This window comes from Oceanobacillus sp. FSL W7-1304 (genome assembly GCF_037969805.1).
Taxonomy (GTDB): domain Bacteria; phylum Bacillota; class Bacilli; order Bacillales; family Amphibacillaceae; genus Oceanobacillus; species Oceanobacillus profundus.
On record NZ_CP150211.1, the window covers coordinates 2,016,054 to 2,073,724 of the forward strand.

59 protein-coding genes and 3 other annotated features (1 of these 62 only partly in view) are annotated in these 57,671 nt (G+C 38.6%); of the genes, 27 read left to right on the forward strand and 32 right to left on the reverse strand.

Annotated features, from left to right (window positions below; genetic code table 11):
• From NYE61_RS10210 to NYE61_RS10255, 10 genes are all read right to left on the reverse strand, one after another.
• Positions 1–487: the 5' portion of an amino acid ABC transporter ATP-binding protein gene (locus NYE61_RS10210; protein WP_251660387.1), read on the reverse strand. The gene continues 236 nt to the left of window position 1, outside the view; only the first 487 of its 723 coding nucleotides appear in the window; it begins with the start codon at positions 485–487; its stop codon lies off the left edge, out of view.
• Entirely contained in the window at positions 480–1,139 is a 660-nt protein-coding gene (locus NYE61_RS10215) for an amino acid ABC transporter permease (RefSeq protein WP_095311766.1), read from the reverse strand. The genes NYE61_RS10210 and NYE61_RS10215 overlap by 8 nt, the downstream gene beginning before the upstream one ends.
• A 21-nt stretch (positions 1,140–1,160) precedes the next feature.
• Complete coding sequence (locus tag NYE61_RS10220) at positions 1,161–1,955, reverse strand: ABC transporter substrate-binding protein (protein WP_303449097.1); 795 nt, start codon at positions 1,953–1,955, stop codon at positions 1,161–1,163.
• Between the two features lie 33 nt (positions 1,956–1,988).
• The gene (locus tag NYE61_RS10225) at positions 1,989–3,149 is read right to left on the reverse strand and encodes a M20 family metallopeptidase (protein WP_303449099.1); all 1,161 of its coding nucleotides are present in this window, start codon (positions 3,147–3,149) and stop codon (positions 1,989–1,991) included.
• A gap of 256 nt (positions 3,150–3,405) precedes the next feature.
• The gene (proS, locus tag NYE61_RS10230; protein ID WP_118889754.1) at positions 3,406–4,845 is read right to left on the reverse strand and encodes a proline--tRNA ligase; all 1,440 of its coding nucleotides are present in this window, start codon (positions 4,843–4,845) and stop codon (positions 3,406–3,408) included.
• A 297-nt stretch (positions 4,846–5,142) separates the two neighbouring features.
• Positions 5,143–5,365, reverse strand: a binding site (T-box leader).
• A 37-nt stretch (positions 5,366–5,402) separates the two neighbouring features.
• Positions 5,403–5,945 (reverse strand): GNAT family N-acetyltransferase, encoded by a 543-nt coding sequence (locus NYE61_RS10235; RefSeq protein WP_339317411.1) that lies wholly within the window; start codon positions 5,943–5,945, stop codon positions 5,403–5,405.
• Positions 5,946–5,970: 25 nt separating this feature from the next.
• On the reverse strand, positions 5,971–6,522 hold the full coding sequence (locus NYE61_RS10240; protein ID WP_095311758.1) for an isochorismatase family cysteine hydrolase: 552 nt from the start codon (positions 6,520–6,522) through the stop codon (positions 5,971–5,973).
• A gap of 15 nt (positions 6,523–6,537) precedes the next feature.
• A complete protein-coding gene (gene thiD / locus NYE61_RS10245; RefSeq protein WP_095311756.1) occupies positions 6,538–7,371 on the reverse strand; it encodes a bifunctional hydroxymethylpyrimidine kinase/phosphomethylpyrimidine kinase in 834 nt (277 codons plus the stop codon).
• Positions 7,372–7,439: 68 nt separating this feature from the next.
• On the reverse strand, positions 7,440–7,925 hold the full coding sequence (locus tag NYE61_RS10250) for a DUF456 domain-containing protein (protein ID WP_303449104.1): 486 nt from the start codon (positions 7,923–7,925) through the stop codon (positions 7,440–7,442).
• A gap of 24 nt (positions 7,926–7,949) precedes the next feature.
• On the reverse strand, positions 7,950–8,573 hold the full coding sequence (locus tag NYE61_RS10255) for a glycerol-3-phosphate acyltransferase (RefSeq protein WP_095311753.1): 624 nt from the start codon (positions 8,571–8,573) through the stop codon (positions 7,950–7,952).
• A 400-nt stretch (positions 8,574–8,973) separates the two neighbouring features.
• Here NYE61_RS10255 and NYE61_RS10260 point away from each other — a divergent pair, with 400 nt between their 5' ends.
• Complete coding sequence (locus NYE61_RS10260) at positions 8,974–9,546, forward strand: M15 family metallopeptidase (protein ID WP_095311751.1); 573 nt, start codon at positions 8,974–8,976, stop codon at positions 9,544–9,546.
• A 192-nt stretch (positions 9,547–9,738) separates the two neighbouring features.
• Here NYE61_RS10260 and NYE61_RS10265 read toward each other — a convergent pair whose 3' ends face one another.
• Together NYE61_RS10265 and NYE61_RS10270 are read right to left on the reverse strand one after the other, a co-directional pair.
• Entirely contained in the window at positions 9,739–10,698 is a 960-nt protein-coding gene (locus NYE61_RS10265; RefSeq protein ID WP_251660372.1) for a bile acid:sodium symporter family protein, read from the reverse strand.
• Positions 10,685–12,079: an FAD-linked oxidase C-terminal domain-containing protein gene (locus NYE61_RS10270; RefSeq protein WP_303449105.1), complete on the reverse strand. Its 1,395-nt coding sequence runs from the start codon at positions 12,077–12,079 to the stop codon at positions 10,685–10,687. Before NYE61_RS10270 ends, NYE61_RS10265 begins: the two co-directional genes overlap by 14 nt.
• A gap of 183 nt (positions 12,080–12,262) precedes the next feature.
• Between NYE61_RS10270 and NYE61_RS10275 the strand changes: the two genes are divergently transcribed.
• On the forward strand, positions 12,263–12,979 hold the full coding sequence (locus tag NYE61_RS10275) for a FadR/GntR family transcriptional regulator (protein ID WP_095311745.1): 717 nt from the start codon (positions 12,263–12,265) through the stop codon (positions 12,977–12,979).
• Between the two features lie 71 nt (positions 12,980–13,050).
• Here the strand turns inward: NYE61_RS10275 and ytzI are convergent, their stop codons facing one another.
• Positions 13,051–13,209 carry a YtzI protein gene (gene ytzI / locus NYE61_RS10280; protein WP_095311744.1) on the reverse strand — a complete coding sequence of 53 codons (159 nt, stop codon included), beginning with the start codon at positions 13,207–13,209 and terminating at the stop codon, positions 13,051–13,053.
• Positions 13,210–13,651: 442 nt separating this feature from the next.
• On the opposite strand from ytzI, the gene ehuB reads away from it, so the two are divergent.
• From ehuB to ehuA, 4 genes are all read left to right on the forward strand, one after another.
• On the forward strand, positions 13,652–14,530 hold the full coding sequence (gene ehuB, locus NYE61_RS10285; RefSeq protein ID WP_251660368.1) for an ectoine/hydroxyectoine ABC transporter substrate-binding protein EhuB: 879 nt from the start codon (positions 13,652–13,654) through the stop codon (positions 14,528–14,530).
• Between the two features lie 309 nt (positions 14,531–14,839).
• Positions 14,840–15,502, forward strand: coding sequence for an ectoine/hydroxyectoine ABC transporter permease subunit EhuC (ehuC, locus tag NYE61_RS10290; protein ID WP_095311796.1), 663 nt, complete (start codon positions 14,840–14,842; stop codon positions 15,500–15,502).
• Complete coding sequence (gene ehuD / locus NYE61_RS10295) at positions 15,499–16,191, forward strand: ectoine/hydroxyectoine ABC transporter permease subunit EhuD (protein WP_095311742.1); 693 nt, start codon at positions 15,499–15,501, stop codon at positions 16,189–16,191. The genes ehuC and ehuD overlap by 4 nt, the downstream gene beginning before the upstream one ends.
• Positions 16,192–16,218: 27 nt before the next feature.
• The gene (gene ehuA / locus NYE61_RS10300; protein ID WP_251660366.1) at positions 16,219–16,989 is read left to right on the forward strand and encodes an ectoine/hydroxyectoine ABC transporter ATP-binding protein EhuA; all 771 of its coding nucleotides are present in this window, start codon (positions 16,219–16,221) and stop codon (positions 16,987–16,989) included.
• Between the two features lie 292 nt (positions 16,990–17,281).
• On the opposite strand, the gene murB is transcribed toward ehuA, so the two are convergent.
• The 4 genes from murB to NYE61_RS10320 form a co-directional block, all read right to left on the reverse strand.
• Entirely contained in the window at positions 17,282–18,205 is a 924-nt protein-coding gene (gene murB / locus NYE61_RS10305; protein ID WP_118889756.1) for a UDP-N-acetylmuramate dehydrogenase, read from the reverse strand.
• A 192-nt stretch (positions 18,206–18,397) separates the two neighbouring features.
• The gene (locus tag NYE61_RS10310; protein ID WP_339317420.1) at positions 18,398–19,267 is read right to left on the reverse strand and encodes an alpha/beta fold hydrolase; all 870 of its coding nucleotides are present in this window, start codon (positions 19,265–19,267) and stop codon (positions 18,398–18,400) included.
• Entirely contained in the window at positions 19,216–19,605 is a 390-nt protein-coding gene (locus NYE61_RS10315) for a YbaN family protein (protein WP_095311734.1), read from the reverse strand. Before NYE61_RS10315 ends, NYE61_RS10310 begins: the two co-directional genes overlap by 52 nt.
• Positions 19,606–19,705: 100 nt before the next feature.
• The gene (locus NYE61_RS10320) at positions 19,706–20,506 is read right to left on the reverse strand and encodes a histidinol-phosphatase HisJ family protein (RefSeq protein WP_251660363.1); all 801 of its coding nucleotides are present in this window, start codon (positions 20,504–20,506) and stop codon (positions 19,706–19,708) included.
• Positions 20,507–20,686: 180 nt separating this feature from the next.
• On the opposite strand from NYE61_RS10320, the gene hisZ reads away from it, so the two are divergent.
• Genes hisZ through hisC form a run of 9 tightly spaced genes read left to right on the forward strand, consistent with a single transcriptional unit; the run spans position 20,687 to position 28,249 of the window.
• Positions 20,687–21,937, forward strand: a complete 1,251-nt coding sequence (gene hisZ / locus NYE61_RS10325) for an ATP phosphoribosyltransferase regulatory subunit (protein ID WP_303449114.1) — start codon at positions 20,687–20,689, stop codon at positions 21,935–21,937.
• A complete protein-coding gene (gene hisG, locus NYE61_RS10330; protein ID WP_251660361.1) occupies positions 21,938–22,567 on the forward strand; it encodes an ATP phosphoribosyltransferase in 630 nt (209 codons plus the stop codon).
• Positions 22,568–22,569: 2 nt separating this feature from the next.
• Complete coding sequence (gene hisD, locus NYE61_RS10335; RefSeq protein WP_095311726.1) at positions 22,570–23,856, forward strand: histidinol dehydrogenase; 1,287 nt, start codon at positions 22,570–22,572, stop codon at positions 23,854–23,856.
• Positions 23,849–24,433 carry an imidazoleglycerol-phosphate dehydratase HisB gene (hisB, locus tag NYE61_RS10340; protein ID WP_095311725.1) on the forward strand — a complete coding sequence of 195 codons (585 nt, stop codon included), beginning with the start codon at positions 23,849–23,851 and terminating at the stop codon, positions 24,431–24,433. Before hisD ends, hisB begins: the two co-directional genes overlap by 8 nt.
• 51 nt (positions 24,434–24,484) lie before the next feature.
• On the forward strand, positions 24,485–25,090 hold the full coding sequence (hisH, locus tag NYE61_RS10345; RefSeq protein ID WP_251660358.1) for an imidazole glycerol phosphate synthase subunit HisH: 606 nt from the start codon (positions 24,485–24,487) through the stop codon (positions 25,088–25,090).
• Positions 25,087–25,809 carry a 1-(5-phosphoribosyl)-5-[(5-phosphoribosylamino)methylideneamino]imidazole-4-carboxamide isomerase gene (hisA, locus tag NYE61_RS10350; protein WP_251660356.1) on the forward strand — a complete coding sequence of 241 codons (723 nt, stop codon included), beginning with the start codon at positions 25,087–25,089 and terminating at the stop codon, positions 25,807–25,809. Before hisH ends, hisA begins: the two co-directional genes overlap by 4 nt.
• Positions 25,799–26,563 (forward strand): imidazole glycerol phosphate synthase subunit HisF, encoded by a 765-nt coding sequence (hisF, locus tag NYE61_RS10355; RefSeq protein ID WP_303449116.1) that lies wholly within the window; start codon positions 25,799–25,801, stop codon positions 26,561–26,563. Before hisA ends, hisF begins: the two co-directional genes overlap by 11 nt.
• Positions 26,560–27,201, forward strand: a complete 642-nt coding sequence (hisIE, locus tag NYE61_RS10360; protein WP_251660352.1) for a bifunctional phosphoribosyl-AMP cyclohydrolase/phosphoribosyl-ATP diphosphatase HisIE — start codon at positions 26,560–26,562, stop codon at positions 27,199–27,201. The genes hisF and hisIE overlap by 4 nt, the downstream gene beginning before the upstream one ends.
• On the forward strand, positions 27,194–28,249 hold the full coding sequence (gene hisC, locus NYE61_RS10365) for a histidinol-phosphate transaminase (protein ID WP_339317425.1): 1,056 nt from the start codon (positions 27,194–27,196) through the stop codon (positions 28,247–28,249). Before hisIE ends, hisC begins: the two co-directional genes overlap by 8 nt.
• 287 nt (positions 28,250–28,536) lie before the next feature.
• Here the strand turns inward: hisC and NYE61_RS10370 are convergent, their stop codons facing one another.
• From NYE61_RS10370 to fni, 8 genes are all read right to left on the reverse strand, one after another.
• The gene (locus NYE61_RS10370; RefSeq protein ID WP_095311714.1) at positions 28,537–29,250 is read right to left on the reverse strand and encodes a SurA N-terminal domain-containing protein; all 714 of its coding nucleotides are present in this window, start codon (positions 29,248–29,250) and stop codon (positions 28,537–28,539) included.
• A 297-nt stretch (positions 29,251–29,547) separates the two neighbouring features.
• Positions 29,548–30,603: an iron chelate uptake ABC transporter family permease subunit gene (locus NYE61_RS10375; RefSeq protein ID WP_095311712.1), complete on the reverse strand. Its 1,056-nt coding sequence runs from the start codon at positions 30,601–30,603 to the stop codon at positions 29,548–29,550.
• A gap of 4 nt (positions 30,604–30,607) precedes the next feature.
• Positions 30,608–31,597 (reverse strand): iron chelate uptake ABC transporter family permease subunit, encoded by a 990-nt coding sequence (locus NYE61_RS10380; protein WP_118889773.1) that lies wholly within the window; start codon positions 31,595–31,597, stop codon positions 30,608–30,610.
• A 41-nt stretch (positions 31,598–31,638) separates the two neighbouring features.
• Positions 31,639–32,685, reverse strand: coding sequence for a siderophore ABC transporter substrate-binding protein (locus NYE61_RS10385; RefSeq protein WP_339317430.1), 1,047 nt, complete (start codon positions 32,683–32,685; stop codon positions 31,639–31,641).
• A gap of 631 nt (positions 32,686–33,316) precedes the next feature.
• Positions 33,317–34,081: an ATP-binding cassette domain-containing protein gene (locus NYE61_RS10390; protein ID WP_095311708.1), complete on the reverse strand. Its 765-nt coding sequence runs from the start codon at positions 34,079–34,081 to the stop codon at positions 33,317–33,319.
• Between the two features lie 758 nt (positions 34,082–34,839).
• Positions 34,840–35,550 carry a DsbA family oxidoreductase gene (locus tag NYE61_RS10395; RefSeq protein WP_303449118.1) on the reverse strand — a complete coding sequence of 237 codons (711 nt, stop codon included), beginning with the start codon at positions 35,548–35,550 and terminating at the stop codon, positions 34,840–34,842.
• 197 nt (positions 35,551–35,747) lie between these two features.
• Positions 35,748–36,203: a DUF2188 domain-containing protein gene (locus NYE61_RS10400; protein WP_095311704.1), complete on the reverse strand. Its 456-nt coding sequence runs from the start codon at positions 36,201–36,203 to the stop codon at positions 35,748–35,750.
• A gap of 523 nt (positions 36,204–36,726) precedes the next feature.
• A complete protein-coding gene (fni, locus tag NYE61_RS10405) occupies positions 36,727–37,782 on the reverse strand; it encodes a type 2 isopentenyl-diphosphate Delta-isomerase (RefSeq protein ID WP_095311700.1) in 1,056 nt (351 codons plus the stop codon).
• A 200-nt stretch (positions 37,783–37,982) separates the two neighbouring features.
• On the opposite strand from fni, the gene NYE61_RS10410 reads away from it, so the two are divergent.
• The gene (locus NYE61_RS10410) at positions 37,983–38,522 is read left to right on the forward strand and encodes an HD domain-containing protein (protein WP_251660344.1); all 540 of its coding nucleotides are present in this window, start codon (positions 37,983–37,985) and stop codon (positions 38,520–38,522) included.
• 261 nt (positions 38,523–38,783) lie between these two features.
• On the opposite strand, the gene NYE61_RS10415 is transcribed toward NYE61_RS10410, so the two are convergent.
• Positions 38,784–39,608 carry an aldo/keto reductase gene (locus tag NYE61_RS10415; RefSeq protein WP_251660342.1) on the reverse strand — a complete coding sequence of 275 codons (825 nt, stop codon included), beginning with the start codon at positions 39,606–39,608 and terminating at the stop codon, positions 38,784–38,786.
• Between the two features lie 188 nt (positions 39,609–39,796).
• Between NYE61_RS10415 and NYE61_RS10420 the strand changes: the two genes are divergently transcribed.
• Positions 39,797–41,563, forward strand: a complete 1,767-nt coding sequence (locus NYE61_RS10420) for a methyl-accepting chemotaxis protein (RefSeq protein WP_240033803.1) — start codon at positions 39,797–39,799, stop codon at positions 41,561–41,563.
• Positions 41,564–41,914: 351 nt separating this feature from the next.
• Here NYE61_RS10420 and NYE61_RS10425 read toward each other — a convergent pair whose 3' ends face one another.
• On the reverse strand, positions 41,915–42,481 hold the full coding sequence (locus NYE61_RS10425) for a DNA-3-methyladenine glycosylase I (RefSeq protein ID WP_303449127.1): 567 nt from the start codon (positions 42,479–42,481) through the stop codon (positions 41,915–41,917).
• The gene (locus NYE61_RS10430; RefSeq protein WP_303449130.1) at positions 42,474–43,313 is read right to left on the reverse strand and encodes a sulfurtransferase; all 840 of its coding nucleotides are present in this window, start codon (positions 43,311–43,313) and stop codon (positions 42,474–42,476) included. Before NYE61_RS10430 ends, NYE61_RS10425 begins: the two co-directional genes overlap by 8 nt.
• A 213-nt stretch (positions 43,314–43,526) precedes the next feature.
• Here NYE61_RS10430 and pepT point away from each other — a divergent pair, with 213 nt between their 5' ends.
• The gene (gene pepT / locus NYE61_RS10435; protein ID WP_251660336.1) at positions 43,527–44,756 is read left to right on the forward strand and encodes a peptidase T; all 1,230 of its coding nucleotides are present in this window, start codon (positions 43,527–43,529) and stop codon (positions 44,754–44,756) included.
• A 296-nt stretch (positions 44,757–45,052) separates the two neighbouring features.
• Entirely contained in the window at positions 45,053–46,087 is a 1,035-nt protein-coding gene (locus tag NYE61_RS10440; RefSeq protein ID WP_095311687.1) for a D-alanyl-D-alanine carboxypeptidase family protein, read from the forward strand.
• A gap of 72 nt (positions 46,088–46,159) precedes the next feature.
• On the opposite strand, the gene NYE61_RS10445 is transcribed toward NYE61_RS10440, so the two are convergent.
• Together NYE61_RS10445 and NYE61_RS10450 are read right to left on the reverse strand one after the other, a co-directional pair.
• Positions 46,160–46,702: an HD domain-containing protein gene (locus tag NYE61_RS10445; protein ID WP_095311686.1), complete on the reverse strand. Its 543-nt coding sequence runs from the start codon at positions 46,700–46,702 to the stop codon at positions 46,160–46,162.
• A 301-nt stretch (positions 46,703–47,003) separates the two neighbouring features.
• Positions 47,004–47,456: a DUF2269 domain-containing protein gene (locus NYE61_RS10450; RefSeq protein ID WP_095311684.1), complete on the reverse strand. Its 453-nt coding sequence runs from the start codon at positions 47,454–47,456 to the stop codon at positions 47,004–47,006.
• 269 nt (positions 47,457–47,725) lie between these two features.
• On the opposite strand from NYE61_RS10450, the gene NYE61_RS10455 reads away from it, so the two are divergent.
• Positions 47,726–48,274, forward strand: a complete 549-nt coding sequence (locus NYE61_RS10455) for a nitroreductase (RefSeq protein WP_095311682.1) — start codon at positions 47,726–47,728, stop codon at positions 48,272–48,274.
• 50 nt (positions 48,275–48,324) lie between these two features.
• On the opposite strand, the gene NYE61_RS10460 is transcribed toward NYE61_RS10455, so the two are convergent.
• Positions 48,325–48,504: an SHOCT domain-containing protein gene (locus tag NYE61_RS10460; protein WP_339317438.1), complete on the reverse strand. Its 180-nt coding sequence runs from the start codon at positions 48,502–48,504 to the stop codon at positions 48,325–48,327.
• A gap of 99 nt (positions 48,505–48,603) precedes the next feature.
• Positions 48,604–49,977, reverse strand: coding sequence for a VWA domain-containing protein (locus NYE61_RS10465; protein ID WP_251660334.1), 1,374 nt, complete (start codon positions 49,975–49,977; stop codon positions 48,604–48,606).
• Positions 49,978–50,280: 303 nt separating this feature from the next.
• Positions 50,281–50,523 (forward strand) — a binding site (T-box leader).
• Positions 50,524–50,563: 40 nt separating this feature from the next.
• Positions 50,564–50,862: a binding site (T-box leader), on the forward strand.
• Positions 50,863–50,951: 89 nt separating this feature from the next.
• Between NYE61_RS10465 and trpE the strand changes: the two genes are divergently transcribed.
• From trpE to trpA, 7 genes are all read left to right on the forward strand, one after another.
• Positions 50,952–52,337, forward strand: a complete 1,386-nt coding sequence (trpE, locus tag NYE61_RS10470; RefSeq protein WP_251660333.1) for an anthranilate synthase component I — start codon at positions 50,952–50,954, stop codon at positions 52,335–52,337.
• The gene (locus tag NYE61_RS10475) at positions 52,321–52,923 is read left to right on the forward strand and encodes an aminodeoxychorismate/anthranilate synthase component II (RefSeq protein WP_095311674.1); all 603 of its coding nucleotides are present in this window, start codon (positions 52,321–52,323) and stop codon (positions 52,921–52,923) included. Before trpE ends, NYE61_RS10475 begins: the two co-directional genes overlap by 17 nt.
• Positions 52,907–53,932 carry an anthranilate phosphoribosyltransferase gene (gene trpD, locus NYE61_RS10480; RefSeq protein ID WP_251660331.1) on the forward strand — a complete coding sequence of 342 codons (1,026 nt, stop codon included), beginning with the start codon at positions 52,907–52,909 and terminating at the stop codon, positions 53,930–53,932. Before NYE61_RS10475 ends, trpD begins: the two co-directional genes overlap by 17 nt.
• Complete coding sequence (gene trpC / locus NYE61_RS10485) at positions 53,933–54,718, forward strand: indole-3-glycerol phosphate synthase TrpC (protein ID WP_251660329.1); 786 nt, start codon at positions 53,933–53,935, stop codon at positions 54,716–54,718.
• Positions 54,719–55,324 carry a phosphoribosylanthranilate isomerase gene (locus NYE61_RS10490; RefSeq protein ID WP_251660327.1) on the forward strand — a complete coding sequence of 202 codons (606 nt, stop codon included), beginning with the start codon at positions 54,719–54,721 and terminating at the stop codon, positions 55,322–55,324.
• Positions 55,325–55,674: 350 nt separating this feature from the next.
• Positions 55,675–56,874, forward strand: a complete 1,200-nt coding sequence (gene trpB / locus NYE61_RS10495; RefSeq protein ID WP_303450679.1) for a tryptophan synthase subunit beta — start codon at positions 55,675–55,677, stop codon at positions 56,872–56,874.
• Positions 56,874–57,671 carry a tryptophan synthase subunit alpha gene (gene trpA, locus NYE61_RS10500; protein ID WP_303450682.1) on the forward strand — a complete coding sequence of 266 codons (798 nt, stop codon included), beginning with the start codon at positions 56,874–56,876 and terminating at the stop codon, positions 57,669–57,671. The genes trpB and trpA overlap by 1 nt, the downstream gene beginning before the upstream one ends.

The window sequence follows — 57,671 nt, forward strand, 5'->3', positions numbered from 1 at the left end:
GTTCATCAAACAGCATAATTTCTGGTTCCATCGCAAGTGCTCTAGCAATTGCAACACGCTGCTTTTGCCCACCTGACAAACGATTTGGATAAGCATCTTCCTTATCCGTTAAACCAACTTTTGCAAGTAACTCTTTGCCTAATCTATTTGCTTCTTGCTTTGAGAGGTTTTTTACCTTTTGCGGTGCATACGTCACATTTTCCAAAACCGTCATATGAGGAAACAAATGAAAATGCTGAAATACCATTCCGATATTTTTACGGATTTTTAATTTATCCACTTTTCCTGCTGTAATATTTATGTCGTTTATATGAATCTCACCTGATGTCGGTTGTTCTAAAAGATTCAGACATCGCAGAAACGTAGATTTACCCGAACCAGATGGTCCAATAACCGCAACAACTTCGCCATGCTTAATCGTTGTTGAAATACCTTTAAGCACTTCATTCTTTCCAAATGTTTTAGATAAATTCGATGTATTAATCACTCTGTCTCATCCTCCGTTCTACAAGTCCACCAATTTTCGTGAGAATGAATACCATTACCCAATAAATTAGCCCAGCAAATAAAAGCGGCTCAAAATTACGATAAATATCTGCACCGACAATTTGTGCCCGGCGCATTAAATCTAAATAACCAATAGTAGATACGATAGCTGATTCCTTTGTTAATGTAATAAACTCATTCATTAATGCAGGAAGGATATTTTTAAAAGCCTGCGGCAGGATGATATTCAGCATCATGGATTTATAAGGTACTCCAAGTGCTTCTGCTGCTTCAGTTTGTCCTTTATCAACTGCCATAATTCCGGCACGAATAATTTCAGATACATATGCCGCCGAGTTCAATCCAAATGCAAGCACTGCTGACACAAATGCCGTAATATCTAATCCAGTTAGCTGCGGTACCGCGAAATAAATAATCATTAATTGCAAAATAAGCGGCGTCCCTCTAAAAATAGACGTATATGCATCTGCTATCCATTTTAATAATGGTACCTTTGTAATTTTACATATTGCTAATAATGTACCTAGAATGAATCCTACAATAATCGATATACTTACAAACTTTAATGTTGCCACTATTCCTTCCAATATAAAAGGAATATAAGGCACGATTTGGTTGAAGTCCAAATTCATGCCTATCACCTCAATTCCCTACTATTCTGATTCTGTTAACCATTTTTCTTGTAATGCTTCAATTTTACCGTTGGACTGAAGCTCTTCCAACACACCGTTGACATCTTCCACCAATTCGCTTTCTTTCGGGAATGCAATTGCCATTCCTGGAGATACGGTTGTTGGATCATCAAAACCAACAAAACCTTGAGATTCAATGTAACCTGTAGCTACTTCTTTATCCATATACATTACATCAAGACGATTGGAATTCATTTCTTGTACTAAAATACCTGCATTATCTACTTTTTTCACTTCAAATCCATACTCTTTACTTAACTCGTCAGCACCTTCTTCTTGAATGGTTCCAAGCTGAACCCCAACGATTTTCCCTTCTAAATCTTCTAAGCTTTCTACTGGTGCATCTTCTTTCGTAACAAACATTTCTCCTGAGCGATTATATTCGATTGAAAAGTCCACATTTTTCCTGCGATCCTCTGTCGCACTCATTCCTGCCATAACCATATCCACACGTCCAGCTTGCAGCGCTCCAACCAAGCCATCAAAATTCATATCTTCAATCTTTAGTTCATACCCTAATTCATCCGCAATTAATTGTGCCAATTCAATATCGAATCCAATAAAATTACCTTCTGTATCATAGGACTCAAACGGTGGGAAGTCAGCTGATGTTGCCATGGTAAGTACTTCCTTATTTCCTGCTTCATCTGACTCCGCATTATTTTCGTCACCAGTCCCGGTTTCACTTGTTCCACATGCCGCAAGCAATGCAATGATTGAAGCTGCCATCAATAATTTAACCAATGAAAATTTCATGTGATTAGCCCCTTTGTCCAATTATGTTTTTTATTATTTCGTTTTTTTAAATTCATCTTGTATTGCTTTAAATAATTTACTATCTGTTAATACATCATAGCCAGTCTTTGCTAATGATAACGCGCCATCATGAAGTGCTTGATGTCCCTCTTCTGTAATGGTAGTATCAGCAAATTCCTTTGTATGTGGAACGAGCCTTGCTTCATTCATGCCGATATAAGGGTGGATTGCTGGTACAACTTGGCTTACATTCCCCATATCAATTGAACCGTACGTTTCCTTCGGCGGAAGAACAGCTTGATTACTCGTTTCCTTCAGATTTTTCGTATATACATCGGATAAAACTTGATTCGTAATCATGTTATCATAGCTTAATTCATAGTTCGTTATTTCGAGTAATGCACCAGTCATACTCGCTGCGCCCTCTGCGATATGTTTTACCTTTTCAACAACTTCATTCAAATAGTCACGACTTTTTGCTCGGACATAAAACTGTGCTGTTGCTTTATCCGGAACAACATTTGCCGCCTGGCCACCTTCAGAGATAATTCCATGGATGCGAACATCTGAAGTGACATGCTGACGAAGTGCATTAATACCATTAAATAGCTGAATCACACTATCTAGTGCATTAATCCCTTGCTCCGGAGAAGCAGCTGCATGGGACGGTTTTCCAAAATAACTAAATTGGATGGCATCCATCGCCAGCGATTCTCCACTCTCATGAGATGTCCCACCAGGATGAACAATCATTGCTACATCGATGCCATCAAATATTCCTTGTTCACTCATCGGTACTTTAGCCCCATTTGTTTCTTCTGCTGGGGTGCCTAGTACAATAACACTACCACCAACCACATGTAAAAGTTTACTAAGTGCTACTGCTGCACCGGTACTCATTGTTCCTATTAAATTATGACCACAGCCATGACCGACGCCTGGTAATGCATCATATTCTGCTAAATATGCAATTTTAGGACCTGGTTTACCACTATTAAATTCTGCTTTAAATGCTGTCGCTCTTCCTACGATATTTGTTTCAATTTCAAATTGATGTTCTTTCAAAAATGCAACTAGCTTTTGCATCGACTGATATTCTTGATCTCCAAGCTCTGGATTTTCATATAAAGAATCACTAATATTCAATAGTTGTTGTTTAATTTTTCCTATTTCTTCTATCAACTGCTGCTTCATTATTTCCTCCATAGGATGTATATTTATTAGTTTATATGTATATTTATAGCACAAATCTACTAGATTGCCAATAGGTAATCGCAAAAAATAATACAGTCAATGTTTTCGGATTAATCCATTAATTTAAATACCGCGGCTTTAAATCTTTTACTATTAAATTCTACGCTCCTAAGCAGATCGCTTTCACCTCTCTGGTCTGCAGCAGATAAAATAAAAACGAGCACCGCTTTACGCAATGCTCGATTCAAAATATTTATTAATATGCTTTTGCCCAAATGACTAATTCTTTCGCTTCTTTGCCACAGCACACACATGTATCTGCAACCTTTTCCTGTTCGAATGGGATACAGCGCGATGTTGCTGTTGTATCTTCTTTGATTTTTTCTTCACACTTCATGTCGCCACACCACATTGCTTTGATGAATCCGCCTTTTTCATCTAATGTTTGCTTGAAGTTATTCATATCTGTTGCAATGGTAGTCATTTCATTACGATGCGCTAATGCTTTGTTATACAGATTTTGTTGCACTTCTTCCAATAATGCTGGTAAACGTTCTTCCAAGTCACTTAATGGAACAAATTCTTTCTCCCCAGTATCACGGCGTGCAAGAACAACTTGATCTTTTTCAATATCTTTTGGTCCCATTTCAATACGAACTGGGATACCTTTCATTTCATATTCATTGAACTTCCAGCCTGGCATTTTATCGCTACCATCAATATCGACACGAACAATGTCTTTTAACTGATCACGTAATGCATATGCTTTATCCAATACACCTTCCTTATGCTGTGCGATTGGAACAATCATTGCTTGTGTTGGTGCAATACGTGGTGGTACGACTAAACCACGATTGTCCCCATGCACCATAATTAAGGCACCCATGATTCGTGTGGAAAGTCCCCAAGATGTTTGGTGAACAAATTGGCTTTCTCCATTTTCGTCCAGGTACGTAATATCAAATGCTTCTGCAAACCCAGAACCGAAATGATGAGAAGTTCCAGATTGTAGCGCCTTACCATCATGCATTAAACTTTCAATCGTCAATGTATATTTTGCACCTGCAAATTTTTCTTTATCTGTTTTACGTCCTTTAAGAACCGGAATTGCTAAATATTCTTCAACAAGAGATGCATAAACCTCAAGCATTTGGTTTGTCTCTTGAGATGCCTCTTCATCTGTGGCATGTGCAGTATGACCTTCCTGCCAATGGAATTCAGAAGAACGCAAGAACGGACGAGTTGTCTTTTCCCAGCGCACAACATTTCCCCATTGATTATAAAGCTTTGGCAGGTCGCGATAGGAATGAATATTTTTTGAATAATAGTCACAGAAAAGCACTTCTGATGTCGGACGGACAGCAATTCGCTCTGCTAATTCATCGTCTCCACCATGTGTTACCCAAGCAACTTCTGGTGCAAATCCTTCGACATGATCTTTTTCCTTTTGCAATAGGCTTTCAGGAATGAATAAGGGAAAAGCAACATTCGAATGTCCTGTTTCCTTAAACATACGATCCAATTCATCCTTAATATTTTCCCAGATTGCATAGCCATATGGCTTAATAATCATCGTTCCACGTACTTGCCCATAATCAACTAATTCTGCTTGTTTTACGACATCGGTATACCATTGCGCGAAGTCGTCTTCCATTGCAGTTACTTTCTCAACAAACTGCTTATTTTTTTTACCCATACGTAACACCTCATTATGATAAATATTTACTTTACTAAATAGGCTTCAAAAAGGTGGATGAAAAAGACTGAGGTCGGCTAAGATCGCAACGTCCTTTTGCAACGCCGATACTAGCATATCCTGTGCGTCGAAATTCGAGCATAGCTCCTCGTATCGTACTTCCACAGCCTGGAAGTGGTGACTTCGACGTTCGAAACAGGACATGTCAGTTTTTAGTCGAAGGTCTTCTGTTCTCGATGCGTCATTTTCAGCAGACTTTTTGAACAGCCTCTTAAATACAAAAAATCCTCCATCCGAAAAAGGGACCGAGGCTTGGTGGTACCACCCTTGTTTGCACGGGGACTCCCCCTTTGCACACTTCACTTGATAACGGTTATAAACCGCGCACATCTTCTAGTCTTTGCCTTTCTGATGGCGAACTCTGAGGCAGGTTCCAATTGCGTCTTACGGAAATTCACACCATCCATTTCCTCTCTTGGAAAGACAAGCCAATTGTACTAATCCTCATCAACGTTTCATGTATTTCATATTTAATATATAGGTATGAAATTATAAAGTCAAGGTTTACTGGTAATCAACTTCTCATAGAGAGAAAACATATCCTCTCCATTTGCTACAACGTCCATTAACGTATAGCCTGCTTGTTGATAAAATTTGTTCAAAGCTGGATTATCAGCCACACAGTCTAAACGAATCCTACCTTTTTCCAATCGGATATTTTGATCGATCCAATCGAGTAACTTCCTGCCAATTTGCTGCTTGCGAAACGCTTGTGCCACTGCTAGTCGATGAATGTAAAAACTATGCTCCTGACATTTTCCCCACAGCTCCATATCCCATTCATTTTGTACATCTGACAGATTCAGGGTTGCAGCCAATTCCTTTTTACGCTCAACGATATAGGTTGTACCAACTAAAATTCCTTGTTTAATCTCGGCAGTTTCTCCGCCATTTCGCAAATATTCCCATTGGGATATACCTTTACCTTCTAACCAACGAGCGGCATCTTGCAATAGTTGAATAACCGCCTCTGCATCTTCATTCGTTGCTTTCCTTACTTTATACTCTCCAAATGTGTTTTCTCGAAATAGCTCCTGCATCTGATTCCCCCTCCTCTCCAACGAACTATACCACTTTTGCACCTAATGTATTGATAAAATGCCCCAAAGCCCAATCATGTCCTTCCTGATTAAAGCTTGCCACCGCATCCTGATGAATAACAATGTTAAACCCTTTGTTATATGCATCAACCGCTGTATGCAAGACACAAATATCCGTGCATACACCAACAATATGGATTTCTCCAATGCCGCGCTCACGAAGCTTTATTTCCAGATCAGTTCCAGCAAATGCACTATAACGCGTCTTATCCATATAATAAACATTTACGTTATTTTTGCTTTTTTCATATACATCTGCAAGCCTTCCGTATAGATTGCGTCCTGGAGTCTCAGCAATATTATGGGCTGGGAAAAGAGTAGTTTCCGGATGCAACCTGTCCCCTTCATGATGGATATCAATTGCAAAAACAACATAATCATCTGCTTGGATAAACTCCTCTGTCAATGCCACTATCTTCTCTTCAATAGCTTGTCCGGGTTCACCTGCTGTAAGTGCGCCATCTGCTGCAACAAAATCATTTGTATAATCGACATTAATCAATGCACGTTTTACCATGTTTTATTCCCCTTTTCATGTTAATGTTTCGATTTTAATTGGGTGTGCTTCTCCAAATTTACGCGATGCAGCATGAAAAGTTGGCCCTACAATATCTGTATAGGAAAAACCATGCTCTATCGCTGTTGTAACAAAGCTTTTTGCCAAACCAACTGCTTCTGCTACGGCTTGTCCTTTTGTTAAATTCGCTGTAATCGCTGCGGAATACGTGCATCCTGCTCCGCTTGTATTTACCGTATCAATTCGTGGTGCTGTAAAGGTCGTTAATGCAGTTCCATTAAACAGCACATCAACTGCTGGCCCTTCCAGTCTTCCACCCTTTACGAGGACACTTTTTGCCCCTAGCTTGTGTAAGTCAATTGCAGCTTGCTTTAAATCCTCAACTGTATTTAATTCTCTTCCACCTAAAAGAATGGAAGCCTCGGGCACATTCGGTGTGATAATCGTTGCCATCGGTATTAATTGATGAACCAATTCCTCAATCGCGTCGTCTTTTAATAATTTGGAGTTCATTTTCCCAATCATAACCGGGTCCACAACGACTGTCTGAATTTCTTCTTTTCGAATCAGCCGTGCAACAACCTCGATTACCTCTTTTGAAAATAACATTCCAGTTTTAACGCCATCTGCACCAACCTGGTTTATCGCTGTCGAAAACTGCGCTTCAATCGCTTCAACGGATTGGAGATGGACATTTTTATTCGTTTCCGGGTGACGCCCAACTATCGCTGTTATAATGCTCATTCCATATACGTCTAATTCTTCAAATGTTTTTAAATCGGCCTGAATCCCAGCACTACCTCCTGCTGCAGAACCGGCAATTGTCATTACTCTTACTGGATAGTTCATAATTCTTCATTGCTCCTAACTACGATAATAAAAAATCCGGCACAAAAAAGTTTTACTATATTTTCTGCTTAAAACAACACTAAAATAAAAAACCAAATAATCATAACAATTTGAATGACAACTTTCGCAACTGATCCCCCTAAAAATCCGAGAAGTGAACCAATGGATGCACGGAACGCTTCTTTTACTGTTCGCCTTTGCACCATTTCAATAAGAAATACTGTAATAAAAGGAACGTAAATAATCCCGAATGGCGGTGTAATAAATGACCCAACAATTACTGCGATTGCGGCACCGCGTTCTCCAGATTTACTGCCACCGAATTTTTTTACAAAATAACTATTTGCAATGATATCCGCTACAATTAGTAGCACGGTAAAGACAATCATAACAATCCAGAAAATCAAATTCAGCTCTTCACTATTCAACACAAAGTGATACAGTAAAAAACCACCCCATAGCACAAGTACAGATGGTACAATCGGAAAAATAATTCCTGCAAAGCTTAGGATAAATAAACCTGCAATAACAATCCAAATTAGAATGTCTAACATGATTTCCTCCATTTATTAATTCATTTAGGAGACATTTTTACGAATCATACTCGATAGCTTTGTCTCTTCTTTTCTCATAATACGTTTATAATTCTCCATATGTTTCATAATACTCAAGACAGAAAGTAAAATAACAATCCATGTTGGTTCGATTCCAAAAAACAGAAAGGTCGTGATCAGGAATGATAGATACATACAAAGAACACCAATTACGAGGTAGTCGGTTGCAAATGTAAAGATAAGTAATATTGCTATCCCGATAAGTGCTATTTTCCAATCAATTGCGATAAGTGCACCTACCAGTGAGGCAGTCCCTTTCCCACCACTGAACTTCATCGTAATTGGATAATTATGCCCAATAATCACAAAAAATACGGTCGTATAGATTAATAGATATTTCCAATCCCCTGTAATTCCATTCTCCGTTATGATGAATAGTACGAGTAAAATAGCTAATGTAGCTTTAAATATGTCGATAAGTGCTACCAGAATACCATATTTCCACCCTAATATTATGGTCGTATTTGAAGCACCAGCATTTTTCACACCACTGTTTTTGATGTCTACGTTTTTAATTTTCCCAACTAACTGAGACCCGTGAAGGCACCCAAACAAGTAGCCAATAATTCCGGCAATCAAAAAATACATATGCATTCCCCTTTCATTCCAGCTGAAGGATGTCACTTAATTTCACTAAAAATGTTATAAAAGCACCTTTATTATATCAAAATAATCTTTATAATCGCAGTTTTGTTTAAATCCTTTTGTTATTAGAATTCATGTTATTGGTTTGAGGGTTGAGTTATGATAAAGTGGAACTTCATCAGTGGAGGTTTTCCTTCTCCACGGAATAATGGCATCACACAAGAGATCTGCAGAACCTTGAACAGTATTTATGGATTGTTTAGGCTTTTTGATTCCCTCACATATAAAAGTGGAAGTATTACAGTCCCGTTAATACGTGTTAAAATAAACTATTCATTCTGCCTTACAGTGAGTACTGGCATTGTGTTAAAAATGCCGATACTCGAAAGGAAGTTTTATAAAAATGAAACGATGGAACGCAACAATTGTATCATGGATTATAATCATACTTTTTCTAGTTCTTCTATTTTATGTTTATAACGAGTGGAGTGGTGAGCATCGTTTATATATTGATGATGATGCGCCCCTTCCAGACGGATTACATCCAATCGTTGAGGAAAATCAGAATGAACTTATTGAAATCGCTGCATCCGTTGGGATTGATGTCATCATTACCCAAGGATTCCGTTCATTTGAGCAACAGGATTCTCTTTATGAACAAGGAAGAACAAAGCCTGGCGATATTATAACAAATGCACAAGGCGGGCAATCCTATCACAATTATGGGCTTGCAATTGATTATGCACTACGGAATCAAAATGGTGAAATTATCTGGGACATTCACTATGATGGGAATAACAATGGTCATTCCGATTGGTTTGAGGTTGCTGATATTGCAAAAGAGCTGGGGTTTGATTGGGGTGGTGATTGGAGTAATTTTAAAGATTACCCACACCTGCAAATGACGTTCGGGTTAAGTCTTAGCGAATTACAGAGAGGCTACCGACCTCCAGAAGACAATTTATCTGATGAGTAACCCGTAACCCGTCTGAATTACTATTATTATTTGGTATGGTTGTGATAATTGTTTGGTTTAGCCACACGGGAAAACGGTGAATTAAGAAAAATGGACAAAGGCGTCCATTTTTCCATTTATGATACCCTGCTAGTTACCCTAATCCTATCATTTGTTCATAGAAGAATATAGTAACAGAAGATTAAAAGCTTATTACATCACCTTTTTAATCTTCTCATCATTTTCTGGAATCGATTTATTTGCCCAGTAAGTTGCTAGGATTGGTCCAGAAATATTATGCCAGATTGCACCCCATACACTCGGAAGTGCCGCAAGAGGACTGAAGTGTGCTGTTGCAAGGGCAACACCCAAGCCTGAGTTCTGCATACCTATTTCAATGGAAATAGCTCTTCGTTCATTTTCTCCCAATCCCATCATTAAAGCAACTAAATAGCCTAGCAATAAACCAAAGCCATTATGGAGGAAAACAGCGATAAACACTAGGAACCCTGCTGCCACAACATTTCCAGCATTAGCCGCTGTAACCGCTGCCACAATAATCAAAATTGCAGCTACTGAAATAAGAGGAACAACCGTTACACCTTTTTCAACAGCAACAGGGAAAAATTTCTGTATCAAGAATCCTAGAATGATAGGAATAATGATAACCTGAATGATCGACATAAACATTGCAACTGGATCAACTGGTAACCATTGTCCAGCTAATAAATAGATAAGCAATGGCGTCATGATAGGTGCCATCATTGTTGAAAGAGAAGTCATCGCAACTGATAACGCAACATTTCCTCTTGCTAAATACACCATTACATTGGATGCCGTCCCACCTGGAACAGAGCCCAATAACACTAGCCCAGCTGCAAGCTCTGGAGGAAGCCTTAGTAAATAAGCAAGTGCAAAAGCAACAAGCGGCATGATCGTATACTGCGCACATATCCCAATGATTACTGGTATCGGTTTTGTAAATACTAATTTAAAATCTACAGGCTTTAATGTTAATCCCATCCCGAACATAACAACCCCAAGCAAAATCGTTATATAACCGCCGAAGATAAGAAAAGCTGGAGGATACAAGAATGCAACGACAGCAGCAAGAATAACTAAAACAGCAAAGTATTTTCCTGCTAACGCACTTATTTTTTCAATAAATTTCATTCAAGGTCTCCTCTTCTATTTCTACGATTTTATTGGGATTTAATAGGTTATTTGGATCTAATGCCTTTTTGATTTGCTTCATTATATCGAGGGCAGCTCCATGCTCTTGACGCTGATATGGCATCTTCCCAACTCCTACACCATGTTCACCCGTACAAGTTCCCCCACGCTCTAAGGCATACAGAACCACGTTTTTATTAAATTCATTTGCTCTTTTAATTTCTTCAGCATTTGCCATATCAATCATGATGAGACAATGAAAGTTACCATCACCTACATGTCCTAGGATACCACCTGGAACTCCTAGCTTATCCAGCTCTTTTCGAGCGTAGATGACGGAATTTGCTAATTCAGAAATCGGCACTGCTACATCGGTAAGCATCATTTTTTTGCCAGCATGACCATGAATATAGGCATACGCTAAGTTATGTCGTGCATCCCATAGATGATTACGCGCTGCATTATCGGTTTCAGAAGTAAAATTATCACAAGCGTGGTCCTGCATAATTTCTTTTGTAAATGCAACATCTGCATTTAGCCCAGCTTCATTACCATGGAATTCTAAAAAGAGGGTTGGTTTTACTGGATAATCTGTTTCACTGAACGTATTGATTTGTATAATCGAAGCTTCATCCACAAATTCGACCCTTGCAATTGGAATACCTGCTTGCAAAATTGATGTAACGGCTTGAATTGCTTGTGTAAGGCTAGGGAAGGTTGCGCGAGCTGCAACAACATGCTCTGGAATACCATATACTTGCAATGTTAATTCTGTAAAACATCCAAGTGTTCCCTCTGAACCAACAAACAGCCCGTTTAAATGATAACCAGATGCAGATTTTGCTGCTAAGCTGCCAGTTTGTATGACACTCCCATCAGCGAGAACAACTTCTAAGTTCCGCACCTGGTCACGCATAACTCCATATTTCACAGTAGTTGTTCCACTGGCGTTAGTTGCTGCCATACCACCTAGTGTTGCATTTGCACCAGGGTCCACAGTGAAAAATAAACCATATTTTTTAAGTTCTTTATTCAACTGTTCTCTTGTGACACCAGGCTGAACCGTTACAAGCAAGTCTTCTTGTTTGATTTCGATAATCTTATTCATGAAGGAAAAATCAACAACGATGCCTTTCTGATAAGGAATCACATGTCCTTCTAAGCTTGACCCAACTCCAAAGGGGGTTATTGGTGTCTTAAATTCCTGCGACACCTCCATAATATAACTCACATCCTCTGTTGTTTTTGGAAAAACCACAACATCAGGAAGACTTGTTTGATGATATGTTTCGTCCTTGCTGTGCAACTCTCTAACAGTTTCATTCGTTGAAATTTGTTCTTCTGCTAATTTTGCTTTTAATGCCTGGATAACTTTTTCCATTCCCCTGCTCCTTCCAGCTTTTAATTGGTAGCACCAATTTATTTTTTATCTAATTTGTGTTAATATTGGAACAACCAGTTTATTAAGTCTATTATAATGATTTCCAACATTAATTCAATGATATTTCAGAAAATAACTTTATATTTTTTAAACTTTAAGTGATTATTGGAAGGCGGGAGGATTGTGGTCTCGGATAAGCGAAAAACAGCAGAGATTGTTTTAGAGAAAATAGTAGGAAATTTTCTAAAGAATCATTTGGAAACAGGTGATAAGCTACCATCTGAACGTGAATTAGCAAGACTTTTTGGTGTCAGCAGAAACTCAGTTCGAGAAGCATTACAAATTTTAGCGTTAAAAGATATTATTGAAATCAAGCGAGGCGGCGGAAGTTATGTTAAGCAATCAGACGCACAATTAATCCTTGATGAGCTTTTCGAGAAAGTAGTGACAGCTGAAAATCACTTGATATTTGAGATGCTGGAAGTTCGCCGGGCATTAGAAATTGAGGCAGTCTCACTCGCAGCAAAGCGAGCCACGGGAGAGGATCTTAACAACATCCGTAAGGCTTTGGAACAGATGGCTGTTACCATTGATGAAACAGAAATTGGGGTGCAGGCAGATTTGCATTTTCATATGTATATCGTGGCTGCATCGCATAATTCTATTTTAATCCACCTCGCACAAACTCTAATTAAACAAATGGAAGAAACCATTCGTACGACAAGACAAAATCGCTTTAAAGATGCTGATCGATACGAAGAAACATTTAATGAACATAAAGAAATCTATCTTGCAATTGCATCAGGTGATGATATATTAGCCAAATCACTGATGGAAGAGCATATTACGAGAGTGAGAAAAGAGTTAAGTGAAAACTCCCTGCCGAAATTTATAGCCTAAAGGCTTCATATAGTCGTTTAATTTCCAGTAACGAAAAAAGGTCGCACATTTGTGCGACCCTTTTTCGTTGACTATTCATCCTGTTTTATCTGATCATTTTCTGTATCTTCAGGTTTTGGATCCACCGAATGCTTATATCCATAGCCTTTAGACAGCGTTACAAGTGAAAGCCATACGACAAGCACAACAACTACTACAGACACTACACCAACAACTACGTACGTTCCCACCTTATAAAACCTCTCTTTATTCCTTATTTCTATTCATTATGCTTTAATATTCCTTTAAATTACTTCTAGATTAACCCACTAACCTAACTAGTTCAATAGTTTCGTGCAAATAGGGTATAAAGCCATAGTATAGGTTTTTTTAATAATCCTTTCCGCTTTACTACATTTATGAAATCTTGGGCATTGAAGAGTATTTGGGCTTATTTCCAAGCATCTTTCTGTATTAGAGAGCCTACATAATATAAGCACGAAATATAACGGTTAATTATAAATAATCTAAATATACAGCATTTGAATGAAAATTAATAAATCTATAACATTATAAATATGAATGCGGAAAAAAACCCCTTTTTCATGTATACGGTGATATACATCTAGTCCTATATCACCAAGCAAAAAAACAATAATTGGGTTTTATATTAAACAGGGAGGTCTTTTCATTTTGAAAAAAACAGGCTTTATATTATTTTTTGCTTTCATGCTTATACTCTTAGCTGCATGTGGATCAGATGATACAGCTAACGGAAATGGAAGCAAGCTAGAACAATTACAAGAATCAGGAACAGTTACGATTGGCTTTGCCAACGAAGCTCCATATGCGTATGAAGAAAACGGAGAACTAAAAGGCGCAGCTGTTGCTATTGCAGAAACTGTTTTTGCAGAGCTTGGAATTGATACAGTTGAATCCCAGCTATCTGATTGGAGTCAATTAATTCCAGGACTTCAAGCCGGACAATTTGACGTTATTACAGCAGGAATGGCGATTCAGCCAGATCGATGTGAAAATGCAGCTTTTAGTGAACCGACAATGCAATATGGAGAAGGGTTAATTGTAGAAGCTGGTAATCCACTGGGCTTAGAAAGCTATAAAGATATTGCTGATAATCCAGATGCAACCGTTGTTGTAATGGAAGGTGCTACAGAAATTGGATTTTTACAAGAAGAAGGTGTAGATCCTAGTCAAATTGTTACCGCACCTGATATTCCTGCAACCTTCTCAGCCGTACAGTCTGGCCGGGCAGATGCTACAACCGGAACTGAGATGACAGTTAAAATGGCGCTTGAATCGGCAAATACAGATGCACTTGAATTTGTTGAATCCTTTGAGCAGCCAGATATTAAGGGCGTACCAAGCTATGGTGCAGAAGCATTTAACCTAAATGATGCGGATTTACGTGATGCATACAATGAAAAATTAGCAGAATTAAAGGAAGATGGTACAATTGCGGATCTGTTAGATGAAAATGGCTTTAGCAGCGAAAGTAATTTTGTGCCAGTAGATGAAGTGACAACAGAGGAAGTTTGTAACGGGGAAGTATAAACATATATTATATTATAATGTGATATTTCATTCAGTGGAAAGTTCCTTTCTTCCCCACTAGGTGCTAATGGAACAGAATCAGGAATTTATGGGATGTTTTATCCCTCAGCTTTATGCTTTTGCCTTTCTCATGTTTAATTTAATGATCGAGTCTTACAGCCGTTCATGCGTGATAAAGGATGACTCCATAGGGTCTGATTCCCTGGTCCCGGGGAAGCAGGCCCTTTGTATTTCCTAAGCAGGTTGCAAAAAATGTTTAATCTAGAATTCTATTCGGAACCAAAACCGAAACTTGAAGGAGTGATTATAATGAATGCGATCATAGAGATTTTCCCACAGCTTGCAAGAGGACTTCATGTAACAATCACCGTCCTTCTTGCTTCAGCTATTCTAGCATATTTAATGGCTTTTATTGCTGGGTTATGCCGTCTTTCCGGGAACATCATCATCCGCAAATTCACAGGATTTTATGTGGAAGTTTTTCGAGGTACTTCCTTAATTGTTCAGTTATTCTGGCTTTACTACGCCATCCCAATGCTATTTGGCATTCAGCTAGGTTCCAACTGGTGGACGGGTGTAATTGCAATTGGATTAAATTACGGTGCGTATCTTTCGGAGGTTGTTCGTGGATCGATTCTTTCTGTTGCACAAGGTCAATCTGAAGCAGCAACAGCTCTAAACATGTCACGCTTTCAACGCATGCGGCTTGTTATTTTCCCGCAAGCAGTCCGGATGATGCTTCCTGAATTCGGTAACTATACCATTCAAATGCTAAAAGGAACTTCATTAGTTTCCTTAATTGGGATGACGGACATTTTATATTACGGCGACATTCTCCGAAGCTCGAACTTGTCGCAAGCACCAATTGTTTACTTATTAGTTCTTGTATTCTACTTTATTCTTGCGCTTCCACTTATTTGGCTGACAAGAAAAGGTGAACATATCTCTAAGAAAGGAGTTGCTAACGGATGAATAATAACTGGAGCTGGGAAACATTTATGGACGCCCTCCCCTTTGTATTGCAAGGGCTATGGATTACAGTCAGCTTAACGATTACGTGTTATTTATTCGCACTCCTACTCGGTTTTGTATGGACATTTCTCAGAAAAGTGCCGAATAAATTTTTCAATTGGGTGGTTACTTGGGTCATGGAATTTATTCGTTCTACCCCCCCACTTGTTCAGCTATTCTTCCTTTTCTATGCATGGCCGATGATTCCAGGGATTGGCGTCACATTAAGTCCTTTTACAAGTGCTGTACTTGGTCTTGGCATACATTTCAGTACATACATCGGAGAAATCTATCGTTCCGGTATTGAAAGTATCGATAAGGGGCAATGGGAGGCATCCAAAGCGTTGAACTTTTCTACCATTGATAAGTGGAGGAAAATCATTTTACCGCAAGCGATACCACCAACAATTCCAATGCTCGGTAACTATTTCATTATTATGTTTAAAGAGGTTCCACTTGCTTCCACAATAACAGTTGCTGGTATAATGTTAATGGCAAATAGTTATGGCGCTCAAAACTGGTCGTATCTAGAACCACTAACTATTGTTGGAATTATATTTTTAGTACTGAGCTATCCATCTGCGGTACTGATTAAGAAATTAGAAGTTAAAATGAATGCACGTTTTGATAAAAATGCAGCGATTAAATAGTATGTACAGAAGAGGAGTAATGACTTTATGACTGAACCTATCGTGAGATTCCAAGATGTGCATAAATCCTTTGGTGATTTTGACGTTTTAAAAGGGATTAATTTAGATATAAAACCAGCTGAAAAAGTAGCTGTTATCGGGCCAAGTGGGTCTGGAAAAACAACAATCATACGCATGCTGATGACATTGGAGGAGCCATCCTCTGGTGATATTATTGTGGATGGTAAAAATCTGTGGAAGATGGAAAAGAAAGAGAAGATGGTAAAAGCGAATGAAAAGCATTTAAGAGAAGTTCGTGGAGATATCGGAATGGTATTCCAGCATTTCAACCTTTTCCCGCATATGACAATCTTAGAGAACTGCATGACAGCTCCGATTCATGTGAAAAAGGAAAATAAAGAAGAGGTTCGCGATCGCTCTGTTAAAATGCTTGAACGTGTGGGGCTTGGGGACAAATTGGATAGCTATCCAAATCAGCTTTCCGGCGGGCAAAAACAGCGTGTCGCTATGGCCCGTGCACTTGTCATGCGGCCGAAGATTATGTTATTTGATGAAGTAACATCAGCACTTGACCCAGAGCTGGTCGGCGAAGTGCTTGAGGTTATACGTGATCTTGCGAAACATGAGGATATGGCAATGGTGCTTGTTACACACGAAATGGACTTTGCTCTTGATATCGCAGATAAAGTGCTGTTTCTTGATGAAGGTGTTATTGCAGAGCAAGGAACGGCAAGCGAGGTTATCGAGCATTCTGAGAATGAAAGATTGCAAGGATTCTTGCGCCGGTTTAGAGGATAGATTAAAGGTATTACTCCGTTCGGTTGGGGTAATACCTTTTAAATTTGATTTGGATATTGTGAGTGCGTGGAGAGGCTGTTTTTTTGAGGTTGGTGTCATAGCAGTACGGGTAGGTGTTTTAATTTGGGTTTTGGTGTCATAGCTGTGCAGGTAGGTGCTTTAATTTGGGTTTTAGTGTCATAGCTGTGCAGGTAGGTGTTTTATTTCGGGTTTTGGTGTCATAGCTGTTCGGGCAGAGAGATTGTTCAAGACATAAGAGAAGCTGCAACCACCCGATGATTACAGCTTAGCTTTATTCTACTGGATCCTCACCAATTATTCTTACTTCCCGTTCTAGATTGACTTTAAATTTCTCTTTTACGGTTTTCTGTACATAATGGATCAGTTCAATATATTCTTTTGCTGTTGCATTCTCTTTATTAACAATGAAGCCCGCATGCTTGAGCGAGACTTGCGCACCGCCAATTTGCTTTCCTTGAAGGTCACTGTCTTGGATTAATTTTCCTGCAAAATGGCCTGGCGGACGTTTAAATACACTTCCACAGGATGGGTATTCTAATGGTTGCTTTGACTCACGTTTGTATGTTAAATCATCCATTACTTCCTTAATCGCTTTTGGATCACCGGCTTTTAAAGTAAAGGTTGCTTCCAAAACGATGTACCCATGTTCCGGTATATTACTTGTACGGTAATCTAAATCCAATTGCTCTGCAGTTAATGTGAGAAGCTCTCCTTCTCGGTTAACGACCAACGTACTTGTTAGTACATCCTTGATTTCACCGCCATACGCTCCGGCATTCATATATAATGCACCACCAACAGATCCAGGTATACCACACGCAAATTCCAAGCCAGTTAGCTCTTCTTTTAATGCCTCTCGTGAAACATCAATAATTCGCGCACCGCTTTGAGCGATCATCCTATTGCTATCTGTTTTTATCGCAGAAAGTTTTTGCAGATTCATGACGATGCCACGAATCCCACCATCTTTCACAATTAGATTGGAGCCATTTCCAAGCATCGTAAAAGCTATATTTTCTTGATTTGCTAACTTAATAATCTGCTGTACTTGTTCATATGTTTCCGGCGTTACATAAAAATCTGCCTGCCCACCTAAACGGGTATACGTATGATTTTTCAAGTGTTCGTTCACCATCACATTACGCTCAGATGTTAATGCTATTAGTTTTTCGTACAGATGATGATTCATTGCCACTCCTATCATTCCTTTAACAAGTTATCATTTTTTCGGGAAGGCTATTTAGAAAAAATTACATTCACCAAGCCTCCCATAGTGAATGCTATTACGTGGACGCAGATAGAAAGTTATTATTGTTCACTATCTGCTTAAAAAATCACCAATTAAATACATGGTGACTTTTCACAAACAATCTTTATCCATTGTAAGTTATTGTCCTTCATCTTGCCACAAAAATGAATAAATCATTTTATCTACTTCTATACTCTCGTGTAATGCACTATGGCCTAGTGTATGATCTTCAATTATAATTTCCTGTAATTGGTCACTTGGTACAGTCATTCGTAAAGCCTGCACACTTTCTGGGAGTGCAACAGCATCACCAGTACTCCCAATATTCAGTGCCTGAACACTTTCAGGAAATGAACTTTCTCGTAGCAGTTGAAATGCCAGCGAATCCGGCTTTAGATCCTCAGCTGCAGCATCTTTATGAATTTGGAAATATGCTTCACTATAAATGCCGTCAAACGGACTCCCAATGGAAACAAGCTTATTCACTTCTGGATAACCATTACCTGCATATTCCATTGTATATTTAAGCGCAAGTATTCCACCCATTGAGTGTCCTACAATATTTACAGAATCAACTTTGTATTTTTCCTTCATTTGCAATAGAACTGCTGATATCCACTCAGCACTATCAGCGAAACTTGCCCGATTATCTTCTAAAATAATTTGAATAAACGTAGGAGCATACCTTCCTTTGTTTAAATTGTAATCACGGATTCGTCCTTCTTTAGTAACGTAATAGATAAACCCTTTATTCCCCCACCCGTATTCATGCTCGAAACGATCAAGCATATAGCCGAAGGAATTCTTCGTCCCTTTATAACCATGAATAAACACGGTTGGATCACCAGTATAATGCTCAGACTTCGCCTTATTAGGCATCGAAATATACGTGATATACCCGACAATTAATACCAATACCATTGTTATTTTTACCTTATGTTTTTTAATAAAATACATTACCTCACCTGCATACTTTTCCTTAGTGTTTTCTGTTTCAGAATAAACCATGTAAAATAAGAACCAATTAGGAATAACAGAATTTTTACCATTACTAAAGGAATCACAAACGCAATCGTATACAGCATCGAAACCCATAATAGACTAACGCTAACAATCTTAGCTTTTAATGGTATCCCTTTTCCCTCACGATAATTCAATATATAAGAGCCGACATATTTATTCGTGATTAACCATTGATATAATTTATCAGAGCTCCGAACATAACAAGCAGCTGAAAGCAAAAGAAATGGTGTTGTCGGCAATAATGGCAGCATTATCCCCAACACACCAAGCACTAATGAAATAGTGCCTGCAATTATTAAAAACATTTTTTTAATAGATTTCATAAACAACCACCAGCTACATATGTTAATTGAACACCATTATTATACCATCTCACACCCCTACAATCGCCTCAACACGTAAAAATTCATAGAAATTTCTTATCTATTTAATGAGGCTTGCAACCGGATGAAATACTGGCTTTCCATCTTCAAATGTCGCAATGTGTTTAAAGCCGATAGTGTCTAGCAACTCAAACGCGTCCTTAAATTGATATGCTAATGTTGTTTCCACATGAGAGTCCGATCCAACCGTAATGATTTCTCCCCCACATTCCTTATATAATTTTAAAATATCAGTGCTTGGCATCCCACTTTCTAAACCATAGCGATAGCCTGACGTATTTAATTCAATTCCTTTCCCAGCTGGAATAATTTCTTTAAAAATGACTTCTAAAATCTCGTGGAAATGATTCGTACTCTTTTCTTCCGTATATCTTTTAACAAGATCAATATGACCAAGAATACTAAAGCTTTTAAATTTGCTAATGCATGCAAGTAATTCTTCATAATACATTTGAAATGCTTCATCAACTGTTTTTCTCTTAAAGAATTCTCCGGAATGAAGGTCCATGCCAGCAGTTGCATGCATGGAGCAAATAACAAAATCAAACACTTCATCTTGCATTAATCTTTCATATCGCGCTAACAAGTGCGGTTGCACACCAATTTCTACACCTTTTTTAATGCGAATCTGCTTGCTGTATTTTTGCTGCAAATGTTTTATTCTCTTATCGTACTGTTTCAAGTCAAACTCAAATATCCAATCCTTATCTGGATAATCATAATCAATATGTTCGGTAAAACAAATTTCTTCAAGGCCGATACTGATCGCTTTTTCAATCGTAGTTTCCATCGGCGTCTTACAATCTGCTGAAAAATCACTATGAATGTGGTAATCAAACATTTTATCATCTCCTGTTTTTTCGTCAGTTCCAGTGCTGAAGCTTTAGCGGACTCCCCATTTGCTAACCAGATGCTTCTGCTTTTATTTGGTGTTGACTTTTATGAATATACTAATTATAATACTATATAACTTTACTTAGTTAAAGCGATAAAGTATTAAAGTTAAAAAGGAGTTTTATAGATGCAACGATACACGCTGAACGGCCGAAATAAGCATGTAGAAGATTTTCAAGTAAGAGATAATCTTATTGCAACATTGAAAAATCGCTTTACTACCTATGGCTATAAACAAGTACGGACGAAAGCCTTTGAAAACTATGAGATGTATTCGAACATTACTGGTACGGTAAAAAAAGATGACATGATTAAAGTCATTGATACGACAGGGAAAATCCTCGTCTTACGTCCAGATGTTACCATTCCAATTACCCGGATGATGGCAGCAGTAAACCAAGCAAATAATACCTTCTGGCAACGGCTTTTCTATGTAATGGATGTATTTCGTCAATCACAGGAGATGCCAAATCAAAAAGAAAGCACACAAGCAGGCGTTGAATTTTTCGGGGAGAATACACCTGAGGAAGACGCAGAAATTATCATGCTAGCCATCCATACATTAAAAGATTTAGGCTTTAAAAATTTCAAAATTGAAATTGGGCATGCGGGATTCTTTAAGGAGCTTATCCAACAAGCCGAACTCTCCGAACAAGACTTAGGGCAACTACAGGCCCTAATTCAATCAAAAAATATAGCGGATATGGAATTATTCCTTGAAGGAATGGCGATTGAAGAAGAATTAAAGAAAGCAATCCAATCGATTCCTCTTCTATACGGGGATCCGCTTCAAGTTATTCAGCAAGCAGAAAAGATTATTCGCAGCGCCCATATGCAGCATGTTTTGCAAAATTTAATTGACGTATTTGCATTAATTAAGGACTACGGTGTTGAGGATTATGTCGCTATTAATCTCGGATTAATTAATAATATGAATTACTATACCGGCATCATCTTTCAAGGATTTGTCTACCGAATTGGTCAGCCTGTATTAATGGGTGGGAGATATGATCATTTAGGAAAACAACTAGACAGCGTAATGCCTGCGATCGGTTTCGCATTTGAAGTAGATTTACTTATTCAAGCAATTTTAGAGCAAAGATTAGCAAAAGCTCCTAAAGCTCTAGTAGATACAGTCATTTATTATACAAAAGAAAAACAGCGAGAAGCTTTAACAGCTGCATTTGAACTAAGAAATAAGGGATATCAGGTTTTAAGTTTTCGGAATGATCCAAGTAATAGAAATCCCATTTCTTCTAATTCGATAATCCGCTTCGAAAAAGAACAAAACCTTTTTTCCAACGAACAAATCAAACAGACATTTTCAAAAGCAGATGAACTCGTTACGCTGCTTCAGGCTCACAAGGAGGGCTTCTAATTGCAACCTATAACATTGGCACTTGCTAAAGGACGTCCAGCTAAAAGCACGATTGCCCTATTGGAAAAGACGGACGTACAATTTAATGATTTTCACGAGGATAGTAGAAAGCTTGTTTTTTATAACAATGACAGATCGATTAAACTTCTTTTCGTTAAAGCAATTGACGTCCCGACCTACGTCGAAAAAGGGGCTGCTGATATTGGAATTGTCGGCAAAGATAATATCCTTGAATCCAAAGCAGATGTTTATGAACTACTGGATTTAAAAATTGGGAAATGTAAATTTGCAGTCGCAGGAAAAAAGAATTATACCCCTGAAAAAGGACAGCTGCTGACAATTGCAACAAAATATCCAGCCATTGCACAGAAACATTTCGATAAAAAGGGCGAAGCAATTGAAATTGTTAAGCTAAACGGATCTGTTGAATTGGCTCCACTAATCGGGCTTGCCGATTTGATTGTTGATATTGTAGAAACTGGAAACACATTAAAAGAAAACGGACTAACCGTTCTTGAGAATATTGAACCTATTAGTACGAGATTAATTGTTAATAAAGCGAGCTTTGCAACAAAATCAACCGAAGTACAGCAATTTATCTCCCAGTTAAAGTCAGCATTGGAGGGGTAGCAATGAACATACAAACAAAAGAGGAATTTTTACAGGTTTATAAAGCTAGTACTTCAGATCAGCTGAAGGAACAAGAGCTTGACCAAGATGTGCTAGAAATTATTAGCGGGGTTCGAAAAGATGGAGATGAAGCATTATATCGATACACGAATAAATTTGACCATGTAGTATTAGATTCCCTCATCGTATCTGAGGAGGAATTACTGGAGGCAAAAAAACAAGTAGATGCTGGATTTCTTGATGCTTTAAAGCAAGCCAAGGAAAATATTGAAGCATTTCATAAAGAACAAAAGGAACAATCCTGGTTTGTGAATAAAGCACCTGGTATCTTACTCGGCCAAAAGGTAACCCCGATTGAAAAAGTTGGTGTGTATGTTCCAGGGGGAAAAGCAGCCTATCCTTCCACGGTGTTAATGGATGTCATCCCCGCCAAAATTGCTGGTGTAGAGAAAATCGTACTTACAACACCTCCACAAGCGAATGGAAAGATTAATCCTCACGTACTTGTTGCTGCACAGCTTGTGGGAGTTGACACGATTTATAAGGTTGGTGGGGCACAAGCTATTGCTGCATTGGCCTATGGGACAGAAACAATTGAAAAGGTCGCCAAAATCGTTGGTCCCGGAAATGCCTTTGTGGCAAGAGCAAAAAAATGGGTTTATGGGGATGTAGCGATTGATATGATTGCAGGACCTAGTGAAATCTGCATTGTTGCAGATCAGACTGCCCCACCGAGCTTTGTTGCAGCCGATTTACTTTCACAAGCAGAGCACGATGAATTGGCAAGCTCCATTTGCATTACAACGAGTGAAGCATTGGCCGAACAAATTCTAGCAGAGGTTGAAAAGCAAACAAACGTACTTGAACGAAGCGAAATAATTACACAATCACTAAAGCAAAATGGAAAAATAATCGTCACAGCGAATCTAAAAGAAGCTTTTTCTGTTGTAAATGAAATTGCACCAGAGCATTTACAGCTAATGATTGAAAAACCATATGATAGTCTTTCTAATATTAAAAACGCTGGCGCGATCTTTCTCGGAAATTATTCACCAGAACCATTAGGAGATTATTTTGCAGGTCCAAATCATACCCTGCCAACGAATGGGACGGCAAAATTCGCCTCCCCACTTGGTGTATATGATTTCATGAAAAAATCGAGCATTATTAGTTATTCCGAAGAGGCACTGCTGCAAGCTACTGATTCAATTATCAAAATCGCTACAGTGGAGGGGCTCACTGCCCATGCCAATTCCATTCAGATTAGAAAGGATGACCCGAATGCGTAAAGCAAAAATTGAAAGATCAACAGCCGAAACATCCATCGAGTTAGACTTAACCATTGATGGAACTGGGAATGCCACTATCCGATCAGGTGTCGGTTTTTTAGACCATATGCTTTTGTTACTGACAAAGCACGGTTTATTTGATTTAGCAGTCACATGTAATGGGGATTTAGAAGTCGATCAGCATCACTCTGTTGAGGATATTGGTATTGCATTGGGTCAAGCATTTCAGCAGGCTTTAGGGAATAAAGAAGGAATTACAAGATATGCAACGGTAACAACGCCTATGGATGAGGCTCTGTCAACTATTTCCTTAGACATTAGCGGACGCCCCTACTTCGTATACAACGTAGAAGGACTAAAAGATAAAGTCGGTGATTTCGATACCGAGCTTGTCGAGGAATTTTTCCAAGCATTTGTTAGCAATGCCAAGGTAACACTTCATATTAACCTGGCTTATGGAAATAACACTCACCATATGATTGAGTCCATTTTCAAAGGCTTCGGTCGTGCATTAGATCAAGCGACGATATTAAATCCACGAGTGAAAGGAATCCCTTCCACAAAGGGCAGCTTATAAATAAAGAGAGACTAACAGACAGGAGATTTTTAACGGAAAGGAAGAAACAAGATGATCGCAATCATTGACTATGGTGCTGGAAATATTAAAAGCCTACAATTTGCGCTTGCAAAACTAAATAAGGAATCAGTATTAACAACCGATCCACAAGTAATCAGGAATGCTTCTTCAATCATTCTTCCTGGTGTAGGCGCCTTTAAGGATGCAATGGATGCAATCAAGAAAATAGGATTATCAGATGTAATTAAACAAGAGGTTCAAGCTGGAAAACCAATACTCGGCATCTGTCTCGGCATGCAGTTATTTTATGACAAAAGCTATGAGGATGGCGATTGGGATGGTCTCGGGCTACTAAAAGGGAATGTCAGTCGGATTAAGGAAACGGTCAAAGTCCCGCATATGGGGTGGAATACCATTACAAAGCATAATAAAAGTTTGTTAACTCTACATCTACCAGATGATTTTTACGTTTATTTTGTTCATTCCTATGCCGTCGAGGAATTGGAGGAAGCTACACTTGTTGGCAGCACCGAATATGGTGGCCGCATTCCTGCTATTGTCCAGCAAGGGAATATTACAGGTATGCAATTCCATCCGGAAAAAAGCGGTGATATCGGCATTCAATTACTTGCAAACTACGAGGAGATGATTTCATGATTTTATTCCCTGCAATTGATATTCGCGGCGGAAATTGTGTGCGCCTTATCCAAGGGGATTATAACAAAGAAAAAATCTATGGCAATTCCCCAACGGATATGGCTTTACAATGGGAGAAAAAGCGAGCAGCATACCTGCATACGGTTGACCTAGACGGTGCTAAAACTGGTGACTCCTTAAATCAAGACGCCATTAAAGCAATCGCCAAACAAACGGAAATCCCTGTTCAGGTCGGTGGAGGCATTCGTTCACTTGATACGATAGAAGGTTACCTTGCTGCAGGCATCGCTCGCGTGATTATTGGTACAGCAGCTATTAACGACAAAGCCTTTTTAAAAGAGGCCGTGGAAAAGTTCGGATCTCGAATCGCCGTTTCCATTGATGCGCGGAATGGCTATGTCGCTACAGATGGTTGGACAGAAACAAGTACCGTCAAAGCCATCGATCTTATCGCTGAACTTGAACAGATTGGCGTTAAAACAATTGTCTACACGGACATCATGAAGGATGGCATGATGCAAGGACCGAATTTTGAAGAGCTGCAAGCTGTGAATGAAGCAACAAGCATGGATGTCATTGCATCTGGTGGTGTTTCAACAGAGGAAGATATACGCAAGCTAAAATCACTGAACATGTATGGTGCGATTATAGGCAAAGCATTATACGACGGCACATTGAATTTTGAATCGTTAACGGAGGAAGATTTCTATGCTCGCTAAACGAATTATCCCTTGTCTCGATGTTGATAAAGGACGGGTGGTAAAGGGAAAAAAATTTCAAAATATCCAGGATGTTGATGACCCAGTGGCATTAGCCAAAAGATATAACGAAGCCGGCGCTGATGAACTTGTTTTTTATGATATTACAGCATCCAATGAAGAACGCGATATATTTCTCGATGTCGTTGAGCAAGTTGCCAAAGAGATCGCAATTCCATTTACAGTTGGTGGTGGCATACGAACGGTTGAGGATATCCATCAAGTTCTCCGCTCCGGAGCAGATAAAGTATCTATCAATAGTGCAGCTGTAACAAATCCGCAACTTATCAAGGATGCCGCTTTGAAATTTGGCAGCCAGTGCATTGTCTTATCGATTGATGCAAAGGAAGTAGCACCAAATCAGTGGAACGTTTTTACAAAAGGTGGTCGTTACGATACGGGAATAGATGCCATTCAATGGGCCAAGCAAGGAGAAGAGCTTGGTGCTGGAGAACTTGTCATTAATGCAATGGATTCAGACGGGGAGAAAGATGGCTATAATATTTCATTAACCAAAACTATTGCCGATACCGTTAATATTCCAATTGTTGCAAGCGGTGGAGCTGGTATAAAAGAGCATTTTCTTGCTGTATTAGAGCAAGGTGCGGATGCGGCACTTGCTGCATCTGTATTTCACTATGATGAGATTCAAATACCTGACCTCAAGATCTATCTTCAGGAAAATAATATTATCGTCAGGAGGGAAAGAAAATGAGAGTAAATATCGAACAGCTTGTCTTTGATGATAATGGCTTAATCCCTGCCATTGTACAAGACGCAGGGACAGGAAACGTCTTAACATTAGCATATATGAACCAGGATGCATTAAACAAAACAATCCAAACCAATGAAACATGGTTTTTCTCAAGAAAGCGACAGAAGCTATGGAATAAAGGAGAAACATCCGGAAATAAACAGCAAATCATAAGAATTTCTTATGATTGTGACGCGGATGCATTATTGGTTCAGGTTAATCCGCTCGGACCAGCATGCCATACCGGTAATGAATCCTGTTTCTACAATGAACTTTATACAAATAATATCCCGGCACACGATATCGTCCATAGCGTAATTGCGAAAATTAAGGATCGCCGCGATAATCCTGTTGACGGTACGTACACATCATATCTTTTTGAAAAAGGGATCGATAAAGTGCTTAAAAAGGTCGGAGAAGAAACGTCAGAAGTCATTATCGGGGCAAAGAATAACGATAAACAAGAGCTTACTAGCGAAATAGCTGATCTTACGTATCATACACTCGTATTGATGGAACTTATGGATGTATCCCTTTCCGATATAAAAAACGAATTAGTGAAAAGACATATTCAAAAGGAAGGTCAAAATCGTGAGTAAATTTTGGAGCGACATGGCAAAGCGATGTACCCCCTATATCCCTGGGGAGCAAATCAATCGTGCTAATGTAATTAAATTTAATACGAATGAGAATCCGTATGGTCCATCACCAAAAGTTATACAGGCAATCCAAAAAGAAAGTGAACAAACATTAAATCTCTATCCTTCACCAACAACAGACAAATTAAGGGAGGTTATCGCAGCACTCAATTCCTTATCCAAGGAAAATGTTTTCGTTGGAAATGGATCAGATGAAGTTCTTGCCTTTTCGTTTATGGCTTTTTTTGATAGTAACAAAGCCATTCGCTATCCAGCTATTTCATATAGCTTTTATCCCGTATATGCGAAGCTATTCGGTATTCCAGCCGAGGAAATTGCCCTTCAGGATGATTTTACGATACCGATAGAGGATTTCTACCAATCAGATGGAGGCGTTATTTTTCCAAATCCAAATGCGCCAACCAGTATTTATATGGAAATTGATACGGTAAAGAAAATCTTGGATAACAACCCTGAACAAGTTGTCATTGTGGATGAAGCATATATCGACTTTGCAGCAGAATCTGCTGTTTCCTTAATCAATTCCTATGAAAATCTGCTTGTTATTCAAACCATGTCCAAATCGAGATCCTTGGCCGGACTGCGGGTCGGATTTGCGTTAGGTCACCCGAATCTAATTGAAGGATTGACCCGCATTAAAGACTCAGTGAATTCCTATACAGTCGATCGATTGGCTATTGCTGGAGCAGAAGCTGCTATGGCTGATGTGTCTTATTTTAACGAGACGACAGAGAAAATAATTCGAACAAGGGAATGGACCATTGTTGAAATGGAAAAACGCGGATTTACTGTCCTGCCCTCCCAAACAAATTTTATTTTTGCAACACATCCTAACAAAGACGCAGGGGAGTTATATACAGCTTTAAAAGAAAAAGATATACTTATTCGATACTTTAAGGTACCTATGATTGATAACCATGTTCGGGTTACGATTGGCACAGATGAACAGATGGCACAATTTTTCAAAATGCTCGATACGATACTATAATTTAAATCCGTATGCTCTTTCAATTCGTCTTACTCAATTGTAACACTTTTATTTTCTATTTTATGCACAGATTGAGAAGTGTTGCCATTCCAATATTCGTATTTTCCGTACAATATCTCTGGTTGAAAAACATTGAATATTTGAGTGTCAAAACAACATAATATATAATCTATACCTTGATATAACAATAAAATGGCATACGTCAATTCGTATGCCATTTAGCTTGTCATTTAACTAATATGCACCTCAAAACGAAACCATTTACTAAAAGATGCGATGCTTTTCTTTTACAATACATTCTCAACTTCTGCGTTTTCTTTCAATTCATCAATTCTTGTCCGCAGTTGCTCACTTTGCTTTTCATTTGTAAGCACATCTTTAATTTGTCCTTCAACTTCTTCTAGCTTACCAATTTCTCCATTTTGCTCTTTTAGCTGATCATAGTACTCTTGTACTTCCTTGTCTGTCACTTCTACTTCAAATTCCGAATCCATATACTTTCTTGTTACTAACTCACCCGTGAGCTGCTCTTTGAACTCATCCTCTGACAATTGTAACTGTTCCAAGAGAGTGGTAAATTGGTCTTCACCACTTGTTTCCTTAATACTAACTAGTTCTTCTTGTACTTCTTCATCTGTCACTTTGATACCTTCATTTTCGGCATCCTGTTTAATAAGAGTCTGTTCAACAAGGATGGATACAGTCTGATCTTTGATCATATCAAGATTACTTACATCTTGTCCATATTGATACATTGTTGATTTTACTTGTGTATATATCGGGTTATAATCCGATCCTGAAATTTCTTCTCCATTAACAACAGCAACCGGAGTTTTTTCATCCAGTTTTTCTTCATCCGTAAATTCTAATTCCTGTTGTGCAGCAGGTTGTTCTGAAGTGTCGCCTTCTGTATTTTCATTTTCCTTCGTCTCATCATTCCCACATGCAGCTAGCATGATGATGACTAAGAACGCCAGTGATAGCACACTTAACTTTTTCATAATGGACTCCCTCGCTTCTATTAAGTCTTCTTCCATTCAACCACACATCTATATATGATTTCAAGTGGAAACAAAATAGCTGTTAATTCAGTAATTGCTATTGTAGCAGGGTTTAAAGCGTTTATTTACATTTCCATAACAAAAATTACTTACTTTTGCTTTGAAAGGTAGAGAAAGGCTCTCGACGATCTCTTTTCCTAAGACAGATAGCAAAAAAATACCCTCCGATCTGTTGAAGGCAATCACACACGGCCTTTAACAGATGAGGATATAAAAGTACATCGTAAACTCAAATTATTATAAAGTCTTTCTCTTTAAAATTATAATTAAGAATGTTAATCCACCAACGATTTCGATAATAATTGAAACTACACCTTGCGCGTTAAATACATGATTCATGATAAAATATGAACCAGTTAGTATCAAAAATCCGGTTGCAAGAGCCATTGGGAAAATATATCTATGATCATAAGTTGGCGCCAGCTGATAACTCAACGTTGCAACCAAAAACCCAAAGAAAGTAAGTGGTCCAACCAAAGCCGTTGAGACTGACATCAAAATGGAAACTAATACAAGAACATAAATGATACTAAATTGATGATTTACTCCCAAAGATGTAGAAATATTCTTTCCAAGTGATAATACATTTAAATTTTTTGAATAAGCAAGAAGAAGTAATGCAACAATTATTACGATTGGAATCGCAATAGAAAAATACTCTGGGTCCGCATTATTGACAGAACCAAACAATTTTGCCTGCAAAATATCAAATTCAGCCGGTGCAAGCAGTTTTCTCATGAAAGTTGACAAAGACCTTAAACCTGTACCAATAATGATTCCAACCAATAGCATAAGCTGTAAATTTCCATACTTTCCGGATAGCAACCATCCATAAAGTATCAAACACATTAAGACCATAACAACCACTTGCAATAAAAATGGTCCAGTGCCACTATAACCTATAAATACGCTGGCACCAAAGAAAAACATTGTACCCGTATGTATGGTGGAGTAAAGTGCTTCAAATCCTAAAAGTGAAGGAGTGATTACCCGATTATTCGTAACCGATTGGAAAGCAACCGTCGCCAGGCTTTGACAAATCGCAGCAATAATCATTGCAACAATAGCTACCATTCTTCTTTCAACGACTGGGATAAAGGAAGGGGAATCTACTGGAACTGGATTGTTATAAACTAAAAGTCCGTATGAAGAAAGAACACCTAATCCAATCAACGTTATCAACAATATCCAATAACGCTTTTCCTCCTTCTTAGAACGAAAAGCTTTAGCTGCTCTATTCTTATTAGGAAGGCTAGAAACAATTTTGACATTTTTTTTATTCGTATATTCCAATTTGTTATCCTAGCCTCCTTCTTCTTAATAAAATTACAATAAATACGACTGCGCCCACTGTTCCAAGTATCAAAGAGACAGGTACTTCAAATGGCATTATAATTGTCCTGGATATTATATCAGAAATGGTTAGAGCACCCATCCCGGACACACATACCCAAGGCAAATTACTCCTAAGATCATCACCTCTAAACATGGAAACAATATTTGGTACTATTAAACCTAAAAAAGGTAAATTTCCAATAACAGCTGCGACAATTCCAACTGCCACAGCAATAAGACCCGTACCAATAAGAACAATCTTATTATAGCTTACTCCTAGACTTGTTGTAACATCTTCTCCTAATCCAGCTAAAGTCAATCTATCAGCATAGATAAAAATAAAAATAGTAATGACAACAATCAGCCATAAATATTCATATCTTCCAACTTGAATCGATGCAAAAGAACCTACAAACCAGGTTTCAACATTTTGTGACATTTGAAAAGCGAGCCCAACAAAAGTGGAAATTGCAGAAATGACCGCTCCTAGCATTATCCCAATAATCGGGACAATTAAAGACGAACGAAGTTTAACTCTTCTTAAAAACAAAAAGAAAACCATCGTTCCAATAAAGGAAAAAATGATTGCCGCAGTCATTCTTTGGACTAAAGTTGGCGCCGGGAATAATAAATAAGCAAAAATCAATCCCAAGCCTGCCCATTCAATTGTTCCAGTTGTAGTTGGTTCAACTAAGCGGTTCTGTGTAATAAGTTGCATTACGAGTCCTGCCATTGCCATTGCAGCTCCAGTTAACATTAATGCAGCTGTTCTTGGAATACGAGTGATGAAAAACATTTCCATTCCATCCTCTTGTCCCCGTATATCATAAACCCCAGTAAACATTGAAATAATACCGAGAATAATAACAACTATGATTGCTAATATAAAAGGTTTCGTCCATACTTTATGATGATTAGAACGTTGGGGCTGAGAGTTCTCAGCCCCAAACATTCTTATTATATTTTTAGGCACTATAGTTATACTCCTCTATACTACTCAGCTAAAGTATTTGCAAGATCTTCAAATAACTTTATAAAAGTTTGTATTGATTCATTTGTATACGTGTCTGCTGGTGCATAAACTAACTGTTCTTCAGAAACGGCAGTTGTGTTTTGAAGAGCAGGTGAATTATCGATAACATCCTGAGCAGGAACTGCATCAGTTGAAGATGATACCGCAGCATCACGGTCTAGTACGAAAATCCAATCAGGATCGGTTTGTGCAATAGCTTCAACAGAAATATCATCACCTTCGTGGTCTGCAGAAGCTTGGTCAATTTCTAAAGCCGGAGTCCATTCAAAAATATCATACAACGGTCCCCAAACACGTCCAGAATGTGGAGCTGAAAAAGCAATGTCTCCACCAGATACTATAACACTCATGACTGTATCTGTCCCGTTATATGCAGACTGAGCTTCTTCGATAGCTTGATCAAAATCAGCTACCAATTGTTCAGCCTCTTCATTTTTATCAAAAATTTGCCCCAAAGCGAACGTAGAATCCTTAAATCCATTTACCAAGTTTTCTCCAGGGGTAGCAGCTTCCTCGGAAACATCAATATTAAGATCAATAACAGCTGCATTTGGCACTAATTCTTTTATATCTTCATAATAGCTAGCAAATCTTTGACCGACAATTACAACTTCAGGGTCTACAGCTGCTATAACTTCAAGGTTTGGTTCACGGTGATTTCCAATGTTTTGAACTGATTCATCAGCTACATATGGTAAATCTGCAGGCATTACATCCTTTGGAGCAGCAGATAATTCAATACCCCAATCAGATAATGTTTCAAAAGTTCTATTATCTAAAGCAACGACATTCTTTGGATTTACTGGGACTGTAACAGTTCCATGAGCATCCGTGATTTCGACCGTTGCAGCTTCAGCAGAATCATCTGCTTGCTCTTCTGTTTCAGCAGAATCATTCGCTCCCTCATCCGTTTCATCATTACCTGAATCTGAGCAAGCTGCCAACACCAAAGCAAAAATTGCAATAATAGCTATAATAAATGCTGATTTAAAATTAGACTTTCTCATTTCTTCTACCTCTTCCCTTATGTAAGTTTTATAGACGAGTAGACTATTGAATTGATGAAATTAATATCTATGTTATATTTTAGTGCGTGAGTTAAAGAATTATTATTTCATTTTACTATAGTGCATAGCTGCAACACGACACAATTGATATTGATAATCAATCTCAATAAATCTATTTAAAGTATATCAAATCAAGAAGCGTTGTCAACTGTATTTTGAAAGCTTAAATTTTTTAAACTTATACCTTGTGCATAAATCATCAGCTCAAAAATCCAATTATTCCCATCCCATTCTCAATTGCAGATGCGATACAGAAGGATTCGTATGAGAATAGTCACTTAAACAATGAAAGAAACCGCTTAAACACAAGCTTCCTGAAAAGATACAACCAATTGATTAAAAACTAAGTTCCGCACCATAGACATGCGTGCTACCTATGAAGGAAGCACGCATGGTTAGGTTAATCGTTCTCAGTTAGCTGCACCAGCCTGAAGCTAAATTGCCGTAGAGAAGATGTTTTTCCTAGATTATACATTTAAAAGGTATGCGGTTTAGACATTTACAAGAAAACAATTATGGACTAAACTTAGCAGCTGGAAGCACGGAACTGTTAACTACTTTTAAAATTATCTTAATGGGAGTCAAAGTATACGCAAAAACGACAACCGTTTTGCATATGAACTGGAATATGCATATCATAGACTTCATTTAATGCCTCTGAATTAATAATTTCGTGTGTTGGCCCATCTTTTACGAGACGTCCATCTCTTAAAGCTACGATGTGGTCTGAATAAACAGAAGCAAAATTAATATCATGCAATACAATCACAACTGTTTTACCTAGCTCATCGACAAGCTTGCGTAATATTTTCATGATTTGTACAGAATGCTTCATATCCAAATTATTCAATGGCTCATCCAGTAAAATATATTCTGTGTCCTGGGCAATAACCATGGAAATAAATGCACGTTGCTTTTGACCCCCAGACAGTTCATCTAAGAATTTATGTTGAATATCTGTTAAGTTCAGATACTCAATTGCCTGGTCGACGATTCGATTATCCTCAGCATTTAAACGACCTTTCGAGTATGGATACCGACCAAACGATACCAATTGTCGAATTGTTAGTTTCACATTTAAAAAGTTTGCTTGTCTTAAAATGGCAATACGCTTAGCGAATTCATTTGATTTCATATTTTTTATATTATTTTTATCTAGTAATACATCTCCAGTGTCTGAATCTAGCAGTCGGCTTACCATGGAAAGTAGCGTTGATTTTCCTGCACCGTTTGGCCCTATAAACGACGTAATTTTGTTAGGCTTAATTTGAACCGATACATCTTTTACGATAGATTTATTTCCGTACTTCTTTGTCAATCCTTTTATTTCGATCATGTCGTAGCCCTGCTTTCTTTAAGTATTAAATAAGTGAAGTAATTATCAGCAATAATAATATACTGATGGTATGTTATATTTAAAATTTAGACATGCACACAAGAACTCTCTCACCAACATTGTTTTCGTATCTTTCCAAAAATCCGCTTCCAATGGAAGGTGATTCTGTTCATCTGTGAAGTTTCATCTAACCTCTGCTCCTTCTTTTTGGAAAGACGTTATCTGTAGCCTTCACATGTTTTTGTAAAGATATTTCATTATTGAACAACATTCGTGTTACGCTCATTGTATAACTAATAATGATTATCATTATTAATTATATTATAGATGACACGCATTTTAAAATCAATGTTTCTTCACTAGTCCATCCTCGAATAGTAATAAAATCATACGAACTTAAAGGTTTTTGAATTCATCGGCATTACGAATACAAAATAAAAAAACTGCACTTCATTGTTAGAGACACTCTAACAATTGGAGGTGCAGTTCATCGCATCATGTTTTTAATTATTTAGGCTCTAATTAGTGCGCGTTCAAAAAGGGGGATAAAAAGAACCGAGATCAGCTAAATTTGCAACGTCCTTTTACAAAGCCGACACTAGCACGTACTGTGCGTCGGAGTTCGAGGCCGCGTAAGTTCCCCGTACCGGGCTTAAACTCGATATGCTGACTTCGACGTTCGACACAGGACATGTCGGAACTTAGCCGAAGGTCTACTGCTCTCGATGCTTCATTATTACCGGACTTTTTGAACCTTATTAATTACATCCCTCATCTGTACAAAAGGATGTCTTAGATTTCTCTGGATTTAACGATTGGAGAATTGGCTTCTCTTGCTCCTCTTCCCAAACCTTGTTTAGCACTTCTTCAAATACTTCAGCTGGCTGAGCTCCAGAGACAGCATACTTCTCATTGAATACAAAGAATGGTACTCCCTGGACACCAATTTGACGCGCAACATCAATATCTTCGTTTACTTTATTTCGATATTTATCCGATTGCAATACATGTTCCACTTCTTCTTTATCCAAATCTACCTCAGCTGCAAGTTTAATCAGTGTGTCATAATCACTTAGCAACTCAGATTCGGTAAAATACGCGTGAAGAAAGCGTTCGGTAACTTCTTTCCCTTTACCTTTTTCCTCAGCATACTTAGCTACTCGATGGGCGTCAAACGTGTTTGCATATTTCATATCATCAAAATTATAATTTAATCCTACAGTGGCAGCTTGTTGGCCAACCTGTTGATTCATTGTTTTAACTTGCTCAAGTGGAATTCCTTTTAATTCAGAAAATGTTTCATAGAAGTTTTTTCCCGGTATATGCTCAGCTGTTGGGTCAAGCTGATAGCTTTTATACTCTAGTGTAACCTGCTCTTTATGAGGGAATTTTTCCATTGCGTTTTCCAGCCTGCGTTTTCCGATATAGCAAAACGGGCAAACGAAATCGGACCATACTTCGATTTTCATTATAAGCACCTCACTTTTCTGTAAAATAGTGTACCATACCGGCACACGATCTAAAAACAATGTGCTTCATTCTGGTTGGGATTGAAGCATGGAATGAAGTTATTCGTGCACTGTGGTAAGGACGTTTCCAAACATTATAATAAAGGGCTTGCCCGTTCTGGCAGCCCTTTTATTATTAGCCTATCTACTTAAATGTCTTATTCATGAAACGTTTGTTTATCTTGAACAGTACCATCCTGTTTATAAATCGTTAAAGACGTGCCTTTATTTTTGGCAATTTCCTTTGCTCGCTTAACTGCTTCGTCCTTCTTATCGAAAACCTCACTAGCACGTTTTGCACCGCTTGATTGCACTGCCCAGCCATCCTCATGCGCAATCACTTGCTCGCCTTCTTCCAAACGCTCTGGATTACTGTCATATTTTTTACCTTCCTTTGACCTCTCTGTTGGCTTACCATGCTTCTTATAATCTTCAATCTCATCCTTCTCAGCATTCTCACGCCATTCCTTTGCTTGCGTAATAGCTATTGGGATTGCTCGATCATCTTCATAGCCTTCATCCACCATAGAATTGGCAATATCAATTGCTTTTTTTCTCGTAAGCTCATTCAAGTTTTTCATGGAAGAAGGGTAATCATTTAATGTCCAAGGCACTATTCATCACTCCCTCATTTTTCATCACTATTCCCCTGTGGCGAGCAATGAAACATGAAAAACAAATCCTTCAAGTTCTCTTCCTCTTAAACAAAGAAGAAAAGCACAAGCATCCGGGTAGCGACGTAGGGACTGCGTTCAAGACTGCGGCTAGTCGAACATTCTTACGTAGGAGATCCACTCCAAAGTATAAGATGATCGATGACTTTCTCCTCTACGGGCGAAAGTCAAGTTCATCTAAAAGGAAACATGCCCCTTTAGGGGTATGCCGATGTTAGGCATAGCCTGGTTTTAATCGGCCATCCTTATACTTGGAGTCAGGTGCCCGCTTTCACCGCAAGGGGATAAGTGCGACTACGCCTCATGTCTTGACAATCGACAAGTCTTCTTTATCGTGTTATGAGGTGAGGGAGTCTTGCTGAGGCTTTAGCGCTTCGTGGACATGGCTGTCCAGGTAACTAAGTTATTCACAGCATTCAAATTTTTAATTCCCTAGACATCGAAAAAAGAAAACAGCTTTGTCTCAGCTGTTTTCCTCTAATAAAGATTGACCCATAATACTGACGCGTTTTGTATTTTTTAATTCTGTCAAGTTTTTCACGCCAATGCCAAACATCGTCATTTTTAATTCGAGTTCAATTTGCTCCATTGTTTCAATCACTGCTTCTGGAGATTCTGTTGCGGCCTGCAGCAAATGACGTGCAAAGCCAATCACATCTGCTCCAATCGTAATTGCTTTTGCTGCATCGACCCCTGTTTTCATTCCGCCACTAGCAACTAAAGGGACTTCAGGGAGCTTGCCGCGAACTGAGACTATACAATCCTTTGTTGGAATTCCCCAATTATTAAATGCCTCAGCAGCCGCTTTACGAAGTGGATCACGCGAGCGTAATTTTTCCACCTGACTCCAGGATGTCCCTCCCGCACCAGCAACATCAATATACGAAATTCCAACATTATATAATTGTTCAGCAACTGTACCATCAATGCCAAACCCAACTTCTTTTACACCAACAGGCCTATCTAATGTTTTGCAAACCTGTTCAATTTTAGGTAGAAGTGATTCAAAGTTTAAATCTCCACCATCTTGCACTGCTTCCTGTAGGCTGTTTAAATGAAGCACAATTGAATCTGCACCTGTTTTATCAATAATTCGTTGGCATTCCTCGGCACCATAACCATAATTAAATTGCACGGCACCAATATTAGCAATAATTGGTATTGTTGGGGCCTGTTCGCGAATTAAAAAGGATTCCTTATGTGTATCACTCTCTAGGAAGGCTCGTGTCGAACCGATTGCAAATACCCAACGTTTCTCTTCTGCAGCTAATGCCAGGTTTTGATTAATCGTTGTTGCAAGCTCTGAGCCACCCGTCATGGAGCTAACTAAGAATGGTGCTTTTAGATCCTTTCCAAGAAAGCTCGTATCCAGTGCAATATCAGCAAAGTTTATTTCTGGCAACGCATTATGTATAAAACTGATTCCTTCCAAACCAGTTGACTTATTAACTCCTTCAACATTTCCAGTTAGACAAAGACGAATATGTTCGGTCTTACGTTGATTGATTCCTTGTTCCATGTGAAGTACCCCCGCAAAATTTAAATTGACGTTACCTTCTAGTTTACTTGTTTCCTTGGTGAAAAGAAAGCGAAGTGACGCTTATCATTTCAATAGGTATAATTGACAGAACGCAACATGTTTTTAAATATCCGCATTCTATTTTTATTATATGTTATATTAAAAGAAACAAACCGTATCCTGACAGGGAGGCAGTCACATTGAAGAAGAAGGCCAAACAATTCGCAGCAAAAGCACATGAAGGACAAAAGCGAAAGAATTCCGATGCCCCCTATATAACCCATCCTGTTCGTGTAGCTGAACGTCTAGAGGCGGCTGGATTTCGGGAGGAGCTAGTTTGTGCCGGATACCTGCATGATGTTGTGGAGGATACACTGGTAGAGCTAGAGGATATTGAACTCGAATTTGGACCGGAGGTATCTCGCCTCGTCGCAGCACACACGGAAGATAAATCGAAATCATGGCAAGAGCGTAAACAGCACACAATTGATATGATAAAAAATGCTGATCCAGAGGTGAAATATTTAGTTGTCGCAGATAAACTCGATAACCTGCTTGGTTTAGAAAAGGATTTGAGAGAACAAGGAGAAGCTGTCTGGGAAAAGTTTAACGCTGGCAGAGAAAAGCAAAGATGGTATAACAAATCGATTGCTTCCAAAATGTATGTTGGATTAAACAAAGAGAATGCTCCTGATTATTTTCAAGAATTTGAGAAAGCTGTAGATCGGGTATTTGGATAGCTAATAGTTTGGAATTGCAGGCAGCTTTGCAATAATCCCAATACATAAGCACCCTCCTTAGAAATAAGAAAGGTGCTACTTTTATCGCTTTTTATGATGCTTACAGTATTGAGATATGCTTCCATCTGCTTTTCTCATCTTGCTTAGCCTTTTGATCTTGTTTCGCCATCCCATAATTGGAGCTCTCTCATGTCTGGCGTATCGGAACAACTTTTTATAAAGAAAAAATCGACGCTATAACGAATGCGCCGATTTGCTCTATTATCGTCTATTCATCTCATTTGGAACAGCATTACTACGAATGCCTTTATCTAGCTGATCAATTTTATCCATTTCTTCTTTATTTAATTCAAAATCAAATACATCCAGATTCTCCTTCATTCTAGACGGTGTTACTGTTTTAGGAATCACAACCATATCCGATTGCAGATGCCAGCGAAGAATTGTCTGTGCAGGTGTTTTCCCCTGATGTTTCGCTATTTCCTTAATAACATCGTTTTCCAAAACATCTTTACCATTCATCAGTGGACTGTATGCTTCGACTTTAATCCCATGCTTTTCACAAAATGCTCGCAATTCCTTTTGCTGTAAGTATGGATGACACTCCACTTGATTGATTGCTGGTACAACCTCACACACTTCTAAAATTCGTTCCAAATGCTCGATATCGAAATTACAAACACCAATAGCTCTTACACGACCTTCTTTGTAGAGCTTTTCTAGTGCTTGATATGTTTCAACATATTGGTCAAATTTCGGAGCTGGCCAATGTATGAGATACAGATCAACGTATTCAATCCCTAACCTTCCTAAGCTTGCATCAAATGCCTTTAACGTGTTCTCATAACCGTGATCACTATTCCATACTTTTGTCGTGATAAAAAGCTCTTCACGTGCAATACCACTCTTTGCAATTGCTTCCCCAACACCGGATTCGTTCCCATATATTTTAGCTGTATCAATCGAACGGTACCCAGCTTGCAGCGCCTGTTCAACCGGGGTTGTCACTTCTTCGTTTGGAACTTTCCAAACACCATAACCTAACTGTGGCATGTGTATACCATTATTCAACGTTATATGCTGCATCTCTCATCTTTCCCTTCCATCAGTCTACAATCACTATTTTACCTAACCAATGCTAAATTAACCATTATTCCGAACCAAAGCCTTACGTGTATTAGAATTTTTTTCCTTGTAAAAATTTTTTAATAATTACCTTCATACTTTTGACCTATATACCGATATACTAAATGGAACTTAGGGGGGAGATGGAGATGCAAATGAAAAAAACTAAACAAACAAAGAAACAGAAATCAGCTCAAAAAATTGGAAGAAAGCGAAGATTTCTTTTGCATAATATCAAAATCGGCAAGAAATATTTATATGCATTTATAGCAACAATCCTATTAGTTGCATGTTCAAGTCTATTGGTTTATTTCCAATTGGAACAGGGTCAGCAAGATGTAGAGGCAGCTAATGAATATATTGACCGTGTTAATACACTAACAGAGCTATCATCTGTCATCCAGGCGAAAGATGTTCAAATTGCTGATTATTTACTAACGAGAAATGCAGTTTACATTGATGGCTTTGACAATTATCAAAGCCAGTTCAATGCAATTGTCGAGCAAATGGAACCACTTATGGTAACGGATGAACAACGAGCCATGTATCAAGAACTCATTCTATCTGATGCTGCGATTAATTCTACTTTCACAGATAAAATTGTTACATATATAGAGAACGACCAGGCCACACTTGCTAATACATTACGCGAGACAACGTACAGATTTCGAACGAGTAATGTAGAAATTGTAGATGGTCTTATCGAGACGATGAAAGCGGAGCAAATCGAAGCGACGGAAAATGCAATCGGAAGCATGGAAAGCGTAACTACAATTTTGCTAATTGCAAATATAACTACTATCATCGCTGGAATTATTATTTTTACATTCATAAGCAGAAATGTAACGTCCAACTTAAAGCATATTGTTAAAATCACTTCAGAAGTAGCTAACGGTAACTTAACCGTAGCTAAACTGAATTACAGCGGAAAAGATGAAATAGGGCAGTTAGCTTCATCCATTAACCAGATGAAAGAAAATATGCAGCATGTACTACAAAATGTAACAGCAGCTAGTAGTGCTGTTTCTAGCCGAAGTGAAGAACTGACACAAGCAGCTAACGAAGTAAAAGAAGGAAACACACAAATTGCGCTAACAATGGAGGAACTTTCTTCTGGTGCAGAAACACAGGCAAATGGTGCCTCTGACCTCGCGGAAAACATGAATGAATTTGTGAAAACCGTTATTCAATCTGAGAAAAGCGGGCAGGAGATTGCTACTGCATCACAGGGTGTGCTTGCACTTACAACAGATGGAACAACACTAATGAATGAATCTGTCCAACAAATGCAACGGATTGACACAATTGTTTCCGAATCGGTTGATCGAGTGAAAAATCTCGATAAGCAATCAAAGGAAATTTCGAATCTTGTTTCTGTTATTAAGGAAATTGCAGACCAGACCAACCTGCTTTCATTGAATGCAGCTATTGAAGCTGCTAGAGCTGGCGAGCATGGTAAAGGATTCGCTGTTGTTGCAGATGAGGTTAGGAAGTTATCGGAACAAGTAGCTACATCCGTAGTAGAGATTACTTCTATCGTGAATGCCATCCAGTCCGATACGAAGCACGTTGTCGAGTCCCTGTCTTCAGGATATAACGAGGTTCAGACAGGATCTGACCATATAGAAGAAACGAGACAAAGCTTCGACACCATTAAAGAGGCCGTTACCGCGATGACAACAAAAATCACTTCTATTTCAGCTAATTTAAAAGACATAGCTGGGAATAGTAATGCAATGAACAATCTTATTGAAGAAATTGCCTCTGTATCAGAAGAATCTGCTGCAGGAGTTGAGCAAGCAGCAGCTTCTGCACAACAGACAGCTAGTTCCATGGAAGAGGTTTCCCATAGTGCTGATGAGCTTGCCGGTCTTGCAGAACAATTAAATGAACAGCTAACTAGCTTTAAACTCTAGTATTATATAAAGTGATACTACATTCAATGGAGGGTACCTATCCTCTCCCGCTGAATGTTAGCAGCGCAAGGGAGAACTGCAGACTCTTGAACACTGTTCATCCTCCACCTTCACTCGTTTTATTAGTGGGGGATTACAGCCCCTTAATACGTGTAATAAAGGCAGACTGCAACTTAATATTGAGTCTGCCTTTGCTACTTTAGGAATCTGCTATCTATAACGAAAAGCTATTTCCCATAATATAAAATATTGGTATTGCTTCAATATTAGTTGCCTTTATACTAGAAAACTTGACATTTACCAAGTCTTCAGATGAATGCCTTAGTTGCGCTTATGCCGATAAGAATGTTTTTATGCTTTGGCATCTGCCAAAAAGCAATCCTTCGTATGATCATTTACCATACCAGTTGCTTGCATAAATGCATAGCAAATCGTTGGTCCAACAAATGTAAAACCACGCTTTTTCAAATCCTTACTCATTTCCTCAGATTCAGGTGTTATTGCCGGCACCTCCTCAATCGATAACCATTCATTTATAATGGGAGTTTCTCCAACAAATCGCCAAATATAGTTATCAAACGAACCAAATTCTTCTTGAACCTTGATAAACGCATGTGCATTTGTAATTACGGATCTTATTTTTCGCTTGTTACGAATGATCCCTTCGTTTTGCTCAAGCTCCGCAATCTTAGCATCGTTGTACACGCTGATTTTTTTTACATCAAAATAATCAAACGCTTCTCGGTAATGCTCCCTGCGCTTTAATATTGTAATCCAGCTCAATCCTGCTTGCGCACCTTCCAGCGTGAGCATTTCAAATAATTTCCTGTCATCATGAACAGGTCTTCCCCATTCATGATCATGATAGTCTATATAAAGTTGGTCTGTTGTCACCCATGCACACCGCTTTTTATCCATCTACTTCAACTTCATTTTCATCATAGGAAATCCAATCACTGAAACTCCCTGGATACAGCTTTACATTTTTAAAACCAGCAGATTTCAACGCCAAAATATTCGGACATGCTGATACACCAGAACCACAGGATACAATAATTTCATCCTCCTTGGAAAGGTCAGAGAAATGCCGCTCGAGATCCTCCCCCTTTTTCCATGTGCCATCAGCAGCTACTAAATCCTTCCAAAAATAATTTACAGCTCCAGGAATATGTCCTGCCCTGCGGTACAATGGCTCTGTTTTCCCTTGATAGCGTTCGGGTGCTCTGGAATCAATAAGTACAGCTGCATTGTCTTCTGTTTTCTTCCTCACTTCTTCCATATCTACTGTGTTTTCATTGCGAATTACAGTATGAAATTCTTTTTCATTTAAGGATGGTATTTCGTCTGTTACTTTATTGCCTTCCTCTATCCAACGATGATAACCCCCCTCTAAAATATATACCTTATCATGGCCAATCACTTCCAATAACCACCATAGTCTTGCAGCAAACATCTCATTTCCCTGATCATAAATAACTACTGTCGTATCATTATCAATACCAATGTTCCCCACTTTTGCAGCAAACATTTCTAAATTGGGAAGCGGATGATTTCCACCATGCTTTTCTGCACGATCCGATAAATCCTTATTTAAATCCATATACACTGCTTCAGGCAGATGATCTTTTAAATACATTTTTCTCCCTGCATCTGGATCTTCCAATTGGAAGCGCACGTCAACAATCACTGTATTATCTTGTCCATTTTCTAACCGTTTTTTTAAACGACTGACACTGATTATATTTTTCATTATTATCCTCCTCACAGATTCCCTACTACCAAATATTCCTATACTCTGTAATATGAAGAATATTGAGAATAAGGATTTAGCCACTTGTATGATTATTACCCTATTTTAAATTTATTTCGACAAAAATTCACTTATTCCTCTTTCTATTTATTTCGAGTTCCGTTATTTAATATGTTAAAATATACATAATTGAAACTAAAGGAGCAAACAAAAATGAAAAAAGAAATTATTAAACGCTTTACTACATATGTAAAAATAGATACACAATCAAATGAAGATTCTACAACAACACCGACTACAGAAGGCCAGCTTGAGCTTGTTAACCTGTTAGCAGATGAACTAAGGGAAATAGGAATGGAAGATGTGGAAGTTGATGAAAACGGTTATCTAATGGCTACCCTTCCATCCAATACTGATAAAGATGTCCCAACAATCGGCTTTTTGGCACATGTGGATACTGCTACAGACTTCACTGGTAAAAATGTCAATCCACAAATTGTAGAGAAATTTGATGGAAACGATATCGTATTAAATCAGGAATTAAATGTTGTACTATCTGCAAATGAATTCCCGGAGTTACCAAGCTATAAAGGACATACGTTAATCACTACGGATGGTACAACCTTACTTGGAGCAGATAATAAAGCAGGAATTGCAGAGATTATGACTGCGATGAACTATTTAATTCAGCATCCTGAAATTGAGCATGGACGAATCCGTATTGCATTCACACCAGATGAAGAAATTGGTCGAGGACCTCATAAATTCGATGTATCCCGTTTTGATGCATCATATGCCTATACGGTAGATGGCGGTCCACTAGGTGAATTACAATACGAAAGCTTTAATGCAGCGGCAGCTAAAGTAACTTTCCGTGGTAATAGTGTTCATCCTGGTACAGCTAAAAATAAAATGGTTAACTCCGGTAAATTAGCTGCAGCGTTCATTAACAAATTTCCAGATCAAGAATCACCAGAACATACAGAAGGCTATGAGGGCTTCTACCATCTTATTTCTGTTAATGGCGATGTAGAACAGACAAAGGTTTACTACATTATTCGTGATCATGATCGTGAAAAGTTTGAAGCAAGAAAAGCAACCGTAGAGCAATTTGTAAATGAGATGAAGTCACAGTATGGAGAAACAGCTATCCGATTAGAAATGAAAGACCAATATTATAATATGCGAGAAAAAATTGAGCCTGTGAAGGAAATTGTTGAAATCGCAGAGCAAGCGATGAAAAACTTAAAAATTGAACCAATCATCGAGCCAGTTCGAGGTGGAACGGACGGTTCACAGCTCTCTTATATGGGACTCCCTACACCAAACATCTTTACAGGCGGGGAGAACTTCCATGGGAAATTTGAATATATTTCCGTAGATAACATGGAAAAGGCTTCGCATGTAATTATCGAAATTAGTAAATTGTTTGCTGCTAAGTAAGTACAAAAGCGGAGGCTCGGTTAGGTCCGCAAGAGTCAGGCCCACTTGATGGGTCTGATTTTTTTCTCTAAAAGCACAAGTTTATAGAGAAACGTAACTTTAAATCTCTCTCTGTCTATGATTTTTCTGAATGATTTGCATTTTCCTCGTATATTGCTCTTGAAGTATTATGTATGAGAAAATGAATGAAGCTTTTTACTTCTGCTCGTCATCGTAGAAACATAGATTAATAGTAGTGTGTTCAAAAAGCCTTTTTGAACAACCTCTAGCAGCAGAAACACAAGGAGAGAATGCTAATGTTTAAAAAACCTATCATAAATATGTGTCTAATTTTAATGCTACCAACCTTTACGGCAGCTTGTAATGCTCCCGAACAACCAAGTAATGATTCGAAAAATCCTGAAGAAACACCTGCACATTCAGAATCTGATCCAACAGATAGAGAGGAATTCACCGAAATCCCTAATGAATCACTCCAAAAAAAGGATTCAGGTGAGAAAGTAAAGCAACTCCAACTTGCTTTAAATGAAGTTGGGTACGAGCTTAATCCAAGTGGTGACTATGACGAAACGACAACATGGGCAATAACGGATTTTCAGTTACAACATGATACCTTACTCGCATCAGGCATCTATGATGAACCAACTAAACAACAATTAGAACAGCTTATTGAAAATAAAGATGTCATTAAATCTGGTGAAGGGTTGCCTCTAAAAGCAGAGCCAGCTTTCACCAATTCAGGAACAGAAATTATTGCGAATCCATATGATCAACTCGGGTTGATTAACAAAGAACATGCTTTACCAGAAGATTATATACCAGAAGATCTTGTGATTCCGGATGTACCATTCCCATTTGCAGAGGATCTACCTAAAAAACAAATGCGTCAAGCTGCAGCTGCAGCCTTGGAAGAGCTATTTCAAGCCGCAGAAGAGGCAGAGCTTGAACTCTTTGCTCAATCCGGCTATCGTTCTTACGAAAGGCAAGACTCGATATTTGCAGCAAATGTACAAGCACATGGTGAAGAAGCCGCAAATAACTTTAGTGCTCGTCCTGGAGAAAGTGAACATCAATCAGGTCTAACAATGGATGTTACAAGTCCAGCAGTAGATTTTGATTTAGTAATTGAATTTGGTGAAACAGAAGAAGGTAAGTGGATTAAAGAAAATGCTGCAGATTACGGATTCATTATCCGGTATCCAGAAGGAAAAGAAGACATAACAATCTACCAATTTGAACCATGGCATCTCCGTTATGTAGGTGTAAAAGCAGCAAAAGAAATTATGTCACAAGCTATTACATTAGAAGAATATTTAGAAGCAGATAAATAGAACACATCTTGCAATCCTGTTTCCTTGGAACAGGATTTCTTCTTTTTTCAACCCCTTATTATAAGGGAAACATTATCTCACCTCCCTAATCCATGACATTTCTTTGTGCAAATCCAAGTCAATTTGTGCATCTAATGCGCGAATTCGTTTCAATGCATCAGATCCTTCAATCGTTTTATAATGATGCTTGCCACCGTTCTCTTCATCTGCTTCATCTGCCATCGCTACTACTTGTTGAAGTGGCTTTAGTTCTAGTTCTCCCTTTGGCAAATACGAATCGGTGTGAAGGAGGACAGCAACAGCAATCTCTTTTGCTGATTGTCGATCTTCCCCTATCCGGATAAGCAGCTTATGTGCACGACTGGCACCTTTAATCGCATGGATATCATTTTCTTTATAGAGATCATAATCCCATTCACCATCTCGATACCATGTGTAATGTCCAATGTCATGTAACAATGCTGCCTTTGCTGCTAGATCTGGATTCACATCAAACTCTTTTGAAAACATATATGCATATTCAGCAACAGCAATCGCATGAGCAATCCCAGATCGACTCAAATATTTCTGTGTGATTGGATGAACAAAAATCTGCTCCAGCGTAACGTTTCTCATTCGAATTCTCTCCTTTCGATGTAATTTATTGCTAGGTAAAATTTCAACGACTATATCATAAATTCTACTTACTTGCAATAATAACCGATTATATTAATTTAAAACATCGTCTAAAAGCGGAAGTTCTCTACGAAGATGATTACTTCGCGGATGGCTGTTCTAGTAAAACAAGTACATGCGTACAGGTTAGAAAACCCGGCATGCGCAAAGTCTTATAGCGAACTCCTAATTGCACTTATAAGTTTTATACTTTATTATCTGCCAAAAAACACTGTCCACCTAAGGTGAACAGCGTTTTTCTTTAAAATGGCTTCAAAATCATCAATGCAATAATGATTAAGAAAATGATATTGGTTATATGCTCGAAAAAGAATAGCTTACCAGCTAATCTATAATAGCTCTCTGGTATTGTTTCTCCCTTATGGGTTTTTAAAATGTCCTTTATCGGCTTTGATTTTGGAGATAATACAAATGGTCCAAATGCTAATGCAGTTAAAAACAGACTGAGACTTAGCCAATACCAGCCCTGCGTAAATAAATAGGTATTAAGGAAACCCATCCAAACACCAGTAACAAGTAACAACGTGCCACCAATCATCGTATAAATATGTAATTGATTACGGATTACAAAAGCATGACGAAGCTCCGTCATATTACTCGCCTTTTTCACGATTACAGTCATCACAAGGCCTGGACCCATTCCCAATATGGCAGAAAATATATGAATAAATACTAATAATCCATAGAATGACATCAACTCAACCTCCTCACTCGTTATCATACACCCATTTATTCAGTGAAGGCTGTGATATCTGTCACAAAAAAAAGCACAGTATGAATACGTTGTGAAATTTCGTACTTCCCTGGCACTACGATAATAACGATTTTGTACAAGAACGATGTACTTGGCTTTTTATAACTCCTGAAAAGCAGCTTGAATCAACACGTTGCTTTTTAAAAGTTTATCAGATACAATTTAAATGATAACAATTATCAATTAAAAACAATATAGGGGTCGTTTTTATGCAAAAATCAGAATTAACAAAAATCATTAGAGGAAGACGGGCAGTTAAAAAAGGATATAATGATAAAATAGTTACGGAAGAAGTCGTGTTGGAATTGTTAGACGATGCCATTTGGGCACCAAATCACGGGATGAGACAACCTTGGAGATTTATTTTTGTTAATGCCGATCAAAAAGCCAGCTTTGCGAAGAAAATTGCTTCTACCTATCCTGAGGAAAGACAGCAAAACAGAGAAGATTATTTGAATGAGCCAAGCGCTATTTTAGTTGTCATTATGGATGAACCGGATATCCCGAAACAATGGGATGAAAACTACGGTGCAATATCTGCCATGATTCAGAACTTTTGGCTACTTGCATGGGAGCAAAAGCTTGGAGTCGTCTGGAAAACAAACCCACATATTTACGATCCAAAAGTAAAAGAAATTCTTGCTGTAAATGGCAACGAAAAAATTGTTGGTTTTCTCCATATGGGGTATTTTGATGAACTACCTGAAACAAAGGAAAGAATTTCAGCAAAAGCTAAATTCAGTCTGTTTGAAGGTTAATTATAATAATAATGAGCGGCTAAGATCAGGTATGAACTTTGCCGCTCTTCTTATTTACCACGTCTTCTTTTAGCTTCTTTAAGATCCTCCTGGGTAATTTCTCCACTTTCCAACCTTTTCTTCATTATTTCTAATGAATCATCTGTTTCTGGCTGAGACTTTTCCGCTCTAAATTTACTCAAAATAACGATAATAATGATGAAAATAATAATGGTTAAAACGAATCTCACAATTAATTCCATAGGCATTATCCTCACCTCACTATGCAGCATTCCCTTTTTCTAAATTCTTTAATCTAAACTAGTGAGGGGCATATCCCTTTTATAGCGCTAATTCACTTTATTATAGTATTCTGTCCATTTCTCTGTTCCTGTCTCATAAAAATAGCGCCATGCGGCATTTCCATTTTCATAGGCCGCTCCCCAATTTTCTGTTTGATTATCGTAGCCATAGCTCCAAATTGTCGTCGAACGTTCGTAGAATATACTCCACAGATTATTAGCATTCTCCATTTGGCGTTCAGTTGTTAAATAGTTTATCAGATCTTCTGCCCGGTCAAATTCCAGTTCGGATTTTTCCATAATAGCGTAGCCTGTTTCATCCGCTTGTTCCATCAATTGCTGTGAAAGCTCATCAGCTCGCTTCATACCTTCTTGCTGCCATGTTTCCCATGCCTCTTGCAGACGATTATATTCTTCTTCCCAATAATCTTCTAAGTCCTGCTTATTACCAGCATATGTGAATTCACCTTTTCCAGCTTCTGCAACTTGCTCTAATAATTCTTGAGCCTCATCATCAACCTGGAACCCTATAATATTAATAATTGGCTGGACATCTTTCTGATTCAATTGTTCAGCAACCTTAATAGGATCTCCATCACAGGTTTCAATTCCATCACTTACAACATAAACAATAGCAGTGGATGCATGATCTGGAATATCCTTTTCTGCTGCCTCTAATGCATTTGCAATTGGTGTCCATCCAGCTGGTTCTACTCCTTTAAGTGCGCTCATAAATTCCTTTTCGTTCATTTCTCCATTGTATAACGACTCCGTCGCACGACACGATAGCTTTTTATCATCATCTGATCCTGTTCCTTCATGACCATATACGCGTAATGAAACGGTACTGTTTGCTGGTAGAATATCAATAAAATTTCCAATTGCTTCTTTCGCTAATTCCATGCGACTTGTGCCGTCACTTTGATTATTCATACTACCACTTGCATCTAATAAAATTGCAAAGTGAGAAGTAGAGGTAGCCATTTCCTCAGATGGTTCCTCCAGTTCTTCATCCGGTTTATCTACATTAACCTCAACCGTTGGATCGAACGTTACAAATGTCTCCACTTCCGCATGATAATCTTCCCGAATTAATCGTAAAATTGCTGCTTCCAGCTCTTCCTCTGACAGATTTTCTGGCAGTTGATCGAGCATATCCTTTGCAGAAGCTAAATCATATTTATCCCCACTGTATAATCCAGCTTCCACAATCAGCTCCTGCTCCAGCTCGTCTAAATCACGTGGCAAACCATCTAATGAATAAGATTCCATTTCTGTTTGCCACCATTCAGTTTTCGCTTTTTCTTCTGCCTCTGATTCTTCCACATGACTCGTATCATCCGGTTCAGCAGTTTCTTCAGATTTGCTACAAGCAGAAAAAACAAATATACAGCCCAATAAAAGTATGATTGCTTTTTTCATAATAGACTCCTTTAAATTAAATATGTATACATGTTATTATACTAGAAAATGACCTAAAATTATAAAAATTTATTGATTATCGTCATTGTGGTGATCGGTTCCCGAATGAAGCGGGAGCATGGCCAGTCGGTAACTCATTATGCCGATGGGTTACCAAACAAAGCTTGAGCACAAACATTCGGGCACTTATTACTTTAAATAATGACCGAAAAGCAGAGTAAGATCACTATTAAAAAAAATTACATAAAACCCCTTGACTTTTATTTCAAACTATTCTAGTATTAATTCCAATAACTTAAATGAACTTAAGCAATGACGAAGAATAGTAATCTATTTTGACACTCTAGAGAGCTGGTGGTTGGTGTAAACCAGTGTGATCGTTTAGATGAATGGGCTTCCGAGCTTCCAAACCGAACTAATTTCAGTAGGCTTTGGCGAAATGGTCTCATCGTTACAAGAGACAAATATCAAGCATGGTTGCTTGATATTGCTAAAGTGAGCTGTTTTCAGCTAATAAAGGTGGTACCACGGTCCCTCGTCCTTTTTTTGGATAAGGGACCTTTTTGCGTTTCTAATAAACTACATACCTAAATCTTCGAGTAAGAGGAGTAGACAACAATTAAAGCGTTGCAGAGAGCTGGTGCAGGTGGGATTCCAGTACGTGGATTGTTGTTGAATGGACTTACGAGAGGTTTCCTGAACATTCGAGTATGGAAACACGGAATTCCGCCGTTATACGGATAGGATATCGGATATCGAAAAGCGAAAACGCCTGTACTTGCACGTCCTGGGCGTTGGAGCTAGACAATTGGCATCCCGTATCTGAAAAAAGATGAAAGGTTTTTCTTTCAAATGAGGTGGCACCGCGGTCACATCGTCCTCTATAAACACATCCATATTGTGTTTATAGAGGACTTTTTTATTTTAAAAAACAGAAGGGAATGAACAGGATGCAGGTAACCAATAAAACTTATATGTTCAAGAAAATGGATGCTGCCTACTTAACACCAATACACATATTCAAACAATTATCAGGAAAAAAAAGATTCCTGCTAGAAAGCACGTTCCAACATGAACAAAAAGGAAAGTATTCCTTTCTTGGAGTAGATCCATATCAAGAGATTATTGGAACGGAAAATAAAACAACAATCCGTCACCGTGAAAAAAACACGATTGAATTTCATCCAGAACATGCGCTAAACCATATCAAAAAGCACATGCCAAAATTTGAAACAGACTTGCTATTGCCCTTTTTCGGAGGGGCAATTGGTTATATCGGCTACGATTCAATTCGGCACTTTGAAGACATTGGCAGTCCCCTGCCGGATGACTTGAATATGCCTGACATTCATTTCATGCTTTATCAAAATGTTATTGTTTTTGACCATACTGAAAACCAGATATACTTAATTGCTTTGAACCTGGATAATCAGCCGGAAAGAGTACTAGATGAACGTATCGAGGTATTAGAAAAAGCATTAACTAAAACTGAAAGTCACAGCGAACGAAATTTTAGTCCAATTGAATTCGAAGCCGAAATGACTTCCGAAAGCTTTCAGGAAAATGTAAAAGTAGCAAAAAGGCATATTAAACAAGGTGATATTTTTCAAGTAGTTTTATCACAACGTATGACAGCGACGATTGATGAGCATCCAGAATTTCCATTTTATTTTTACGAAAAGCTTAGAACAGCAAATCCTTCACCATATATGTTTTATATCGACTTTGAAGACTATGTAATTTTAGGAGCTTCTCCTGAAAGTTTAATTCAAACCACTGGTAATGAAATAATTACAAACCCAATTGCCGGTACCAGAGCACGCGGAACCACACCGGAAGAGGATGAAGCATTGATGGGGGAACTGCTTGCCGATAAAAAGGAAATTGCTGAGCATCGAATGCTTGTCGACCTTAGCAGAAATGATCTTGGCCGTGTTTGTGAAACTGGCAGCATCACCATTCCGACCTACATGAAAATCGAGAAATATCAGCACGTAATGCATATCGTCTCTGAAGTAAAAGGAAAATTAAAGAAGCATTTAACTGGAATTGATGCTCTTATCTCCTGCCTCCCTGCCGGCACAGTCTCTGGAGCTCCTAAAATAAGGGCGATGCAAATTATTAACGAACTCGAAGATAAAAAACGCGGTGCATATGGTGGTGGGATTGGTTACATTAACTTTAACCATGATTTGAATATAGCCCTTACGATTCGGTCTCTCATTCTTAAGAATAAGAAAGCATATTTACAGGCAGGTGCAGGAATAGTGTACGATTCGATACCAGAAAATGAATATCAAGAAACATTAAATAAAGCAAGATCACTAATGGAGGTGCAGAAAATTGATTCTTTTAATTGATAACTATGATTCATTCACGTATAACCTATATCAATATTTTTCAGAGTTAGACCTTGAAATTCAAGTTATCCGAAACGATAAAATTTCAATCGCTGAAATTGAAGAGCTCGAACCAAAAGCGATTATCATTTCTCCTGGACCAGGTTTACCAGACAAAGCAGGCATTTGTATCGAATTGGTGAAACACTTTCACACAACCATCCCTATATTGGGCGTATGTCTAGGTCATCAAGTAATTGGAGAAGCGCTGGGAGGCAAGGTTGTTCCTGCAAAGCAAATTATGCATGGCAAAACCTCACTTGTTGCCCATCAGAATACTGGGGCTTTTAAGGAATTGCAAAACCCGATTGAGGTTATGCGCTATCATTCTTATGTGGTTGATCGGGACACATTACCCGAGGAGTTAGAGGTTGTTGCATATGCGATAGAAGATGGAGAAATCATGGGGATCAAGCACCGAGACTTTCCACTGTACGGACTTCAGTTCCACCCAGAATCAATTGGCACATTATCCGGCAAAACAATGATTCAAAACTTTATGGACGAAATTAGAAAGGAGTTCTTAACCAATGAAACCGTATCTTAAAAAATTGATGAATCGTGAGCATTTAACAGTAACAGAAATGAAGGAAGCTGCAAATTACTGCTTTACAACGGATGTGACTGAAACCGAAATAGCTGGATTTCTAACGGCGTTACAGATTAAAGGAGAAACTGCTGACGAAATCACTGGACTTGTTGAAGTAATCCGTGCCAAGTCCTCCTATCAAACGAGTCCAATCCAAGATGCAATGGACAACTGTGGTACCGGTGGTGACGGGTCCAATAGTTTTAATATTAGTACCACCTCGGCATTTGTTATCGCCGGGGCTGGCGTTACAGTAGCAAAGCATGGAAATCGGAGCATCTCCAGCAAAACTGGAAGTGCTGACGTACTGGAACATTTAGGCGTCTCCCTCTCATTCTCCAACGAGCATGTTAGTGAAATGCTTGCAGAAAATAAAATTGCATTCTTATTTGCTCCACATGTTCACGAAGCACTTCGCCCTTTTTCAGTCGTTCGAAAGCATTTGGGACTGCCAACAATTTTCAATGCAATTGGCCCACTGACAAATCCGATTGAGCTTGATACCCAACTGATTGGTGTATATCGTAAAGATTTACTGCCAATTATCGCAGAAGCAGCAAAGAAATTGGGCAGACGCCGAGCAGTTATTGTAAACGGAGCTGGGTCAATGGATGAAGCTTCTCTAGCTGGAGACAATCACTTGATTATCCTCGAGGATGGGAAACTCACTGAAACAACAATCCATCCAGAAACGGTTGGCTTATCCATTTATCCAAATGAAAGTATCCGCGGTGGGGCCGCAAAGGAAAATGCGGAAATTCTCAAATCTGTTTTAAACGGGATCCCTGGACCATACTTGGATACGGTTTTATTAAATGCAGGACTTGGACTATTTACAAATGGTAAAGCAAAGAGTCCTCAGGAGGGGATTGAATTAGCACGCGAAAGCATCCAATCAGGCGCAGCTTTAGAACGATTACAGCATTTAGTAGCATACAGCAAAAAAATTCCAAGTGGGGTGTATTAAATGACTTTCTTAGAGAAAATTTTAACCGAAAAGGCAAAAGAAGTTGCCAAATTAAAAACGAAAACGATTGAGCAGAAAAACCACTCTCCAATACCTACTTTCAAAAGCAGAGTCAAGGGTGCAGCACATATGAATATTATTGCTGAAATCAAACGTTCCTCCCCATCAAAAGGAGCCATTCATATGAATGTAGACCCCGTTAAACAAGCAACACAATATAAACAAGCTGGGGCCGCTGCTATTTCTGTACTGACAGATGAACCTTTTTTCAATGGATCGATGGACGATTTACGAGCTGTTCGAGAAGCTGTAGACGTTCCGATTTTATGTAAGGACTTTATCATTGATCCGGTTCAAATTGATCATGCAAAAGCCGCTGGGGCAAACATTATTTTGCTCATCGTTGCCGCCTTATCCAAGGAACAATTTACTGAATTATACAACTATGCAACAAGTCTTGACCTAGAGGTACTCTGTGAAGTTCATAATGAAGAAGAATTGAAATCAGCATTAGAAGTAGATCCGGAGATTATCGGAATCAATAATCGTAATTTAAAAACATTTGAAGTCGACCTTGGGACAACAGAGAAGCTCGCTTCTCTGCTAACAAAGCAAAATGCAATTCTAATTAGTGAGAGTGGAATGAAAACAAAGGAGGATGTAATACGAGCTGCTGATGCAGGGGCTAATGTTGTTCTCGTCGGTGAAACACTGATGCGATCAGACAACGTAGATGAAACCTTCAAACAGCTGAAAATTCCACTACCAGTGAAAGGGGCGAATTAAATGCTCGTCAAAATTTGCGGCATTAAAACAATCGATGCAGCCAATGCGGCAGTAAAGGCCAGGGCAGATTATATCGGATTTGTATTTGCCGAGAGTTCGAGAAAAATCTCCCCTGAGGAAGCTGCGATGATTGCAAGCTCCCTCCCTGCTTCCGTTAAAAAGGTTGGTGTTTTTGTCAATGAAACGGTGGAGACAATGAAGGAGACCGCTCAAACAGTTGGCTTAGATACCATTCAATTACATGGAGACGAACCTCCAGAGGTAGCGGAGCAGCTGCCGTATGAAATTATTAAAGCATTTCCGGTTAATAAAGAAACACTACCTGCCATTCGCTCTTATCCATGCGACTATTATTTACTAGATTCATGGAGAGGCGGAAGCGGCATTGCCTTCGATTGGAGTTTAGCTGATCAGCTATCCATCAACCGGGCAAAAATCATGCTAGCTGGCGGACTTACTCCGGAGAATGTTACAAGAGCAATAAACACTGTCAGGCCAGCTGCCGTTGATGTATCCAGTGGTGTGGAAACAAATAAAGAAAAAGACCTTAATAAAATAGAGCAATTTATAAGAAATGCTAAATTGAATGAGTGGGTGGAGCGTTAGTTCCTTTGCAAGCCGGTATGGTGCTATAAAATAAGAGGTTGGTTCTTTTGCGGGCGGAGGTGGTGTCTTAATACTTAAGGATGGTGCTTTAGCACGCGGCATGGTGTCTTAATACTTGAGGATGGTGCTTTAGCGCGCGGTATGGTGTCTTAATACTTGAGGATGGTGCTTTAGCACGCGGCATGGTGTCTTAATACTTGAGGATGGTGCTTTAGCGCGCGGTATGGTGTCTTAATACTTGAGGATGGTGCTTTAGCGCGTTGAGATGATGTCATAATATTAGAGAGCGGTTTTTGTACAGTGATTTATAGTTAACTAAACTTTTATAAATGATAAACGAGGTGTAATATATGTCAATTTATACAATGCCAAACAAAGCAGGTAAGTATGGACAATTTGGAGGGAAATTTGTCCCCGAGTTATTAATGCCAGCCGTCATTGAATTAGAAGAAGCCTATGAGAAAGCAATGAACGATCCAGAATTTATCCAGGAGTTAAACTACTATTTGAAGCAATATGTTGGGCGGGAAACACCATTATATTACGCCGAGCAACTTACCAAATCACTTGGTGGTGCTAACATCTATCTAAAACGAGAAGACTTAAATCACACAGGTGCACATAAAATTAATAATACGATTGGGCAAGCATTACTAACATTAAGAATGGGAAAGAAAAAAGTAGTTGCTGAAACAGGTGCAGGCCAGCATGGTGTCGCAACGGCAACTGTTTGTGCATTACTCGGATTAGAATGTGTTGTCTTTATGGGTGAAGAAGATATTCGTCGACAAAAGCTGAATGTATTTCGAATGGAACTGTTAGGAGCTGAAGTACGTGGAGTCTCACAAGGTAGCGGAACGCTGAAGGATGCGGTTAATGAAGCATTGCGTTATTGGGTTAATCATGTTGATGATACCCACTATATTATCGGATCCGTTGTTGGTCCGCATCCATTTCCTAAAATCGTACGTGATCTTCAATCTATTATCGGGAAAGAGACAAAAAAACAAATCCTCGATCAAACTGGTAAACTAGCAGATGCAATCATTGCTTGCGTCGGTGGTGGTAGTAATGCAATGGGAATGTTCCACCCATTTATCGAGGATAAAGATGTAAAGCTATTCGGTGTAGAAGCTGGTGGTGCTGGTCTTGATACAAATCAGCATGCTGCAACTTTAACCGGTGGCGATGTCGGTGTATTACATGGAACATTAACTTACTTACTACAAGATAAGGAAGGGTTAATCGAGGAAGCATTCTCCATCTCTGCTGGTCTTGACTATCCTGGAGTAGGTCCTGAGCATAGCCATTTGCATGAAATAAATCGGGTAAAGTACACATCCATTACAGATGATGAAGCACTTGAAGCTTTCCAATTTCTATCCAAAACTGAAGGAATTATTCCTGCATTGGAAAGCGCACATGCAATTGCATATGCAATGAAGCTTGCAATAGAAATGCCGCAAGACGAGACCATCGTCGTTTGCTTATCAGGGCGTGGGGATAAAGATGTCGAACAGGTGAAAGATCGGATTGGAGGGAACATATAATGGGTAAAGCAAAATTAGAAAAAGCAATTCAAGATAAGGCGAGGGTGAATGAGAAACTCTTCGTTCCTTATATGATGGCAGGCGACGGCGGGCTCGATCGCTTAGAAGAAACGATTTATTTCTTACAAAATTGTGGGGCTGCAGCAATTGAAGTTGGTATCCCATTCTCCGACCCAGTAGCAGATGGACCAATAATTCAAGAGGCCGGTATACGTGCATTAAAACATGGCACAACCTTAGCAACGGTTATCGATAAACTAACAACCTTTAAAGATAGACGTTCAATTCCAATAGTTATCATGACTTATTTAAACCCAATTCTAGCCTACGGAATTGATCGATTCGCCAAAGATTGCTTACAAGCGGGAGTTGATGGCGTCATTATACCTGACATCCCGATGGAAGAGGAAGGAATCATTGCTAGTTCTCTGCAAGAACAAAACATTGCTTTTATTCGCCTTGCAGCAATGACAAGTTCAGAGGAACGCTTAATAGAATTAGCAAAACGTTCAGAAGGATTTCTGTATGCTGTTGCTGTGAAAGGAACAACTGGGGAACGTGAAACACACGATACGAAAGTGCATGATTATTTGAAATTGCTCAAGAAAAACAGCTCTATCCCTGTCCTAGCAGGGTTCGGTGTATCAAATGCTGAGCAGGCACAACAGCTTTCCAAAGCATGTGATGGTGTCATTGTTGGGAGTAAAATTGTCCAGCTTTTACACGAAGGAAAATTAAAGGACATCCAGCAATTAATAAATGGAAGTATTCAATCAAACGGGCAAAAAGTTCGGTAA

Excerpts from the sequence above, each read along its gene's own strand:
- NYE61_RS10215 (WP_095311766.1), bottom strand. The coding sequence starts at position 1,139 with ATGAATTTGGACTTCAACCAAATCGTGCCTTATATTCCTTTTATATTG.
- NYE61_RS10220 (WP_303449097.1), bottom strand. The coding sequence starts at position 1,955 with ATGAAATTTTCATTGGTTAAATTATTGATGGCAGCTTCAATCATTGCA.
- NYE61_RS10225 (WP_303449099.1), bottom strand. The coding sequence starts at position 3,149 with ATGAAGCAGCAGTTGATAGAAGAAATAGGAAAAATTAAACAACAACTA.
- proS (WP_118889754.1), bottom strand. The coding sequence starts at position 4,845 with ATGGGTAAAAAAAATAAGCAGTTTGTTGAGAAAGTAACTGCAATGGAA.
- NYE61_RS10235 (WP_339317411.1), bottom strand. The coding sequence starts at position 5,945 with ATGCAGGAGCTATTTCGAGAAAACACATTTGGAGAGTATAAAGTAAGG.
- NYE61_RS10240 (WP_095311758.1), bottom strand. The coding sequence starts at position 6,522 with ATGGTAAAACGTGCATTGATTAATGTCGATTATACAAATGATTTTGTT.
- thiD (WP_095311756.1), bottom strand. The coding sequence starts at position 7,371 with ATGAACTATCCAGTAAGAGTAATGACAATTGCCGGTTCTGCAGCAGGA.
- NYE61_RS10250 (WP_303449104.1), bottom strand. The coding sequence starts at position 7,925 with ATGTTAGACATTCTAATTTGGATTGTTATTGCAGGTTTATTTATCCTA.
- NYE61_RS10255 (WP_095311753.1), bottom strand. The coding sequence starts at position 8,573 with ATGTATTTTTTGATTGCCGGAATTATTGGCTACTTGTTTGGGTGCCTT.
- NYE61_RS10260 (WP_095311751.1), top strand. The coding sequence starts at position 8,974 with ATGAAACGATGGAACGCAACAATTGTATCATGGATTATAATCATACTT.
- NYE61_RS10265 (WP_251660372.1), bottom strand. The coding sequence starts at position 10,698 with ATGAAATTTATTGAAAAAATAAGTGCGTTAGCAGGAAAATACTTTGCT.
- NYE61_RS10270 (WP_303449105.1), bottom strand. The coding sequence starts at position 12,079 with ATGGAAAAAGTTATCCAGGCATTAAAAGCAAAATTAGCAGAAGAACAA.
- ehuC (WP_095311796.1), top strand. The coding sequence starts at position 14,840 with ATGAATGCGATCATAGAGATTTTCCCACAGCTTGCAAGAGGACTTCAT.
- ehuD (WP_095311742.1), top strand. The coding sequence starts at position 15,499 with ATGAATAATAACTGGAGCTGGGAAACATTTATGGACGCCCTCCCCTTT.
- ehuA (WP_251660366.1), top strand. The coding sequence starts at position 16,219 with ATGACTGAACCTATCGTGAGATTCCAAGATGTGCATAAATCCTTTGGT.
- NYE61_RS10310 (WP_339317420.1), bottom strand. The coding sequence starts at position 19,267 with ATGGTTTATTCTGAAACAGAAAACACTAAGGAAAAGTATGCAGGTGAG.
- NYE61_RS10315 (WP_095311734.1), bottom strand. The coding sequence starts at position 19,605 with ATGAAATCTATTAAAAAAATGTTTTTAATAATTGCAGGCACTATTTCA.
- NYE61_RS10320 (WP_251660363.1), bottom strand. The coding sequence starts at position 20,506 with ATGTTTGATTACCACATTCATAGTGATTTTTCAGCAGATTGTAAGACG.
- hisZ (WP_303449114.1), top strand. The coding sequence starts at position 20,687 with ATGCAACGATACACGCTGAACGGCCGAAATAAGCATGTAGAAGATTTT.
- hisD (WP_095311726.1), top strand. The coding sequence starts at position 22,570 with ATGAACATACAAACAAAAGAGGAATTTTTACAGGTTTATAAAGCTAGT.
- hisB (WP_095311725.1), top strand. The coding sequence starts at position 23,849 with ATGCGTAAAGCAAAAATTGAAAGATCAACAGCCGAAACATCCATCGAG.
- hisH (WP_251660358.1), top strand. The coding sequence starts at position 24,485 with ATGATCGCAATCATTGACTATGGTGCTGGAAATATTAAAAGCCTACAA.
- hisA (WP_251660356.1), top strand. The coding sequence starts at position 25,087 with ATGATTTTATTCCCTGCAATTGATATTCGCGGCGGAAATTGTGTGCGC.
- hisF (WP_303449116.1), top strand. The coding sequence starts at position 25,799 with ATGCTCGCTAAACGAATTATCCCTTGTCTCGATGTTGATAAAGGACGG.
- hisIE (WP_251660352.1), top strand. The coding sequence starts at position 26,560 with ATGAGAGTAAATATCGAACAGCTTGTCTTTGATGATAATGGCTTAATC.
- NYE61_RS10370 (WP_095311714.1), bottom strand. The coding sequence starts at position 29,250 with ATGAAAAAGTTAAGTGTGCTATCACTGGCGTTCTTAGTCATCATCATG.
- NYE61_RS10380 (WP_118889773.1), bottom strand. The coding sequence starts at position 31,597 with ATGTTTGGGGCTGAGAACTCTCAGCCCCAACGTTCTAATCATCATAAA.
- NYE61_RS10385 (WP_339317430.1), bottom strand. The coding sequence starts at position 32,685 with ATGAGAAAGTCTAATTTTAAATCAGCATTTATTATAGCTATTATTGCA.
- NYE61_RS10390 (WP_095311708.1), bottom strand. The coding sequence starts at position 34,081 with ATGATCGAAATAAAAGGATTGACAAAGAAGTACGGAAATAAATCTATC.
- NYE61_RS10395 (WP_303449118.1), bottom strand. The coding sequence starts at position 35,550 with ATGAAAATCGAAGTATGGTCCGATTTCGTTTGCCCGTTTTGCTATATC.
- fni (WP_095311700.1), bottom strand. The coding sequence starts at position 37,782 with ATGGAACAAGGAATCAATCAACGTAAGACCGAACATATTCGTCTTTGT.
- NYE61_RS10415 (WP_251660342.1), bottom strand. The coding sequence starts at position 39,608 with ATGCAGCATATAACGTTGAATAATGGTATACACATGCCACAGTTAGGT.
- NYE61_RS10420 (WP_240033803.1), top strand. The coding sequence starts at position 39,797 with ATGCAAATGAAAAAAACTAAACAAACAAAGAAACAGAAATCAGCTCAA.
- NYE61_RS10425 (WP_303449127.1), bottom strand. The coding sequence starts at position 42,481 with ATGGATAAAAAGCGGTGTGCATGGGTGACAACAGACCAACTTTATATA.
- NYE61_RS10430 (WP_303449130.1), bottom strand. The coding sequence starts at position 43,313 with ATGAAAAATATAATCAGTGTCAGTCGTTTAAAAAAACGGTTAGAAAAT.
- pepT (WP_251660336.1), top strand. The coding sequence starts at position 43,527 with ATGAAAAAAGAAATTATTAAACGCTTTACTACATATGTAAAAATAGAT.
- NYE61_RS10440 (WP_095311687.1), top strand. The coding sequence starts at position 45,053 with ATGTTTAAAAAACCTATCATAAATATGTGTCTAATTTTAATGCTACCA.
- NYE61_RS10445 (WP_095311686.1), bottom strand. The coding sequence starts at position 46,702 with ATGAGAAACGTTACGCTGGAGCAGATTTTTGTTCATCCAATCACACAG.
- NYE61_RS10450 (WP_095311684.1), bottom strand. The coding sequence starts at position 47,456 with ATGTCATTCTATGGATTATTAGTATTTATTCATATATTTTCTGCCATA.
- NYE61_RS10455 (WP_095311682.1), top strand. The coding sequence starts at position 47,726 with ATGCAAAAATCAGAATTAACAAAAATCATTAGAGGAAGACGGGCAGTT.
- NYE61_RS10465 (WP_251660334.1), bottom strand. The coding sequence starts at position 49,977 with ATGAAAAAAGCAATCATACTTTTATTGGGCTGTATATTTGTTTTTTCT.
- trpE (WP_251660333.1), top strand. The coding sequence starts at position 50,952 with ATGTTCAAGAAAATGGATGCTGCCTACTTAACACCAATACACATATTC.
- trpD (WP_251660331.1), top strand. The coding sequence starts at position 52,907 with ATGAAACCGTATCTTAAAAAATTGATGAATCGTGAGCATTTAACAGTA.
- trpC (WP_251660329.1), top strand. The coding sequence starts at position 53,933 with ATGACTTTCTTAGAGAAAATTTTAACCGAAAAGGCAAAAGAAGTTGCC.
- NYE61_RS10490 (WP_251660327.1), top strand. The coding sequence starts at position 54,719 with ATGCTCGTCAAAATTTGCGGCATTAAAACAATCGATGCAGCCAATGCG.
- trpB (WP_303450679.1), top strand. The coding sequence starts at position 55,675 with ATGTCAATTTATACAATGCCAAACAAAGCAGGTAAGTATGGACAATTT.
- trpA (WP_303450682.1), top strand. The coding sequence starts at position 56,874 with ATGGGTAAAGCAAAATTAGAAAAAGCAATTCAAGATAAGGCGAGGGTG.